Below are 57,671 nucleotides of genomic sequence, written 5' to 3'. Positions count from 1 at the left end.
GCTCTACCGGTGAGATCTTTAATGAAGATTCTATCCAGTATTGTCCGATTCCGCCGGAAAGATCGGTATTACCGTAGCCGATTTGTTTCAGAAAAGCTTGCATATCATTCCGTTGGATTCTTTTATCCAAATCCTGAAAGTACCAGTTCACTGAATGATGCATGGCTATAAATAAATTCCGATCCATATTCCAAGCATCATAAGGATACTGAATTCCATTCCATTTCAGGGTGGAATGTTCACGCGTTATGACATTGGACTCCAATGCAAATAATGCGATGTAAATCTTGTAAGTTGAATCCGGAGAAACTCGCAGTATGCTTTTATTTTCATTATAGATACGATACTGATCCGCTTGCATATCATATAATACAAAGCTTCCTTCAAACCCAGCAAAATGTTCGCTCAGATCCTCGTAAACCGTCTGCTCACTTTTAAAATCGTAACGAGTTTGATCCTCAGCCATCACAGAAATGAATGGAATCTGACTGGCAACAAATCCTCCCGCTAGCGTAAAAATAGCGATACTCTTGAGATTCAACAGCTTTGATTCCGTCGTAAAGGATGCGATTTTTTCAATACGTCTTTTGATTTGCTCTTTGGAACTGTTCAGCTGATTTGCCAAAATAAAATTCCTAGTCTGTGATACCCTGTCCACGACATGAATAATCGTATTTCCATATTCGCTATAACAGTGCTCGTCCAATGAATGTAAAACGGCAATATCACAAGCTATTTCTCGATCCAATCTCATTTCCTTGAAAGCAATCCAAACAAGCGGATGGAACCAGTATAAAATTTGGTAAACGACGATCAGATAATTCGTCAAAATATCTTTATATTTATAGTGATTGAGTTCATGCAAAAAAATGTATTTGATATCCTTCATAGAAAGCCATTCTTCAAAGTGAATCGGAAGCACAATATAAGTCTTGAAAAGACCAAATGTCATTGGAGATTTGACAAGCGGCGATACCCCTACGTTAATATTTCTCGATATATTTAAATCCAACTTGCACTGTTCAAACAAGAGTCGAACCTCTTTATTTTTCACCTCAAATGTATTGCTTTTAATGTCCTTGATCTTGAACCAAGCTTGTATTGTCAGAACAGAAAAAACCAACACTCCTGCCATCCATATACCGGCTATAGCGATATTCAGCAAGTCTGGAGCGGAACGATTGACAGATATCGTAAAGTCCTGCAACCAATTAACGTTCTGTATCAAATGATCTCCAGCAGCGTTAGTAGGCGCTTCTATTTTATTGCTATGATTTGCTTCGAAAAAACCGATATGATTTTCGTAATTAAATAAATGCCTCGATATAAAAGGAAGGGTTAGGGCAATCAACAATAAGAACCATAGATTATATTGCCATTTCGCCGATAACTGCTTTTGGAACACCTTTTTCATCAGCATAATGAAGGCAATGGTTAAAGAAGACACCATAAAGCCTAGAACAAAATAAGTTAAGAATACGCTGTTCGTCTCCATCACTCAATCCTTTCTTTGAATCGAACGCAAAACGAACCTTGCTTCCATCCCACACTAGAATCAACAACTGGTTGAAATTCTGTTTCATTTAGTAATAAGCCTCTTAGTCAGAGGCTTATTACTTGGAAGAATCTATGTGTTAACCAGCTTATAATCAGTTTCTCATGTAATACAGGATATTGAAAGCTCAGTCCGTTACACGTGGAAACAATGGAACCGCGAGAATTGATTACTAGCTGGTAATTGATTGTTCACTTCAGGGCTTCCACGACCTCCTTTGTTGCCTGTGCGATCAGCTTATCATTATATTCATCATCTTTTTTATCGCGATGAGAAAGGATAGCAAGTACTATAGGATCACTCTTCGGCGGCCAAATGATGCCAATGTCATTTCGTATGCCATAGCCTGCTCCGCCGGACTTATCTGCTACTTTCCAGTCCTTCGGTACTCTCGCGCGGATTAACGTACTCCCAGTGGTATTTCTCTTCATCCAATCTGTCAAAAGGGAACGTTTTTCCGTTGGAAGTGCTTCGCCGATTGTGAAAGCCTGGAGGCTGGTGGCAAGCGCTCTCGGTGTACTGGTATCATGAGTTTCTCCTGGTTTAACTTCGTTTAACTCTGGTTCAATTCGCTCAGGATTGGTAACATTGTCACCCATCTCCCTGAGTGATTTTTTAAACCCCCGAGGCCCATCCAGTTGTTCAAATATGAGGTTCGCTGCTGTATTATCACTGTATCGAAGAGAAGCATCGCAAAGCTCTTTCAGAGTCATTCCCGTATCAACATGCTTCTCTGTAATCGGATTATAATTTACAAGATCATCACGGGTATAGGTGATTTTTTGGTCAAGGTCTTCGATTGACTTTTGTTGTAACAAGGCTCCTACAGAAAGAGCTTTATGAGTCGATGCATATGCAAAACGCTCGTCGGGTCGATAAGTGACGGTTTGGTTGGTGCCGGTGTCCAGTGCGAAAACGCCAAGTCTGGCATCAAATTTCTCCTCAAGTTTGGCAAAATCATCTGTAACGGCGGTTTCTTGATTTTGTTGTTTGGATGGAGCGGCGTTATTCTCTGAACAACCAACCAGCATTAAACATGAGGGAATCAGTACAAGAGCCGTTTTCTTGAATGTAACCCATGATTTCATGAGAATATAACCTCTTTCTAAAAATATTGTAGTTAATGACCCATCAAACTTTGAACCAAATGGTCAAAAGAATATTTTATTTTCGACGTTTGTTTTCAGTAGAATTTTCTAGGTCACGTTTTTGAATTACACATGTAAGACCATACTACATATGTAATCTATAGATGTCAACCTCCGAGGATGAAGCCATCATTTCCCCGTACGAACTCCGTCTATTTTGCCTCTGGTGACAGCATCGGTGCGCCCGCCGTCAAGGATGATCACGGATTTTCCGCAGAGTATGGCGTCACTTTACATGGACGTTCAGAGACATTCCGGGCACCCGTTCGTCAAAAGGAGTAGGGAGATGCGGGGAATTCAAGAAATCCTACAAGATGACGAGGAGATCTGTTACGCAAAGCCACATTGGGTCACTTTTTTAAACTGTTGTAATTAACGAAATCTTAATTTATAATATAAAAAAGTGAAGCGCTTAAATTCCTTTTCCTTCGTGTAAGCGCTTTAAGAATCAAGGAGAGGTTGTGTGTCGATGTCCAAAAAAATTCGTTGTGGAGTTCTCGGGTTGGGTAGATTAGGGTATTGGCATGCCGAAAATCTTGCCCGAAAGGTACAGGATGCAGAATTGGCGGCGGTGGCGGATCCCTTGGAAGGGAGAGCGGAACAAGTCGCCGAGGAACTGGGAGTGCCTGAGTGGTCCCAAAATCCAGACGATGTATTGGAAAATCCGGATCTTGAAGCGGTAGCGATTGTCACCCCTACCAGTACGCATGGTGAAATGATCAAAAAAGCTGTTGCCAATGGGAAACACCTATTTGTTGAAAAGCCGATTACACAAACATTGCAAGAAGCGGATGAGGTGCTTGAAGCAATTCGAAACCGGGGTGTTTTTTGCCAGGTGGGTTTCATGAGACGATTTGATCTCTCTTATGCGGAAGCGAAAAAAAGGATTGAAATGGGGGATATCGGCAAACCAATCTATTTTAAAGGAATCACCCGGGATGGACAAACCCCTCCGCCGGATTTTATTAAACACAGCGGCGGACTTTACCTAGATTTTTCCATCCATGATTACGATGCGGCTCGTTTTCTTTTAGGAGCGGAAGTCACGTCGGTTGCGGCCCTTGGAAATGTGGTGGAAAAACAATATGTGAAGGAGTTTCATGATGTCGATCAGGCTTTAACCTATCTCACCTTTGATTCCGGTGCGGCATCCGATATTGAGGCCAGTCGCAATGCGGCCTACGGTTATGATATCCGGGGAGAGGTTATCGGTACGGAAGGCGCGATTCAAATCGGATCACTGCAACATCATGACCTCAAAGTCCTGACGAAAAAGGGAGGCACTCATGATATCGTCCCCGATTTTCCCTCTCTGTTTCAGGATGCCTATCTGAATGAAATGGTCTCCTTTATCGAATGCCTGAAAAACAACGAAAAACCCTTAGTCGATGCCTATGATGGAAAGAAGGCTCTGGAAATCGCTGTAGCGGCGACGAAATCTTATCAGACAGGAACGACGATCCGGTTGGAACCGGTTCGCTCTTGATCAACGGGTTGAATTTTTTCGACGATTTGAGTATGCTTATCTTGAAGCGCTTAAATTCAAATGGTTGAAACGGATCCGGCGGATCGTAGAAAGAAGGCGTATAATCAATGAAACCGACCATTTATGACGTAGCAGAGAAAGCGGGTGTTTCCATTGCTACCGTTTCATATGTGATGAATAACCAAAAAGTTGGGAAGAAATCGAAAGAAAAAGTTTTGAAAGTGATGGAAGAGCTGAATTACAAGCCGAGTGTCCTGGCATCGGCTTTGACAGGGAAACGAACGACGACGATCGGATTCCTGTTACCCGACCTGGCCAATCCCTTTGTGGCGGGAATGGCACGAAGGGTGGAGGATCGTGCTCACGAACGCGGCTTTAATGTTGTGATTTGCAGTACTGATTTTGATGAGGGAAAAGAGGCGCTCTACACCTCACTGTTAAAGCAAAAGAGCGTGGATGGCTTCATTTTGGCCGGTGATTTCAAAAATGCAGCGGTTGTTAGAGAATTACTTCAGGAGTATACTCCGGTGGTGCTTCTGGCTGCTTCTCACCCTTCTTTATCGGTGACCAGTGTAACTGTCGATGATTTCGCCGGGGGGTATGAAGTCGCCTCGCACCTGATTTCTCTCGGCCATGAGAAAATAGCAGTCATTGCTGAAGATGCCGCCAGCAGCCAGGGACGGATTCACGGATACAAGCAAGCATTGCAGGATCAGGGGCTTGAGATTCGCGAAGACATGATCGTCATCAGCAATTCCAGCTCCGAAGATGGAGAACGCTTGGCGGAAAAGCTGTTGGATCGTTCCGACCCGCCGACTGCGATCTTCGCCTGTAATGATCTATTGGCGATTGCCTCCATCCTTGTGGCACGAAAAAAAGGATTAAGAATTCCTGATGATCTGTCCATCGCCGGGTTTGACAATACCCTTTTATCCAGAAGCAGTGATCCTCCATTAACCACCGTTGAACAGCCGGTGCAAGATATGTGTTCCCAAGTAGTGGATTTGCTCATCGAGGAGATTGAAGGAAAAAGTAAAACAAAACAACGGATTGTCATGCTGCCGAAGCTGATGATCCGAAATTCGACCGGTGTCTGTCCATTGGAAAACAAGGTGTAGGTTTCCCTATCATCCCGTAAATGTTCTACGGTAACAGGATTCATCTTATATTTAAGCTTTATATTTAAGCGCTTAAAATTCCGATATTTGTGATCTCAGATGGCCGCTGAGGTCACACCTTCCTGTGAAATGTAAGCGCTTAAAATAATAAATGAAAGGGAGAGACCATTGTCTAAGGTTAAGGTGGGATTTTTGGGAGCAGGCGGGATCGCCAAGGTGCATACTTCGATCCTGAAAAAAGATGAGAGAGTCGAGATTTCGGGGGTTGCGGATATTGCCGAGGAGAGGGCGATTGCCTTGGCGAATGAAGCGGAAAATGCCCGAGCCGTCGGAAGTATCGACGATCTATTGAATCTCGGCGTCGATGCGGTATATGTAACGACCCCCAATACCTTGCATGTGGAACCGGTGCTGAAGTGTCTGGAACATGATACCCATGTGTTTTCGGAAAAACCGATGGCTACCTCGTTGGCGGAAGCGGAACAAATCAGAGAGGCGGCGGCGACATCGAAAGCGGTATACAATTTGGGGATGAACCGCCGCTATGCTTCCGTGTATAAAAAAGTGAAGGAATGGATTGTCTCAAAGAAGCTGACTCCCTACTTGGCCCATATCAAGATGAACCGGGGAGAGTTATTAAATCCGGCCTGGACGTCCAACCCCCAGGTGACCGGCGGGTTCCTTTATGAAACACCTTTTCATCTCATGGATTTAAGCCGCTATCTCTTTGGGGAAGTACAAACGGTTCATTGCGAAGCCAGACAACATATTTCCCGGTCGGAGCTGGATACGTTTGCAATCATGCTCACCTTTGAATCGGGAACCATCGCCAATTTCGTCACCTATGCCCATGCCGGTTGGAGTTTTCCCTTCGAGAGTTTGGAGGTTTACGGGAAATATTCCACCATCACCACGCAGGAATTGGAGAAGGTAATGGCTTCTCCCGGTTTGAATCAAGCGGCACAAACAAACGATTTTTACCAATTGCCTGTAGAGGATAAATGGGGGTATGCCGAGGAGGATCGTTTATTTATCGATGCGATTGTCCAGGGGACCCAACCTCCGGTCGCAGCTGAAGACGGATTCCGCTCGATTCAATTGCTGGAAGCCATCTATGAAAGCGCGAAAACAGGGAAGAGCATCGATTTTCGGCAGAGGGTTTAAAGCGCTTTCATTTTTTTAAACAATCATACTTTACGAAAGGTTTGTTGGATATGAAACCAAATAAACACATCCGGATTGGGATGGTGGGTTACCGGCTGATGGGAAGAGCCCACTCCCACGCTTACCGGGATTTCCCCTTCTATTTTGATACGGATACGCTTCCGGTTTTACAAGCAGTTACAGGACGGGATGAAGGAAGGGTCCAAACGGCGGCGCACAAAATGGGTTGGGCCTCCTATGAGACAGACTGGCGCCGTTTGATTGAACGGGACGATATCGATTTGATCGATATCGTCACCCCCAACGACACCCATGCCGAAATCGCGATCGCCGCCGCTGAAGCCGGTAAGCACGTGTTTTGCGAAAAGCCGTTGGCCCTTTCTCTGGATCAAGCTAAACGGATGTTGGAGGCTGTCGACAAAGCCGGTGTCACTCATATGATTTGCCACAATTACCGCTTCTCACCGGCGGTGCAATGGGCCAAAAAGCTGATTGAAGAAGGAAGATTGGGAAAAATCTATCACATCCGGGCCACTTTCCTGCAAGACTGGCTGATGGATCCTCATTTCCCCCTGATCTGGCGTCTGCAAAAAGGTGTGTCAGGCGGTGGGACCCTCGGCGATCTGGGGGCTCATATCATCGATCTGGCCCGGTTCTTGGTAGGAGAGTTCCGTGAAGTGGCGGGAATGATGGAAACCTTTATCAAGAAACGTCCTCTCGGTTCGATGACGGACCATTTGAAAGGGCGGATCGAAAGCGATCAGTGGGGAGAGGTAACTGTGGACGATGCCACCGCCTTTCTGGCCCGGTTTGAGAACGGGGCTCTGGGTACCTTTGAATCGTCGCGCTTCAGCAAGGGAAATCGGGCAGGAAATCGTTTCGAGATCAACGGGGAAAAAGGATCACTCCGTTGGGACATGGAGAATTTGAACAATCTCCAGGTTTACCTGGCGGATGATGAACCGGGGTTACAAGGTTTTCGAACCATCAACTGTACCGAGGAAGAACACCCTTACGCCGGATCGTATTGGCCGGCGGGGCATATCCTCGGTTACGAGCATACGTTTATCAATTTGGTGTCCGAGTTGATGAAGGGGATTTCTCTGGGTACCAGCCCCCGGCCCAACTTTGAAGACGGAGTGAAAAACCAGGCGGTGTTGGAATCTGTAGAAGAATCAGTAAATACAAGGAGCTGGGTGGGAATTTCGGATCGGCGATCTCTTAACCGCCAATGAAAAGATCCCGGTATGGTGACTTATGTAAAGCGCTTCATGTTCCTCAAACCGCTATTGTTTGAGTGAAAATAACAGGAGGTGGGGCTCAAAATGAAAGCGCGAAAAGCATTTGCTTGGTTTATGATCTCCGTTTTGATGCTCGGTTTATTGTCGGGTTGTGGAAATGCTGCGGACGGAAAAGATGATGGGAAAATGGTCATCGGTGCAGCCATGCCCGTATTCGATGACAAGTGGCTGTCCTACATGTATGATGCGATGAAGAAAGGTGCCAAAGGACAAAAAGCGGAACTCAAAATGGTCGACGCTAAAAATGACTCCAGCAAACAGCTGGAACAAGTAGAAAAGTTGGTGATTCAAGGAGTAGATGCGATTGTCATTTGTCCCGTCGATACAAGTGCCGTAAAGCCGATGGTGGATGCGGCAAAACAAGCGGATATCCCGGTGGTTGTCGTTAACAGACAGCCGAGTGCGGATGTTTTAGAGAAAGTGGACGCCTACGTGGGATCCGAATCGATTAAGAGTGGGACGATGCAAATGGAAAAAGTGGCGGAATTGCTGGATGGTAAGGGCCATGTCGCCATTATGACCGGTGAACTGGGTCACGAGGCTCAAGTAAAGAGAACAAAAGGGAATAAAGATGTGATCAAGAAGCATCCGGATATGAAAGTGGTGCGTCAAGGGACGGCCGAGTATCAAAGAGCGGAAGGGATTCAACTGATGGAGAATTGGATTCAATCGGGGGATAACATGGACGCTATTGTAGCGAATAACGACGAGATGGCCATCGGAGCGATTAAGGCTCTAAAATCTGCAGGAAAACTTGATGATATCCTTGTTGCAGGAATCGATGGGACACCCGATGCTCTGGAATATGTTCAGTCCGGAGCCTTGGATGTTACCGTGTTCCAAGATCCGGTGGGGCAAGGTGAGAAAGCTATTGTTACGGCGGTAAAACTGGCAAAGGGCGAAAAATTGGAAGACAAAATGGTGTGGATCCCTTATGAGTTGATTACAAAAGAAAATGTAGAAAAATACGTGGAAAGATGGAAAGGATACGACGAAAACAAAGGTTGATGTGTTTGGGAAACTGGAGGTGGAATCCGGTGAAGACGGAATATCTTTTGGAAATGGAGAATATCACCAAAGAATTTTCCGGTGTCAAAGCACTGAACAATGTTCAGTTGAAGGTGAAAAAAGGAACGGTTCATGCATTGATGGGGGAGAATGGGGCAGGGAAATCCACTTTAATGAAGATTCTCTTTGGGATGTATCGTGGAGGCGGAACGATTCGATTCAATGGGGAAGAATTGAAACGAACAGGGCCGAAAGATGCATTAAAGAAAGGAATTTCGATGATCCATCAGGAATTAAATCCGGTTCCATTCATGACAGTAGCCGAAAATATCTTTTTGGGCAGGGAACCTTCTTATGGAAAAACCGGATGGGTCAACAAAAAGAAATTAATCGAGGATACACAAAGATTATTTGAAATTTTGAACATTCGTATCGATCCGACCAAAAAGATGAAGGACCTGAGCATCGCGAACATGCAACTCGTAGAAATAGCCACCGCGGTATCTCACCATGCGGATCTGATCATTATGGATGAGCCCACTTCAGCCATTACAGAGAAAGAAGTGGACCATTTGTTCGAAATTATTCGCTCACTGAAGAAAAAAGGGGTCGCCATTATCTATATATCCCATAAAATGGATGAAGTTTTTGAGATTTGCGATGAGATCACTGTGTTGAGAGACGGTCAATATATCGGAACCAAACCGGCCCGTGAATTGAACCAGGATTCCTTGATACAGATGATGGTGGGACGGGAAATCAAGCAAGTTTTCCACAAGGAGAAGGCCGAGATCAAAGAGGTTGTTTTATCTGTTAAGAATTTGTCTCGAGAAGGAAAATTCAACAACGTCAGCTTTGAGGTGAGAAAAGGGGAAATTCTGGGGATCGCGGGATTGATGGGGTCGGGACGGACGGAACTCATTGAAAGTATTTTCGGCATCGATCCTCCCACTTCGGGCGAAATGTATCTCCATGGCGAAAAAATCCGCATGAAATCTCCCTCGGACGCCATTCGAAACAAAATCGGGTTAGTGACCGAGGACCGTAAATTAACCGGTGCTTTTCTCCCGCTTTCAGTCAAAGAAAATATGATTATGTCAGGGTTGGATCAATTTCTGAATTTCGGTTATGTGAACGGTAAAACCGTTAAGCGGAAATGCAAGGAACAGGTGAAAAAATTGAATATCAAAACGCCGAATCTGAATCAGCTGATCATGAATTTAAGCGGAGGAAACCAGCAGAAGGTTTTATTGGCCCGATGGTTGCTCAACGATCCGGATCTCCTTATTTTGGATGAACCGACGAGAGGGGTCGATGTGGGGGCCAAAGCGGAAATACACAAGCTGATGTCCGAATTGGCTCAAGATGGAAAAGCCATACTCATGGTATCCTCTGAAATGCCGGAGATTTTGGGGATGAGTGACCGGATTTTGGTGATTCACGAGGGAAGCCAAAAGGGTGAATTACGTAGAGAAGAAGCCGACCAAAAGAAGATCCTGGAAGTGGCTTATCAATAAGCAAATGTAATTGAGGAGGATCGAGGATGAAAACCGAAGAAACCATCGCGAAGAAACAGACTATATCCCATGATCGCGATCGAACCGGATGGAAAGAGAAGATACCCGAGCTATTCAGCCGCTATGGAATTTTCTTGATTTTCCTCGCTTTGGTTGCGTTAATGTCTGTATTAACCCCCCATTTTTTCAATGTTTATAATCTAATCAATGTTGTGAAACAAGTCTCCTTTATCGGCATCGTCGCCATGGGTGTGACGTTTGTCATCATTACCAAAGGTATCGATCTCTCTTCTGGTTCCTTGATTGCTTTGGTATCTGTTATAGCCGCCAGTTTTGCTCATCCCGGCGATTATCCTTTGTTTGTTCCACTTCTGCTCGGGGTCGGTGTTGGCGCTTTTGCGGGTTTGATTAACGGTACTGTCTCGGCTAAAGGAATGATCCCTCCCTTCATTGCTACTTTGGGGATGATGACAGCTGCCAGGGGGTTGGCCCTGTTATACAGTGATGGGAGGCCGATTGGAAATTTGTCTGACTCCTTTCTTTTCCTTGGATCCGGGGATCTTTTCGGCATTCCGTTTCCGATTATCGTATTTCTGTTCGTAGGGCTTCTCATGCACCTTTTGCTGAGCAATACCAAATTCGGTAAACATACGTATGCCATTGGAGGAAATGAACAAGCGGCCCGAATTTGCGGAATTAACGTCGATCGGCATTTGATTCTGGTTTATACCCTGGCCGGGTTTTTGACAGGAATTTCCGCTTTGATGTTGACAGCTAGAATCAGTGCGGGTCAGCCTAGTATGGGAGTCATGTATGAATTGGATGCGATCGCCGCGGCTGTCATTGGCGGTACAAGTTTAACCGGTGGAATCGGTACCATTCCGGGGACGATGATTGGTGCTTTGATCATCGGTGTACTCAACAACGGGCTTGATTTGATGAACGTATCCTCTTACTGGCAGCAAATCCTGAAAGGGGCGATCATTGTTACCGCTGTTTTAATCGATTCCCGCAAAAACAAAAAAGCTTAGGGGGCGTCATGGATGAAAATAGCGTTTAATCAGGCGACGACGATGAAGCACTCCAACCTTGAAAAAGATCTGGAGCTTTGTGAAAAGTATGGGTATCATTTTATTGAAATCCGATTGGATCAGCTAAAGGACTATTTGAAAGAAAATACAGCGGAAAGTCTTAAGACCTTTTTTGAAACGAATCGGATTCAGCCGTTTGCTTTCAATGCCTTGGAATTTATCAATTTCAGAGACGAAGAAGAATACTATCGAATCAAAGAAGATCTGAAATTCTTATGCGAGATGGGAGAAGTCATTCGCTGCAAACAAATTGTGGTCGTCCCGACTTTTGATATCGGAGACTACACCTATTCACAGATTAAAGAGGAAACCGTAAGGGTTCTCCATGAGCTGGCGGAACTGGCGCAGCCCCATGGTGTGAAATTAGCTTTGGAGTTTTGCGGATACCCCAATTGCTCGGTCAACACCTTTGGCCAAGCTTATGAAATCATCCAGGAAGTGAACAGAGATGATGTGGGTTTGGTGCTGGATTGTTTTCACTTCCACGCGATGAACTCCGATATCAGAGACCTGCAGCAGGCGGATCCCGACAAAATCTTTGCGTTTCATATCGATGACTGCGAAGACCTACCTGTCGGGGCATTGAGGGATCATCACCGAGTGTGGCCGGGAGAAGGGACGATTGATCTGGAATCAATCCTGGGTGTGCTAAAAGAGATCGGCTACCGGGATATGGCCTCCATTGAGTTATTCAGGCCGGAATACTGGGAATGGGATGTAGAAAGGACGATTAAAGTGGCAAAGGAAAGGACGGAGGACATGGTCAGCCAATATTTCGAAGTGGGCTGACAGAAGATGAAACGCTTAAACAGAGAAACCACTAATCGTCCACATATACAAACAATTCCCCTAAATAATAATTTTCGCCAAAGTATGCACTTTTTATTGAATTTCTTCCGTTTGATTTGATAACCTTTTATTAAGCGCTTAAGGATTCGATGAGGCTATCGGGGAAATGGTGATGATCCGGAAAAGGGATGTTGAAAGATCGACAGAGCGGAAAAAACGATGGAGAATATGCAGGCAAAAATTTCGGAGTAGGGTCATGGTTTTTACTTTTACACAGAAATTGAAGCGCTTAAGGAAGAGAGAAAGGTGGGGGAAAGAGGGAATGAAAGCGGTTCGATTGACAGCGGCTCAAGCGTTGGTCCGATTTTTGAATCAACAGGTTGTCGAGTTTGACGGGAGAGAGGAGAAACTCTTCAAAGGAGTCTTCACCATTTTTGGCCATGGGAACGTACTGGGTCTCGGCCAAGCGTTGGAAGAAAATCCGGGAGACCTTGAAGTTTACCAGGGTAGAAATGAGCAGGGAATGGGGCAAGCGTCGGTGGCATTCGCGAAGCAAAAGCACCGCAAGCAAATCATGGCTTGCACCTCCTCGGTCGGGCCGGGATCAGCCAATCTGGTGACCGCCGCAGCGACGGCCTCCGCCAATAACATTCCGGTGTTGTTACTCCCTGGAGATACCTTTGCCACCAGACAACCGGATCCTGTTCTCCAGCAAGTGGAACACGATCATGACTTAACCATTACCACCAACGATGCCTTCCGAGCGGTCAGCAAATATTGGGATCGCATCAACCGACCGGAACAATTGATGACAGCCATGCTCAACGCCATGCGTGTATTGACCGATCCGGCCGGTACAGGGGCGGTCACCATCGCTTTTCCCCAGGATGTACAGGGAGAGGTGTATGATTTTCCCGAGTATTTCTTCCAAAAACGGGTCCACCGGATAGAACGCCGTGTACCGACTCCATCGGATCTGAAGGATGCCGTGGACCGGATCAAAGGAAAGAAAAAACCGATGATCATCTGCGGCGGGGGAGTCCGTTACTCCGAAGCGGCCGATGCGCTAAAACGTTTTGCCGAGACGTTCCACATTCCTTACGGTGAAACCCAAGCCGGAAAAAGCGCGGTGGAAAACGACCACGCCTACAATCTGGGAGGAATCGGAGTTACCGGTAACCGGGCGGCTAACCGCATCGCGAAAGAGGCGGATCTGGTGATCGGGGTCGGTACTCGGTATACGGACTTTACCACCTCATCCAAGCAATTGTTTCAAAATCCTGAAGTGGATTTCCTAACTATCAACGTATCCGAATACCATGCCTCTAAGTTGGATGCGGTCAAGGTTGTGGCCGATGCTAAGTTGGCCCTTACCGCTCTGGAGGCGGAACTGAAAAAGATCCGATACCGTTCCGGATACACGGACGAAATCCAATCGGCCAAAGAGGCATGGAAAACCGAGCTGAACCGCCTGCATCGGGTTCAATACAAGGATGAAGGATTTCAGCCCGAAATCGCCGGTCACCGGGATGAAGTGCTCCCGGAATTTGCGGAAACCTATCAATCCGGCCTGACGCAGACTGAAGTGATCGGAGAGGTAAACCGGCTGATCGATGAAGATGCGATCATTGTCGGAGCTTCGGGGAGCCTTCCGGGTGATCTGCAGCGCATGTGGGAATCCCGCCGGCCGAATACCTATCACATGGAATACGGTTACTCCTGCATGGGATATGAAATCTCCGGGGCGCTCGGTGTAAAAATGGCGGAACCGGACAAGGAGGTCTACGCCATGGCGGGGGATGGAAGCTACCTCCTGTTGCATTCCGAATTGGTAACCAGCCTGCAAGAAGGTAAAAAAATCAATGTATTGCTGTTCGATAACGCCGGTTTCGGGTGTATCAACAATTTACAGATGGGTAACGGCATGGGCAGTTTCGGAACGGAATTCCGATATCGCCATCCTGAAACCGGACGGCTGGACGGCCGTTTCATGAACATTGATTTCGCCCGAAGCGCCGCCGGATACGGGGTGAAAACCTATCGGGTAAGTACTCTGGAAGAATTGCGTTCGGCGGTCGAAGATGCGAAAACTCAGACGGTGTCTACCTTGATCGATATCAAGGTGTTGCCCAAGACGATGACTGACGGTTACGAATCCTGGTGGCATGTGGGTGTCGCGGCTGTTTCCAACAACCCGCAGGTACAAGAAGCCTACCGGAATAAAGAGAACAACCTGAAAAAGGCGAGAAAATATTGAGAATGAAGAGGTGAAGGCAATGACTCCAACCGAAAACCATTCCTTTCGGATCGGAATCGCCCCGATCAGCTGGGTCAACGATGATATTCCCGGTCTGGGTGACGACCTGTATACGCAAAACCAAGTGTTGTCCGAAATGGCCGATATCGGCTATGTTTCCACCGAAATGGGCCGTATTTTCTCGCAAGACATGTCGGCTTTCAAAGACAGATTGAAAGAACACGGGATTCAGCTGGCCAGTAAATTCGTGGGGGTGTTGTTTTCCGATCCCGACCGGCAAGAAAAGGAGTTGCAGTCCTTCACGGATTGGGTGAAGTTCCTGCAGGAAATGAACTGCGAGCATGTGATCACCTGTGAAATGGGCGGGTCGATGCATTGGGATCCCCGACGTTCTCCGGAAGATATGACGATCCAAAAGCTGACGGATCGCGAGTGGAACACCCTGGTGGAGGGGTTGCACCAGGCGGCCCGTATCGCTCAGGAACACGGAATACAGCTGGTTTATCATCCCCATGCCGGAACGGTTGTGGAAACGAAGGAAGAAGTCGACCGTTTAATGGCATGGACCGACCCCGGTTTGGTCCATCTCTTGTATGATACGGGACACGCTCTGTATGGCGGCTACGATCCGCTGGAGCAATTGAGAACTTATGAAGATCGGATTACCTATGTTCATCTGAAAGATGTCCGTCGCGACGTGTTGGAGTACGTCAGGAAGGAGAAGATCGATTTTCGCACAGCGGTTGTGAAAGGACTGTTTACGGTACCGGGAGATGAAGAGGGCTGTATCGATTTTGAACCGGTCTTTAAGGCATTGATGGAAAGAGGCTACGAGGGTTGGTGGATCGTGGAGGCGGAACAGGACCCGGCAGTAGCCCATCCATACAAATATGCGAAGATGGCCAAGGATTATATTGTCTCGACCATGATGTCCATCCAAGCGTTAAATCAACGATAAGGAAGGCGGGAGACCATGAGCCGATTGATTGTTCCCAGTCGCCAAGCGGATGAAGAAGGAAAGACTTTGAAAGTGACTCCGGCATCCGCCGGTTGGAAGTATGTCGGGTTTGAGGTGTATACCCTGCAGCCAGGGCAAACCTTGAAAAAGGATACCGGTGATCGGGAAGTTTGTCTGGTTCTTTTAATCGGCCAATCCCATGTCTCCACCCAAAACGGGGAGTGGAAAAATATCGGGGAAAGAATGAGTGTTTTTGAACAAATCCCTCCCTATTCCGTTTATATCCCATCCGGCGATTCCTATGAGGTAGAGGCTGTGACCGACCTGGAGTTGGCTGTCTGTTCAGCTCCCGGAAAGGGAACGTATCCGGCCCGGCTGATCGGACCTGAAGATGTCGGCGTGGAGAAGAGAGGAGCGGGCAACATGAAACGAAGGATTCACAACATTCTTCCGGAACAGAAGCCTGCGGACAGCTTACTCGTGGTAGAGGTGTTTACCCCTGAAGGGAACTGGTCCAGCTACCCTCCCCACAAGCATGATCAGGATCATCTGCCCGAAGAGTCCTATTTGGAAGAAACGTACTATCACAAAGTGAATCCGGATCACGGGTTTGCCGTACAAAGGGTGTACACGGACGACCGCTCGCTGGATGAGACGATGGTCGTCAAAAATGGAGATGCGGTGTTGGTTCCTGAGGGGTATCACCCCGTTTCGGCACCCCCCGGATATGACATTTACTATTTGAACGTCATGGCGGGTCCGGTTCGTACGTGGAAATTTCACAATGATCCGGATCATGAATGGGTGATGGAAAGGAAAAAGGCGGCGAAGTATTCGTGAACCTGATCGAAAGGAGAATCGGCTGACATGGACAGATTGAAACGGGAAGACTGGGTATCCATCATCCTGGAGCAACGTCTCCGCAACCCTGGGCGTCCCCGGGAGTTGGCCGCCCGTCGGAAGAGAAGGGACCGATGGCAGCAGGAAAAGTTGGTGATTCTGGCAGTGGACCATCCGGCCCGGCGGGAGACTGGCGGGGGCGGAGACCCTTGGGCGATGGCGGACCGGGGGGAACTCCTCCACCGGATCGCCTCTGTTTTGATGCAGTCCGGTATCGACGGATTGCTGGCGACGCCGGATCTGTTTGACGAACTGTTCCTGCTCAATGAATGGGTGATGGAACAAGGAGGTCCCGATTTCCTGGAGGGTAAGGTCCTGGTCGGATCGATGAACCGGGGCGGCTTGGCCGGTACTTCCTTTGAGCTGGACGACTTTGTCACCGCCTATCCAGCGGCGGAAATCGAGAGAATGGGCCTGGATGCCGGCAAGCTCCTGCTGCGCCTGGATCCCAAGGATCGCGATTGTGCCCGTACCCTTGCCTATTGCAACGACGCTCTCAACGCACTGGCGGACCGGGGTCTGCCTCAGTTCCTGGAGCCGCTTTCCATTCCGCGAAAACCCGACGAAATGGTGCGGTTGGTGGGAGTCGCTTCCGGGTTGGGTCGCACTACCGAGGGTCGCTGGCTCAAGCTGCCCATGACCGCCCAGTTTCGTCGGGTGGCCCGGGCTACCACCTGTCCGATCGTGCTGCTCGGGGGCGGGAAGCCGGGCCGGACGGAGGAATTGGTGGAAGACGTCAAGCGGTGCTTGGAAGCGGGTCCCCATGTCAGGGGGCTGATGATCGGGCGCGGGGTACTGTTCCCCGAAGACGGAGAGGCGCCTGAGAGCGTGGCGGCCCGCCTGGCAGAAGCGGTTCACGGTCAACCGGTGAAGGAGGTTGTTTGATGGGCAAAACGGAAGTATACAGTATCGGACGTGTCATTGTGGATCTCTACGCCAATGACATTCATGTCCCCCTTCGGAAAGTGACGGCTTTCAACAAGTACCTGGGGGGCTCGGCGGGGAACACGGCGGTGGGACTGGCCCGCTTGGGAGCTGAAGCGGGCTTGATCAGCCGGGTGGGGGATGATGAGTTCGGTGTCTTCCTGGCCGACAAACTGCGGGAAGAAGGGGTGGATACCGGCATGGTGAAGATCGATCCCCAGTACCCGACGGGGCTGGCCTTTGCCGCCTTGTTTCCCCCATCGGACTCCAATGTGCTTTTCTACCGCAAGCCCTGCGCCGATGCCCACGTTTCCCTGGAAGACATCGACTTCGATGCCTTGAAGGAGGCCAGAGTGCTGACCGTCTCCTGCACGGTCCTCTCCCAGTCCCCGGGCCGGGAGGCAACTTTAGCCGCTTTGGAGGCCAACCACGCCTCCGGCGGGTTGAATGTCCTGGATCTGGATTGGCGCCCCATGTTCTGGACGGGGGCGGAGGAGGCTCGGGTCTATTACCGGGCGGCGCTGCGGATGGCGGATGTAGTCCTGGCTAATGAGCCGGAGCTCTCCTTTGCCGGAGGATCCGACGAACCCGCTGAAGCCGCCGGTCGCCTCCGTTCCCTGGGTGTCGAGGAAGTGGTGGCGAAACGGGGCGGCGACGGCGTCCTCTATTACGGGGAAGAAGAGTTTCGCATCCCGCCGGCCTCCGTTGAAGTGTTGAACACTCTCGGCGCCGGCGATGGCTTCGGTGCCGCCTACACCTACGGCCTGTTACAGGGTTGGCCAACCCGTAAACGGGTGGCGTTCGCCGCCGCCGCAGGAGCGATCGTGGTCAGCCGTCACAGCTGTTCCGAAGCGATGCCGAGCCGTTTCGAAGTGGAGGAATTGATGGACTCTGCGCAACGGGTCTGATCGGATGGATCGATAAAGACTTTCACCGAGGAGGAAAAGATATGACGGCACCGACGAAAGTGCAAGCGCTGAAAAACTATGTGGGGGGAGAATGGGTCGACTCCTCCTCAGAGAACCGGCTGGATGTACCCAATCCGGCCACCGGTAAATCCCTGGGGACCGTTCCTCTGTCGACGAAGGAAGAGCTGAACCGGGCGGCGGAAACCGCCGCGGAAGCCTTCCGCACCTGGCGTAAAACCCCGGTCCCCAAACGGGCTCGGATCCTGTTCAAATATCAGCAGCTCTTAATCGAGCACAGAGAAGAGCTGGCCCGCCTGATCACGATGGAAAACGGCAAAAGTTACAATGAAGCCCTCGGGGAAGTGCAACGGGGCATCGAATGCGTGGAATTCGCCGCCGGCGCTCCCACGCTGATGATGGGCAGCCAACTGCCGGATATCGCCACCGGTATCGAATCCGGTATGTACCGTTATCCCGTCGGGGTGGTCGGGGGCATTACCCCTTTCAACTTTCCGATGATGGTCCCTTGCTGGATGTTTCCTCTGGCCATCGCCTGCGGCAACACCTTTGTCATGAAGCCGTCGGAGCGGGCGCCGCTGTCCGCCAACCGCCTGGCGGAACTCTTCGCCGAGGCGGGCTTGCCCGCCGGGGTGCTCAACGTTGTCCACGGCGCCCATGATGTGGTGAATGGTATTCTGGATCATCCGCGGATCAAGGCTGTCTCCTTCGTCGGTTCCCAACCGGTGGCGGAATATATCTACAAAAACGCCTCCGCCAACGGCAAACGGGTCCAGGCGCTGGCGGGTGCCAAAAACCACTCCATCGTCATGCCCGACGCCGATCTGGACGTTGCAGTAAACAATATCATCGGTGCCGCTTTCGGTTCCGCCGGGGAGCGTTGCATGGCCTGCTCCGTGGTGGTAGCCGTCGGCGATATCGCCGACAAACTGGTGGATCGGCTGGTGAAAGCGTCGGATGAGATTCGGATCGGCGACGGCCTGGAGAAAGAGGTCTTCCTCGGTCCGGTGATCCGGGACACCCACAAAGAGCGCACCCTGGGCTACATCGAGGCGGGGGAGAAAGAAGGGGCCCGCCTGGTCCGGGACGGTCGCAAGGACGACTTGCCTGAGGACGGCTGGTTTGTCGGCCCCACGATCTTTGACGATGTCAAACCGGACATGAAGATCTGGCGGGATGAAATCTTCGCACCCGTCCTTTCCGTGGTACGGGCTGAGAATCTGGACGAGGCGATCCGGATCGCCAACGAATCGGAATTTGCCAATGGTGCCTGCCTCTACACGGACAGCGCCAAGGCAGTGCGCCAGTTCCGGGAGGAGATGGATGCCGGCATGCTGGGGATCAACTTGGGAGTTCCGGCCCCTATGGCCTTCTTCCCTTTCTCCGGATGGAAGGATTCCTTCTATGGCGATCTCCACGCCAATGGCAAAGACGGGGTGGAATTTTACACGAGAAAGAAGATGGTAACAGCGCGGTATTAACAGGCAATCATGGGATCATAGCAAATCCTGCCCCGACGGATACCATCCTTTTTGTCCGTCGGGTTTCTATTCCACAAATTGGATTGTCACTCGTGTCGATATCTCTTAAAAAAATGCTTGTGTTCACAGATATTCCTGTTGTATATTGACTATGGTTTTTGTCAGCGCTTTCAATCAAGTGAATCACGCGGGCCGGAGATAAGGAGAGCCACTCAAATCGCTTTTGGGGGGTTCTCTTTATTTTTTGGAATAATATTGCATTTTAGCGTGGGTTGAGGTGAGAACATTGATCGGTATCTTTAAGCCTGCACCTCACAAAGAGAGGTTGGCGGAAGATCGGATCGATCCGGTTTACCGCCGTCTGCGTTTGCAGGTGTTTTTGGGGATTTTCATCGGATATGCGGGGTATTATTTGCTTCGTAAGAACTTTGCTCTGGCGATCCCGTACCTGGAGGAGGAAGGGTTTTCCAAGGGGCAGCTGGGTCTCGTCCTGTCAGCGGTTTCAATTGCCTACGGGATCAGTAAATTTGTCATGGGAATCGTCTCTGACCGATGTAACCCCCGGTATTTTATGGCGGTGGGACTCATTCTGTCCGCGTTGATCAACATCATCTTTGGAACGGTGCCCTTCATCACCACCAGTGTCACAGTCATGTTCATGCTTATGTTCCTGAACGGATGGTTTCAGGGCATGGGCTGGCCCCCGAGCGGCCGGACGATGGTTCACTGGTTTTCCGTCAGTGAGCGGGGGACGAAGATGTCCATCTGGAATGTGGCCCATAACGTGGGCGGGGGCGTTGTCGCTCCTCTCGTCAGCTTGGGGATCGCGCTGTTTGCCGCCTGGCAGAGCATCTTTTACTTCCCTGCGATGATCGCCCTGCTCATCGCGATTTTCATGTTGATCACGATGAGGGATACGCCGCAATCCTGCGGTTTGCCGCCGATTGAAAAGTATAAAAACGATTATCCCAAGAACGATGTGAAAAATCGGGAGGAGGAACTGACCGCCAAGGAAATTTTGTTCAAGTATGTGCTGAACAACAAGTTCCTGTGGTACATCGCGATTGCCAATGTCTTCGTCTATTTCGTCCGTTACGGGGTGGTCGACTGGGCACCGACTTATCTGACTGAGGCCAAAGACTTTACCCATGACAGCTCCCGCTGGTCGTATTTTCTGTATGAGTATGCCGGGATTCCCGGGACGATCCTGTGCGGCTGGATGAGTGACAAATTGTTCAAGGGTCGTCGTGCCCCTGCGGGAATCATCTTCATGGTCGGCGTTTTGGCCGCCGTTGCCGTATACTGGTTGAACCCCGCCGGTAACCCGATGATCGACAACATCGCCCTGCTCAGCATCGGATTTTTGATCTATGGGCCTGTGATGTTGATCGGCCTGCACGCCCTCGATTTGGCTCCGAAAAAAGCCGCCGGCACTGCCGCCGGTTTGACCGGTCTTTTCGGCTATCTGGGCGGATCCGCCTTTGCCAATGCGGTGATGGGCTTTGTTGTGGACGCTTACGGCTGGGACGGCGGGTTCATTCTGCTGATCGCTTCCTGTATCCTGGCTATCGTCTTCCTGGCGCTGACCTGGAATACGGGGACTACCGTGAAAAAAGCAGCGTAATGAGCGAAGAAGACGGATGACAGGCGAATAGCAACCGTTGACCCTCTCGGCACCGCCGAGAGGGTTTTTACACTTGCGCCCTGCTCTAGAAACCTTGTGAAAAAGCTCTTTTCCGTTTTTTTCAAGAAACAGGAGACGGCCTACCAGACCGACCATACTCCAGCAAGGGATCAAACAGATCAAAGTTTCCTGAAGGGGACTAGAAGCGTTGTGAAAAAGCTCCTGTTCGGGAGGGTGGGGTTCCACACGGAGTGCCTTTGGCTCGTCAGAACAACGAAACGGAGTGTGGAACCCCACCCCGACCCACCAAGGATGTGCTAAAATCACAACGCTTCTAGATCATCGGTTGTATTTTTGCGGAGATCATCCGTGTCAAGGGAGGGTTCTACCGCTTTCATCGAGCGGATCTATTCAAATCGACCTAGGAAATAGGAGGTTTGGGGAATAGGCAAAGGGGTTGTTTTCTTGTATATTTAAGTAACATCCTTTTTTCTGGGGACTTCTTGGACTGATGTGAACTTAAAGGAGAGAATGAAGGTTTGATGGACATGAGTATGGTTTGGATTCCCCTTGCCGTCGCCTTTGGTTTGGGGGTGGGATTGGGTCCCTTTGTCATCCCGATCCTGAGGCGGTTAAAATTTGGCCAGGCGATCCGCGATGAAGGACCGCAGGCTCATCGGAAAAAGGCCGGGACCCCTACGATGGGGGGCGTGATTTTTCTTACAGCTTTGGTATTTACAGCGATCCCGGTCAGTAATCTGATTTTGGGTAATCGTTCCCTCGCGGATTTATTTTTCCTGTTATTTGCGACCTTGGGATACGGTATTCTCGGCTTTTTGGATGATTATATCAAGGTCGTTCTCAAGCGGAATCTCGGATTAACGGCCAAACAGAAGCTCTTGGGACAGCTTTTTATCGGGGTGGTTCTGTTTTGGGTGCTGTTGGAGGTTCGCGTGTTTCGCGGTGAAAACCCGTACATTTCGTCCATCGGGATTCCGGGAACGGACCTTTCCTTTGAACTCAATTGGATGTACCTCCCGTTACTGGTGATCATGATGATCGCCGCTTCCAACGCCGTTAATTTGACGGACGGCCTCGATGGTTTGGTAGCGGGGACTGCGGCCATCGGCTATGGGGCCTATGCCATCATCGGATTTTATCAACAGAATGAAATGGTCGTCATTTTTTCACTTGCGATGGTCGGTGCCATGCTGAGCTTTTTGGTGTTTAATGCCCATCCCGCCAAGGTGTTTATGGGGGATACGGGTTCCCTCGCCCTGGGGGGCGGCTTGGCCGCCTTGGCGGTGATCACGAAGACGGAGCTGTTATTGCCGGTTATCGGAGCGGTATTTGTGATTGAAACCTTATCGGTTATGATTCAGGTGTCATCTTTTAAATGGCGGGGGACACGGATTTTTCGCATGACACCGCTGCATCACCATTTTGAGCTGGTTGGTTGGTCGGAGTGGCGGGTTGTCACCGTTTTTTGGATGACCGGATTGGTATTTGCGTTAATGGGCCTTTATTTGGAACTCTTGTAGAAGGTCCGTACGTCAGACCGGTTGGGTGTTCCGGCAACCCGTCTGATCACTGCCGGTAAGGAATAAAAACCGACTAAAGCAGTCGGAGGCCCTGGAGAGGATTTGGCCGCTCATTGACAAGGCCGCCCGGTTGATCCGGGCGGCCTTGTTTTTCATTTCACCGTTATTCGCTGGTGATGGAGATGATACCTGTCTCTCCTTTGGTCACTTTCTCTTGCTTCAGCAGGTTCAGTTTTTCCCCTTCGGCCATGTTGGTGATCACGACAGGGGTGATGGTGGAGGTGGCGTGTTTTTGGATGTAGTCCAGGTCCGCTACCATCAATTCCTGGCCTTTTTTCACTTCGTCGCCCTGTTCGACTCGAAGTTCAAAGCCGTTGCCTTCCAGTTCAACCGTGTCCAGTCCGATATGCACGAGGACTTCCATCCCGTTGGAGGCTTCCAGTCCGATGGCGTGTTTGGTCGGGAAGACGTTAACCACTTTACCGTCCACCGGAGAGATGACGGAGCCGTCACTCGGTTCGATGGCGAACCCGTCGCCCATCATTTTGCCGGAGAAGACCTGGTCCGGAACATCCGTGATCGGGATGACCGTTCCGGACATGGGAGCGGCCACATCTTCACGGCCATCGCTGTTTTTGACCGTGTTTCCGTCGCTGGTCGGGGTGGCTTCCGGTTTTCGCGGAGTTTTCCCCCGGATGATATCCTGCATTTGACCTTTAATGGTATCGGACTGGGTTCCGAAGATGGCTTGGACATTGTTGCCTACAACGAGAACACCGGAGGCCCCCAGTTGTTTCAACCGATCTTCATCGACACCATCGGTGCCCTTCACCGAGATCCGCAGGCGGGTGATGCAGGCATCCAACTTAGTAATATTATCCTTTCCGCCGAAGGCCTCCAGGATATCTTGGGCCAGCTCACCGGATTCCGTGTCGACGGCGGCGGCTTGTTCTTCCGATTCGTCTTCGCGCCCCGGCGTTTTCAAGTTCCACTTGCGAATAGCGAAGCGGAAGCCGAAGTAGTAAATCACAGCAAAACCCAATCCGACGGGGATGATCATCCAGGAGTTGGTCGACAACTTCCAATACAGGAGGTAGTCGATCACCCCGGCAGAGAAGGTTTGTCCGGCTTTAACACCCAAAAAGTCCATCAGGGCGAAGGAGAAGCCGGCAAAAAGGGCGTGGATTCCGAACAGAACCGGAGCGACAAACAGGAAGGAAAACTCGATCGGTTCGGTAATCCCCGTCAAAAAAGAGGTGAGAGCGGCGGATAACATGATCCCTCCGACTACCTTCTTCCGCTCCTGTTTCGCCTCATGATAGATCGCCAGAGCGGCGGCGGGCAATCCGAACATCATGAAGGGGAACTTTCCGGTCATAAAGGTTCCCGCTGTCGGATCGCCGGCGAAGAAGCGGTTCAGGTCCCCCTTGACAATTTCCCCTGCCGCCGTTTTAAAGGTTCCGAACTCGAACCAGAACGGGGAGTAGAAAATATGGTGCAGACCGAAGGGGATCAGGGACCGCTCGATCACACCGAAGATGAAGGCGGCAAGAGTTGTGTTTTGTTGGGTCACAAGAATGGCGAACCGATCGATCACTCCTTGAATAGGCGGCCAGACGAAGAAAAAGAGGATTCCCAACAGAAAAGATGTCACAGCCGTGATGATCGGTACAAAGCGGCGCCCTCCGAAGAAACCGAGAAATTGCGGAAGTTGAATATCGTGAAACCGTCGGTAGAGCATGGCCGCCGTCAAACCGATGATAATCCCGCCGAATACTCCCATCTGAAGGGTGTCGATTCCGAGGACGGAAACCGTCTCGATGCCCCTGTCTTCAGCGAGAATTCCCATCGTGACATTCATGATCAAGTAGCCGACAACGGCGGCGAGTCCCGCGGATCCTTCGCCGTCCGCCAGACCGACGGCAACTCCGATGGCAAAAATGAGAGCCAGGTTGGAGAAAATGATGTCCCCTGCCTGTTCCATGAGAGGATATTCAAGCAAGTTTCCGATCCCCAACAGCAGCCCCGCCGCAGGAAGAATCGCCACCGGCAGCATCAGCGAGCGCCCGATCTGTTGAAGCACTCCGAAGGCTTTCTTAAACACAAAGCGTACCTCCTCGTCTGAATCCAAGGCTGGATTAAAGAAAATAACTTCATTGAAAGGAACTGTTACTCACTATAACAAAACTACTAAATAAAAGTAAGTATTTCGATTCCGTTTGATGATATGGAAAATATAGGTGACCACATGTAATGTGTCTCAAACGGTTTTTGTCCATACAAGAGATTACAGAAATGGCATTCCCCCCTGATGCAAGCGGTTGCACTATTGGGTGAAAGAAGAAGGCATTACAAGGTATTATAAACCTTTCTAAGACAAAGGGGAAGAATTATTTTTTTTGACTCCTTAAAATTGCTTAAGGAAAAAGGCTTAAAAAGGCGACACAAAGGCCCTGCTTAAGGATCAATTCCCTTAAGGTTGTATTGGATCGGCAACCGGACAGCGGTTCTTCATCCCAAATGGGATCATAGGGGGGGATCATACGGGGTCGTATGATCCGATAATCCTGCGGTCGCCTGTAGGAAGCGCCTTGAAGAGTTTCAAGCTCTCCAAATCCGAATAGAGACGGCGATAATGATACTGAAAAGGATTCCCGCGGTTACAAATAGGATGGGGAGCTGATTGCGCCGGGTTAGGTGCATAAAGGTTACCAATTGAAGGATGGCTTGGGCGAGGGCGAGTATGAGAATGACGGTCAAGGTCATCCCCGGGGAAAAGTAATTCACCCCGACAAAAGCGAAGGCGATGGCTGTCAGGAGGAGCATCCAGCCGAAGGATTTCAGATGTTGGCCCGGTGTTTCTCCGGATCGGGTATCTTCACGTTGTTGTGTCATTGGAAGAATCCACCTTTCTGTCCCCGGTTTGGTTCCTTATTAGCAGGATGCCTTGGCGGTGAAGGGAATATTCCGATCGGGGACAGCGGTGTTCGAAAAAGCCCAACATAGGGTTGGGCCTTTATCCCGGTCCATGAAAAGAGGCGCCGGGCATGGTTCAAATATCCAAATGGAAATAATGGCGGATCAGCTCTTTTCGGGCGGCTTCGTCAGGGATTGCGATCTTGTTCTTTTCGCCGTTTTCCGTCAGGGTAAGGTGGTCGTCGGAGACGCTGATGCGCCCGGTGGGCGTAGCGATGGTACAAATCCATCGTTGCTTGAAAATCGAAGTCGGAGAAGTTTGTTGGTGTTCGCACATCAGAGTAAATTCATCCAGCTGACGCGGAGTCGAGGTGAACAGGTATTCCGCTTTCCAACGCTTGTCTTCCCGCTTTTCCAGGGCGTATATCTCCTCTGTACCCGGTCGAAGGCGGATCCGGTAGCAACCGCTGATATCTTCCCGCTTGTCTCCGGACAGGGGTAAGGGAACGCGACAGCAATCCCCGAAACCTACGTCTACGAGATAATCTTTTTCCAGGTGGACGATTAATGCCATGTGGTCGAACTCGGGTCCGAATCCGCCGGAAGACGTATGGACACGACCGGATACCATGGTTACATGGTATCCGATTTCTGTCAACAGGGTTCCGAAGGCGCTGTTCAATTCATAGCAAAACCCCCCGCGTCGGTCCAGCACAATTTTTCGGTAAATCGTGTCGGCGTCGAGGATGATCGGCTTTCCCAAGTGAATGTCCAGGTTTTCGAAGGGTACGGTCATTAGATGTTGTTGTTGCAATCGCTGTAGAGTAGGGAAATCAGCTTTATCAACTTGTGAAAAGCCGATTCGATCAAGGTATCGTTGAATGTCCACAAGTAAGACCCCCTTTTGTAGTATTTTAAAGAATCTGGCTGTCCAGCTCCAGCCGGTATGTAGACGGAAGAAATCCGATTGGATACAATAGCAGGGAAGGAGGGATCTTGATGGCACAAGACTTTTATATTCAACAAATGCAGATGATGGTTCAGCCGATGAGAGATGAATTGACCCGCATCGGGTTTGAAGAATTAACGACACCGGAGGAAGTGGACAACGCCTTGAAAGGGAAAGGCGCGGAAGGGACGGCTTTGATCGTGGTCAATTCCGTATGCGGATGTGCCGCGGGGCTGGCCCGTCCCGGTGTGGCCCACTCTCTGAATAACGAGAAAAAGCCGGATCACTTGTTTACTGTATTCGCAGGGCAGGATAAGGAAGCGACAGCCCAAGCGCGCACCTATTTTGAGGGGTATCCCCCGTCTTCCCCGTCCTTTGCCCTAATGAAAGACGGAAAGCTGGTGCACATGGTACAGCGGCACGAAATCGAAGACCGCACCCTGGAGGAAATTTCCGCTAACTTAACCAGCGCCTATGACAAATATTGCGGATAAATCTTTCGCCGATCGCCGCCTCGAATCCGCTCAAGCAGGTGGATGAGGCGGTTTTTTTAATGGCGGGGCCAAGATACAAGATGCGGGAACTTTCTATTACAACACGACCCGCCGATTGATTCGGCGGGTCGTGTTGATTTGTGTTAATGATCGTCCTTCCAGAAAGACAGAACAAAGCTGTCTGAAGGGGCCCTAGGAACGGTTCGTTCCGAAAAAGATGTTCAAGGCGTCAGGCAAATCTTTTTGCCAAAAGCCCCAGGTGTGGTTTCCTTCCTGTTCGGAATAGTGGATTCTCGCTTCTTTTTCCTGAAGGGCGCGATGGACTTCCCGGTTGCGGGCCAAAAGATCGAGGTTGCCCATGTGGGTGGGTACTGCCGTCTCCGATTTTCCGATGCTCTGGTAGATTTCCAGATGATCCAGGGTTTCGGATTGACGGATGGATTCCAAAGTCCGCTCCAAGAAGGCGCCGGATTGGGAGAAAATGTTTTCAAACAGCAAGGGATACTTCAGCGCCAAGTGAAGCGATACCGTGCCCCCCAAGGATGACCCGCCCAGGACCCGGTCGCGGGAAGAAGCGGAGACGGAGAATTCCTCTTCCACTCGGGGAAGGAGCTCCTCCGCGAAAAAACGGAGATAGGCGGAATGCCGCTCACCGACCGGGGCATACTCCGCCGTTCGTTTTTCTTTATCGACCGGGATGGCCACGGCGATCAGGGGACGGATTTCACTGTCCAGAATGAGCCGGTTGGCTTGGGTGGCCAGACGGCCGAGGTTGAAGTAATCATCTCCATCCTGAAGGTAAAGGATGGGATAACGTTCCGCTTCATCATAATCCGGGGGCAAATAAACTTGAATATCCCGGTTTTCCTTCAGGTGCCGGCTTTCCACTTCCCGTTTGAGAATTGTCCGTTTCAGGTACTTTTTATCCATTGCATGCACCACTCTTTTTTACCGTGTTGACTATTGTACCCCAATTTTTTGGCTTCGTGACCCGGAAAAAACGAAAAAATCAACGGGGGATACATCTTTCCGAAGAAAATCTATTTTTTGACGGCCTTGCAACTCCGATTTAAAATAAAGGGGAACGTCCATAAAACGGGGTGACGGCAATGGTAAGGAAAGCAGTCTGGTTTCCCACGGATGAAATGAAGAAAAAAATGAGAATGTTCCAACTGATGGAGAAAAACGGCATCACGGACTACGATGAATTTTACCAGCGATCCGTAAGAAATACGCCCTGGTTTTGGGAGGAAGTCATTCGGGATCTGGAGCTGGAATGGTTTCATCCCTACCGCCAAGTGCTGGATTCCTCTGACGGGGTTCCTTGGTCCCGCTGGTTTGTCGACGGTAAACTCAATATTTCCCATAACTGTGTGGACCGCTTTGCCAAAGCCTCTTCCTCCCGGAACCGGTTAGCAGTCGTCTGGGAAGGGGATGATGGAGAGGTTCGCAAATGGACGTACCGCGAACTTCAGAATGCGGTCAACCGTTTTGCGAGAGGACTGACCCGGTTGGGTGTGCAATACGGGGATCGGATTGCTATCTATCTGCCCATGGTCGTGGAAAACGTGATCGCTATGCTGGCGGCGGCCCGGATCGGAGCGGTTTTCACTCCCTGTTTCTCGGGATACGGTGCGGAGGCTGTCGCCGCCAGGCTACGGGACTGTCGAGCCAAAGTTCTGGTGACCGCCGACGGATTTTTACGCCGGGGAAAAGCGATCAAAATGAAGGAAGAAGCGGATCGAGCGGCAGATCTGTCCCCCAGTGTGGAAAAAGTGGTTGTCGTTCGACGTTTGGGGCGGGATATACCGGAAAACGGAGAGCGGGATGTCGACTGGGATCAATTGATGACGGAATCGAAAGCGCTTCCACCGGTGCATGCCGACGCTGATGATCCCTTTATGATTATTTATACTTCAGGGACGACGGGGCGCCCTAAAGGGACTGTCCACATTCATGCCGGATTTCCGGTGAAAGCCGCTTTTGACGCCGGTTACGGAATGGATTTGAGGGTCGGTGACACCCTGTTTTGGATGACGGATATGGGTTGGATGATGGGCCCCTGGATGGTATTCGGGACGCTGTTGTCCGGCAGTACCATGGTTTTGTTTGAGGGAACACCGGATTACCCGGAACCGGACCGCCTGTGGCAGGTGGTTGCCGATCACGGAGTGACTCACCTGGGAATTTCCCCGACGGTGGTTCGGGCGCTGATGAAGCATGGAGAGGAATGGGTCAACCGTCACGATCTTACCTCCCTTCGGGTTTTCGGATCGACAGGAGAACCGTGGAATCCGGAGCCTTGGCAGTGGCTGTTTGAAACAGTGGGAAAAAAGCGTGTTCCCATTTGGAATTATTCAGGGGGGACGGAGATTTCCGGCGGTATTCTATCTAGTAACTTGATGGAACCAATCGCTCCCTGTTCCTTCAATGGGCCGATGCCGGGAATGGATGCGGACATCGTCGATGAAAAGGGGAACTCCGTCCGCGGTGAAGTAGGGGAACTGGTGATGCGGCAACCCTGGGTGGGAATGACCCGCGGCTTCTGGGGAGACCCGGAGCGGTATGAGAACACTTATTGGAGCCGGTGGCCCAATTGCTGGGTGCATGGAGACTGGGTGGAAACAGATGAAGAAGGGTATTGGTACATTACGGGCCGATCCGATGATACACTGAAGATTGCCGGAAAAAGGCTGGGTCCGGCAGAAGTGGAGTCCGTCCTTGTGGATCATCCCGAGGTTGCAGAAGCGGCGACGATCGGGGTGCCGGATTCGGATAAAGGGGAAGCGGCGGTTTGTTTTGTCGTTCTCAATCCAAAGGCCCGGGAGAGTGAAGACTTGCGTTTGGAGCTGATCGGCTCCGTTGCCAAGAATCTGGGGAAGGCTCTCAGACCGAAAGCGGTTTACTTTGTGAAAGAGTTGCCCAAGACGCGAAACGGGAAGATTTTGCGCCGCGCGATCAAGGCGGCTTACACCGGCCGGGATGCCGGAGATCTATCCTCCCTGGAAAATCCGGAAGCGGTGAAAGTTGTTCAACGTTCAGCAGTGAAATGACGGCACGGGTCGTGTTACAATAACGAGAGGGTTTGCATATAGAAAGAGCCCGTTTCGGAGAGCGGGCTCTTTTCGAAAATCGGTCGTTTTCTGAATCGTTTCGGGGTTCCGGTTTTCGTCGAGTTGAAGCATGTCGATTAGTCGTTTTCATTATCGATCGCCGTGTTGCGGCGGTTCGGTTCTCTTTCCAACCGGGTGACGGAGGTGAAATCTCCGCGGCGGATTTCTTCGGCTGTGGCATCGGCCTTTATGGCTTCATCGTCCATTCCCGGAGCGACTTGCGGACTTTTTTCTTTTTTTCGGTGGTCGGGGGCTTCCCCCATGCTGAAAACCTCCTTAGGTAGGATCCATATGCTTGATCGGGGATCTTTTTTCTTTATCTTTCCTGTTCTTATACTCCTTTATGTACGTTCGATCGCTGGACCCTACGTTGACTTTACATAGGAATCAGCCCCAAACGGACAAAAAAACGGGCAAAGGTTCGAATATATAAAGTAGGGAGAGGTGTCGGCATTGCACGTTCCGGGGGACGGTGATCGATACCGAAAAAAACGCGAATTGGAAGAGCGCGTACTGAAAGCCCAGACTGATTCATCATCCGAGTATCGAGAAGAACTGCTGGGCGAACACCAGACATACATCAAGAAAATCGCCTCCCGAATCTGCAAGCGCCCTGTTACGAACCAGGATGATGAGTTTTCGATCGCGCTGTCGGGGTTTAATGAAGCGATCAGCCGTTACGAACCAGATCAGCCCTCTTCATTTCTCACGTTCGCCTATATGGTTGTACAGCGACGTCTGGCCGACTATTACCGGCGGGAGCAAAAACATCAAAACCAGTTGCCGTTGGTTCCTCCCGGATCCAAGGAGAATGAGTCCCATTATCCGGAAGTGATTGCCCAATCCTTCGCCCGGTATCGGGAGAGGGAGCTGGCGGAAATGCGGCGCAGCGAACTGGCTCAATTCGCTGAGGCGTTAAACCGGTACAAAATCCGCATTAGGGACTTAGTCCACGTCTCTCCCAAACATCGGGACACGCGGGAGGATATGTTGAAGATCGCTTGCAGAATCGCCGCTGAGAAAGATTTGAGGGAACAGTTTTTTCGAGGAAAAAGAATCAAGAAGGAGTTTGCGGAGCGAGTAGGGTGTCACCGTCGAACGCTGAAGCGCCACCGGACGTATTTGATCGCTCTCGTCTTGGTAATTGTTGAGGATTTGCCCTTAATGCGGGAATACCTCGACTTACCCATCGACATGAAGGGGGGTGGTAATTGTGCGGAAGGGGATTGTCATGGAAGTCGGTCGGCGGCATTGGGTAGTCATGACACCGGACGGTGAGTTCCTGAAGGTATCGCGTCGGAGAGGCGATGTACAACCCGGGGATGAAATTCGTTTTTCTCCGGAACAAAATCCGGTCTACCGGAGTCGGCGCACCTGGATGGCGGGAGGGTTAGCGGCGGCGGTGATCGCTTTCTTTCTGATGCTTCCGTTACTCGGTCCGTCACAAGCCCAGGCGGAAACCTATGTTTACCTCGATCTCAACCCGAGTTTGGAGTTGGGGTTGAACGAGAAAAACGAAGTGATCCAGGTCCGGCCTCTGAACCAATCGGGCAAGCAGTTGCTTACCGGAATGGATTGGGAAGGGGACCAAGTCGATCAGTTCGTGGTGGAGGTTCTGTCCCGGGCCCAAAGCACCGGGGTCGTTCAGCCGAAGGAGCGGGTTCTCGTCTCCCGGGTATCTTCCAACAACCCGCCGGTGAAGCCGACCGATGATACATTGCACCACATCAAGCAGACGTTGGAAGAGGACCCTGAGCTCCATCGGACCGACTTGGACGTTTCCACCCTTTCACTGCCCGGCTCGGTCAAGACGAGAGCGGAAGAAAAGGGGATTTCTCCAGCGAAATACGCCGTTTGGCTGTTGGGGAAACGGGAAGGAAAGACGATCCAGCCGGAAGAGTTGTCCCGGTTGTCCATCAACGATTTGATGGCCCGTATCGATATTTCCCCGGTCCTGCGCAATCCACCGTCGGACGGGGAGTGGGAAGAGTGGATCGCGGAATTGGAAGATGAAGACCAAAAAGAAGAAAAGGAAGAAAAAGAGTCAGCCGACGAAGAACAGGAACCCGGTGATCCTTCCAAAGAGGATCCCGACAATGAAAATAAAGAAGAGAATTCGAAGGAAGAGGAGCAGGAAGAATCCGATTCTTCTTCACCGCCTGATCAGGAAGAAGGATCCTCCGGTAACGGCGATGATTCCGACGATTCATCTTCCAAACCGGAGGAACCCGAAGAGGAACCACAACCGCCCGAGGAGGATCCTGAAAAGGATCCTTCCGATTCCGACGATTCAAAGGACGAGCAGCAGGACGGCACCCGTGATCCCGACGATGGCGAAGACCGGGATCAACAGAGCGATGTCGAAAACGAACAGTAAGGCTTCCAAACACCGTTACCTTTGTCGAACCTCCTCTCCTCGTAATGTGTGAGCCGACATCTCCCGAAATGACGAGTATCGGGGGAACAGCGATGAAAGGTATCGGGATTGTACGTAAAGTGGATCATCTTGGACGTATTGTTTTGCCGAAGGAACTCCGGGACACGATGAATATCAACCCTCATGACGGAGTGGAGATATTTGTGAACGGAGATAACATCGTTCTTCAGAAATATAACCCTTCCTGCGTCTTTTGTGATTCCAAGGACAAGCTGTTCTATTTTAAAGGAAAAATCATCTGTGAAGGGTGTCTGGAAGAGACCCGAACCCACGTATCCTAGCGATCGACCCGTGAGGAGGCTGTTGATAAAGGGAGTAGGGAGGAACCGGTTTTTCGCCCGTTGTCTTTAACCGGATTCAGAAGCGGGGGACAACCGGTTCCGATCCTACAGCCCGTTAAATGATTAACAGCCGAGAGCCCTTACGGGGCTTTTTCTTTTAGTCTGCTTTATCCCTGTAAAGCGCATCACTGACAAACGATCACCCCTTTTGTTAAAATAGTCACGGAATCCCAATCGGCTCATTCTTTATAAAAATGAGAAATGTAAGCGCTTTAGGATGGGGATGCCTTGTTGATGAAAGGAGACAACGATGGACACGAAACACCTCATCATTTCCCAAAAAGAAGGAGTGGGACGCGTTCAGCTTCACCGTCCCCGGGTGCTCAATGCGCTCAACAAAGAGCTGGTGGCGGAATTGGCGGATGTGTTGGACAAGATGGATCGGGACGACGAGGTGCGGGTTGCCCTGATTACCGGGGGACCCAAATGTTTTGCCGCCGGGGCCGATATCGATGAGATGGCGGAATCGAGCGCTGTGGAGATGTTGCTGGAAGACCAATTTGCTCAGTGGGATCGGATCCGCCGCTTTTCCAAGCCCTTAATCGCCGCAGTCAGCGGACCGGCCCTCGGCGGGGGATGCGAGTTGGCCATGGTATGCGATATGATTCTGGCTTCGGAAAAGGCCCGCTTCGGTCAACCGGAGGTGAACCTGGGGGTCATGCCCGGTGCGGGGGGGACGCAGCGGCTTTCCCGGGCGGTGGGTAAGGCGCGGGCGATGGAAATGGTACTGACGGGTCGGTCGATGACAGCGAGGGAAGCTTTGAATGCTGGATTGATCAATCGGGTGGTGCCGGTGGAGTTGTTGGAGGAGGAGGCGATGAAGCTGGCCCGGGAAGTGGCTTCCAAACCGCCTGTCGCGGTCCGGCTGGCCAAACGCTCGGTACTCAAGTCTTTTGATACAACGGTGGAGGAAGGGCTTGACTATGAGCAGAAGCTCTTCTATTTCCTGTTCGCCACCGAGGATCAACGGGAAGGGATGAAAGCTTTTCAGGAGAAGCGCAAGCCTCGTTTTCGCGGGAAATAAATCCAATATTCCAAGGAGGAAACATCATGGCAAATACGGTTGTTTATTCGAAGGAATCCGGTGTGGGGGTCGTTACTCTCAACCGCCCCCAGGTTTATAACGCCTTTGATCAAGTGATGAATCGCGAACTGCTGACCATTCTCCGGGAAGCCGGAAAAGATGAGGCGGTCCGGGCCGTCGTGATCACCGGTGCCGGGAAAGCCTTTTGTTCGGGACAGGATCTCAATGACCGCGATCCCAATATCGACCGGATGGCACTGGGTGACAGCGTTCGTGAACGTTATAATCCGGTGGTTCAAGCGATCACTGAAATGGAGAAGCCGGTGATCGCTTCGGTCAACGGGGTGGCTGCGGGAGCTGGTTGCAGCCTGGCTCTGGCATGCGATTTGCGGATTATCTCCGACCGGGCCAAATTTGTGGAAGCTTTTGTTCGGATCGGACTGGTTCCGGACAGCGGATCCAGCTATTTTTTACCCCGGCTTGTCGGGTTCGGACGGGCGATGGATCTGGCGCTGAGCGGCCGGGATATTGAAGCGGAGGAGGCAGTTCAAATCGGTTTGGCCAACCGGCTCGTCGCTCACGACCGTTTGGAGGAAGAAACGAGGAATTGGGCGCAACAGCTGGCTCAGGGTCCGACAAAAACTATGGGATTGATCAAACGTTCCCTTTATCAAGCGGTGGATTCCCGGTTGGCCGATGCGCTGGAATATGAAGCTCAGATGCAGGAGATCGCCGGCAAGACTGCGGATTTTCGGGAGGGAGTCCAGGCTTTTGTGGAAAAACGGTTCCCCCGGTTTTCTGGAAAATAAGTGAACCGAAGGGGTCCTTATGCGAACTCCCGTCTCTCTTCGGGCATATAGTAAGGGATGGATGGGCGAATGTACGGCAAAATCATTCGAAATCTCTTATGAATGGGAATGATGGCGTTGAAAGTACTGAACAGCGATCATCCGACAAAGGAAAAACCTTCCCGGGAGGAGGTTCCCGCCCGGGAAGGCACCGCGAATCTGATGGACGATGTGTTCGAACAGATGGAAGAGGACGGTCACGAACAGGTTATTTTCTTTCGACATCGGGGTTCCGGGTTGAAATCGATTATCGCGATTCACGATACCACGATGGGGCCGGCTCTCGGCGGTTGCCGGATGGTACCCTACGCCACGACGGGGGAAGCTTTACGGGATGTGCTTCGCTTATCCAGAGGGATGACGTACAAGTGCGGGCTGTCTGATGTCGATTTCGGCGGGGGAAAAGCGGTGATCATCGGGGATCCGCTGACGGACAAGAGCCCCGAGCTGTTTCGTGCCTTCGGACGCTTTATCGGCGGTTTGAACGGACGGTTCTACACCGGAACCGATATGGGTACCATGCCGGAGGACTTCGTTCATGCCGCCAGGGAATCCCGTTGCTTTGTCGGACTCCCTGTCACTCACGGTGGCAGCGGGGATACATCGATTCCCACTGCATACGGGGTCATACAGGGATTTCGGGCGACGGCACAGCACTTATGGGGGACGACGGACCTGTCGGGCCTGACTTTCGCGATCCAGGGCGTGGGCAAAGTGGGAGCGAGGCTGGTCGCTCAACTGGTGGAGGAAGGAGCCCGTTTGATTATCGCCGATGTCAATACCGATCGGGTTCGGGAATTAAAAGAGGAGTATGGTGATTCCGTGGAAACCGCTGATGTGAAGACGGTTCACCGTTATCCCTGCGACATTTTTGCTCCCTGTGCCATCGGCGGGGTGATCAACGATGCGACCATCGATGAGCTGACCTGTTCGGCGGTGGTGGGTTCCGCCAATAACCAGCTGGCCCGGGAGCGTCATGGTGATGCGCTTCATGAACGGGGGATTTTATATGCACCGGATTATCTGGTGAACGCTGGTGGGCTGATCCAGGTGGCTGATGAGCTGAATGGATATCACAAGGATCGGGTGATGGAGAAAACCCGGGCCATCTACGAGATGCTGCTCAAAATCTATCAACTTTCCAGAGAGGAAGACCTCCCCGTCTGTCGGGCCGCTGACCGGCTTGTACTGGAACGGCTGCGCCAGGTGGCGGATCTGAAACGAATTTTGCTCGGTTTTAAACCGCACAGATGAGGTGAAGGGATGGTCGACTTGAAGCAGATGGAGCGAGTAGGTATCCAACTGGTTCGGCCGGACGGGCATTTGACGGAGACAGGCAGGGATGTTTGGGAGAGGATGCCCGAGGATCGGAAGCGGGCTTTTTATCAGTGGATGGTCCAGGTGCGTCTGTTTGACCGAAGGTCCGTCACATTGCAGCGCCAGGGAAGGATCGGCACCTATGCCCCGATGGAGGGCCAAGAGGCGGCTCAGGTGGGAAGCGCTCTGGCTTTGGGAAAAGAGGATTGGATTTTTCCCAGTTATCGCGAACATGGAGTGGCTATGGTGGCCGGAATGCCGCTTGACCGAATCCTGCTTTACTGGATGGGAAGAGTGGAGGGAAATAGAGCCCCGGAAGGGGTTCGGGTCCTTCCTCCTTATGTTCCCATCGCCACTCAGATTCCTCAGGCGATGGGGGCAGCATGGGCGGCCAAGATGAAAAGGGAACCCTCTGTAGCGGTGGCCTATTTCGGCGACGGGGCCACCTCGGAGGGGGATTTTCATGAGGCCTGTAATTTTGCAGGGGTATTTAGGCTGCCCGTTGTTTTTTTCTGTCAGAACAATCACTATGCGATCAGTGTTCCCTTTTCCCGCCAATCCGCTGTGCCGACTGTGGCGGAACGGGCGTCCGCCTATGCGATCCGGGGAATCCAAGTGGACGGTAACGATGTGCTGGCGGTTTACACGGCGATGGAAGAGGCAGTACGCCGAGGTAAAAACGGGGAGGGCGCCACTTTGATTGAGGCGGTCACTTATCGCAGGGGTGCCCACACCACCGCCGATGATGCCACCCGTTACCGGGAAGATTCCGAAGTACGGGAATGGACCGAAGAAAAAGATCCGATCGCCCGCTATGAACGCCTGTTGATGGAAGAAGGGCTTCTCACCCCAGACCGGGCCCGAAAATGGGAACAGCGGTGCCGGGAGACCGTGGAGGCTGCGGTGAAGGAAGCGGAAGCGGCACCCGCCCCCCCACCGTCACACTTGTTCGCCCATGTTTACAAGGATTTGCCGCCGGAATTGGTTCGGCAACGGAGGCAGTTGACGGGAGGGGATGAAACCCATGCCTGAGATGACGCTGGTCCAGGCGATCAATGAAGGGATCCGCTTCTCCCTGGAATTGGATCCGTCTGTTGTCGTCCTGGGGGAGGACGTCGGAAAAAACGGCGGGGTTTTTCGCACAACGGAAGGGTTGTGGGATACCTTCGGGGATGAACGGGTGATCGATACCCCTCTGGCCGAAGCGGGGATCATCGGCGCTTCCATCGGTATGGCGGTGAACGGTCTTCGGCCCATCGCCGAAATCCAGTTCATGGGTTTCATCTACCCCGGTTTCGAGCAAATCGTCACCCATGCCGCCCGGTTGAGGACGCGAACCCAGGGACAATATCCCGCTTCTCTCGTGGTGCGGGTCCCTTACGGCGGGGGAATCCGGGCACCGGAGCTCCATTCCGACTCAACGGAATCTCTGTTCGTACATATTCCCGGTCTGAAGGTGGTCGTTCCCTCCACCCCTTATGATGCGAAGGGATTGCTGTTAGCGGCGGTTCGAGATCCGGATCCGGTGATCTATCTGGAACCGATGAAGATCTACCGGGCTTTTCGGGGAGAAGTACCGGACCGGGAGTATGAGGTCCCGTTGGGCTGTGCCCGGCAGGTTCGTGAAGGAGAAGATGTCACCCTGATCGCCTGGGGAGCGATGGTTCCCTTGGCGGAACAGGCGGCCCGGATATTGGCGAAGAAGGGGATTTCCTGTGATTTGATCGATCTACGCAGCTTGTACCCCCTGGATGAAAAGACGATCATCGGATCGGTGAAAAAGACCGGGCGGGCGGTCATCGTTCATGAGGCGCCGAAAACCGCCGGTTTAGGTGCGGAGTTGACGGCACTGATCGATGAGCATGCCTTTTTGTGGTTGGAAGCTCCGGTGACCCGTGTGACCGGATTTGATGTACCGGTTCCGATGTTTGCCTTGGAGGATGATTTCCGTCCCAATTTGTGCCGTATCGAAGAGGCCGTGGATCAGGTGATCAATTTTTGAGGAGGGAAGCCCGTGAGTGTTGCGTTTCAACTGCCGGATGTCGGGGAAGGCGTCGCCGAGGCGGAGGTGGTCCGATGGTTGATTGACGAAGGGGAACGGGTGGAACAGGACCAGCCGGTTGTCGAGGTGCAGACGGATAAGGCGGTGGTGGAGCTTCCCTCTCCGGCGGCGGGCCGTGTCGATGAGATCCGGTGGCGCGAGGGAGAGACGGTTACTGTGGGGGAGGTGCTCCTGGTCATCGGCGAGACAGGGGCCCCGGAAGCGAAGAACGGGGCACCCCCCTCTCCCCCACCCTCTGCTGTTTCCGGGGGAGAGGGGAGCCTAACGGCGACAGGAGCCGCCGGCGGTACCGGTACGATCGCCGCGGCTCCTGCTGAGAAGGGATCAAAAGCGCCTTTCTCTGACATGGAGGGAAAGCGGCGACGGGTGTTGGCGACCCCTTCCACCCGCCGCCTGGCCCGGGAACGGGGGGTGGATATCCGCCGGATTAAGGGAACCGGGCCGCGGGGCCGGGTGATGAAAGAGGATGTACGCCGTTTCGCAGAAGGAGAACCGACTGCCGGTGAAGGAGTCCGTTCCGGAGTTTCTTCCCGCGTCATATCGACGCAAGGTGTCGATCCTGAAGAGTACGTGGAGGAACCCCTGTCCAAAACCCGCCGGGTGATCGCCGATCGTCTTCTCTTTTCCGTCACCCGCAAGCCCCATGCCACTCATTTCGATGAGTTGGACGCCGAAGGGCTGGTGGACTGGCGCAGACGGATGAACCAGGGGACGGAAAAAAGGTTTAAGATCGGATATCTTCCAGTCTTGCTTAAGGTTGTCGCTGTGGCGCTGGAGCGTCATCCCCTTTTCAATGCCCGTTTCGATGAGGAGAAAGGCGTTCTCCGGCGTTTTTCTTCCGTTCACTTAGGTGTGGCCGCCGATACGCCCCGTGGATTGGTGGTGCCGGTGATCCGGGAAGTGGAGCGGAAAACGGTCCCCCAGATCGCCGAAGAGGTGAATCGGCTGACAAAGGCGGCCCGGGAAGGAAGCCTCGCCCCTGAGGAAATGAAGGGGAGCACGTTTACGGTCAGTAACGCCGGCTCCCTCGGCGGCCGGTGGGCCACCCCGATCATTAATCCGCCGGAGGTGGCGATTCTGGCCGTCCATCCCGTGGAACAGCGGGCGGTGGTGCAAGAGGGCCGGCTGGTTCCGGGTTGGCGGATGAATGTTTCCCTCTCTTTCGACCATCGGGTGATCGATGGAGCCGATGCGATCCGTTTCACCCAAACTATGGGCACCTACACGGCGGAAATGGGAAGATTGTTGTTGGAAATGGCTTAGTGCCCCATCTGGTAACCAAGTTGGGAAGGTGGCAGGCCGGCGTAGATCCTTTGCGTTTTTTGCAAGAGATCGGAGACGGCCTACCAGCCCGACCACCCCCGGCATGGGATAAAACAGATCAAAGTTGCTTGAAGGGGCACTTAGTACGTGTTCAAAAAGCCCGGCGCGATTCAGCCGGGCTTTTCTATTTCTTCCCATACGTATATCTCGATTCGCTTACCCCATTTTTGAATGATCCGATCTTTTGGAGTCAATGGCTTTGCATTGCTTTGGCGGACCGAGTGACCACCTTACGGGGCAGAAAGCGGGAGAACCGTTGGATCCATCGGTATTTCCGCCCCGGGACGACGACGGATTTTCCCCGCATCATTTGCCGGTAGCCGCAGGAGGCGACAGATTCAACGTCCATCGGTTTTTGAAAGGATTTGGCGTTTTCCATCAAGGCTCTTTTTGCAAACCCGGTTCGAGTGGGTCCCGGACACAGAGCGGTGACAGTGATGCCGGTCCCTTCCAGCTCGCTGGCCAGAGCTTCCGAAAAGGAAAGGACGTACGCTTTACTGGCGGAGTAGACGGCCATCAGGGGCCCGGGCTGGAAAGAGACGATGGAGCCCAGGTTGAGAATTTTCCCTTCTCCCTTTTCCAATAAGTCCGGTAGAATCAGCTTGGTCAGGTGGGTGAGGGAGACGATATTGAGTTGCAGCATGTCCAATTCATCTCGCAGATCGGTCTCGGCGAATTTACCGAGCAAGCCAAACCCTGCGTTATTGACCAGAAAATCGATGGATCGTTCCTTATCCCGCACCTTTTCCACAATAGCTTCCGGTGAGCGGGGATCGGATAAATCCATGGCGATGATATGCACGGATACCGGGAAGTGGTCCTCCAGTTCGGCGGCCATGGCATTCAGCTGATCGCGGCTGCGGGCGACCAAAACCAGGTTGTGTCCATCCCGGGCGAAGTGATAGGATAGCGCATGCCCGATGCCACCGGAAGCCCCGGTGATCAAGGCGGTTTTGCGACGGGCGTGATCCGGCAACAAAGACTCCCCCTTTCTGTGGTTAGAGATCGAAATGGATTTCTTCGTTCTTGCTCTTTATGGGAATGATCAAGAGTGGTCCCCAAGTCAACAAGGCAAAAGAGAAATCCTTTTTGCTGAAAAATGTGTTCATAGTGGAATACCTCGCGATCATCTCCACTGAAATGCAGTTCTCATTCCATCTTTGAGGTATAACTCGTTGAACGAATGTTTATTGGTAATTTGAATATACCAGAAAAATCCCTTTATGGAGAAGGAAGAATTGACAAAATGGCGACGGACCATTCATAATTATTGTATAATTTCGTGCAGGGCGATTCTTCGGTGTAGGAGGGGGATGAAACCGTGGCACAGATTGAAAAGCCGACGGAAAAGGGAGCCGGTGTGCAGGAAAAGCCGGAAACGGCGGGGAAACATTTGATCTCCTTTGCCGGGATGATCGTTCTGACGGTGATTGCCTTCGCTCTGGTGGGCACCGGTGCCGTTTCAAACGGAGTGGTCATTCCGGTGATTTTGTTGTTGGCGGCGATTCAAGTGGTGATCCAACTGTTTACTTTTATGCACCTGGATCAAAAGGGAAGCTTTTTCCCTATTCTGTTTATGGGTGGCGGTTTCATCGTCGCCGCCACTGCGATTATCGCCATGCTGTTCTGGGTTTGATCTTCTTTCCGTTCGGTATTGAAAAAGTTCGGTATAGAAAAGCGATGGCCCGCTTTCAGACGGACCATCGCTAATTTGTGTGGAGAAATTCCCGGTTTTTTAACCGGATGCCATCAGAAGCTTTCCGTTACCGTTTTCGGTTCCATGAAATTCAGCAGGTAATCCGGTCCGCCGGCTTTAGCGTCGGTGCCGGACATTTTGAATCCGCCGAAGGGTTGACGGCCGACGATGGAACCGGTGCAACCCCGGTTAAAGTACAGGTTTCCGACGTGGAAGTCCTGCCGGGCCCGATCCAGGTGCTGGCGGTTCTTGGAGATAATCGCACCGGTCAGCCCGTAATCCGTGTTATTGGCGATTTCCAGCAGTTCATCGAAATCTTTGGCCTTGGCGAAGGCGACCACCGGTCCGAAGATTTCCTCCTGCATGATCTTCGCTTCCGGGTCCAGATCGGAGAAGATGGTCGGCTGAATAAAGAAGCCCTTGGAATCATCGTCCTCCCCGCCGACTACCAACTTCCCTTCCTTTTTCCCGATTTCGATGTATTCCTTGATTTTGTTGAACTGACCCTCATCAATCACCGGACCCATGAAGGTTCGATGATCGGACGGATTGTCCACAATCAGCTCTTTCGTCAACTGTACCGACTTCTGGAGAACTTCGTCATACACATCCTGATGGACGATGGCCCGGGAACAGGCGGAGCATTTCTGCCCGGAATAGCCGAAGGCGGATTTGACGATCGACTCTGCGGCCAGATCCAAGTCGGCATCTTTGTCCACGATAATCGTATCCTTGCCGCCCATCTCGGCGACTACTTTCTTCAACCAGACTTGCCCTTTTTGCACTTTGGCCGCCCGTTCGTAGATCCGGGTCCCCACTTCCCGGGAGCCGGTGAAGCTGACAAAGCGAAGTTTGGGGTGATCGACGATATAATCGCCGATTTCGGAGCCGCTGCCCGGAATGAAGTTGATCACACCGGGGGGAAGGCCCGCTTCCTCCATCACTTCCACGAATTTGGCCGCGACGACCGGGGTGTTGCTGGCGGGCTTCAGCAGGACGGTGTTGCCTGTGACAACAGCGGAGACCGTCGTTCCGCACATGATGGCAAAGGGGAAGTTCCACGGGGGAACGACAAAGCCGACCCCGATTGGTTGGTAGAAGTATTCATTATTTTCGTCGATCGGGGACAGGACCGGCTTTCCTTCGTCCAATTCCAGCATCTGACGGCCGTAGTATTCCATGAAGTCGATAGCTTCCGAGGTGTCGGCATCGGCTTCCAACCAGCTCTTACCCGCCTCGTAAACCATCGTGGCTGAGAATTCGTGTCTGCGACGCCGGGTGATGGCGGCCGCCTTAAACAGGATTTCCGCCCGCAGTTTCGCCGGCCATTTCCACCACGTTTCAAAGGTGTCGAGGGCGGTCTTCATCGCTTTGTCGGCATGGTCGCGGGTGGCCATGGACACGGTGCCGATCACTTGTTTTTTGTCGGAGGGGTTGATCGAAGTGATCGTTTGGTCGGTATGGATCCGCTCACCGTTGATGATTAGGTCATAATGCTTGCCGAAATTCTTTTCAACCTTGCGTTTTCCCTCTTCGAAGGCTTTCCGGTTTTCTTCGTTGGAAAAGTCCGTCCACTCGTCATGATGGTAGGGAATCATGAAAACACCTCCTCAAAATATGAAAACGCTCTACTTATCTATTTTACTCGAAAAACAATCGATAAACTTCATTTTTGCCGAAAAAATCTCATTTTCATTATTTACCGCTTTCAATCGTATTTTTATGCATGATTTCGTATTAAAAAGTGGGGATGAAAAGGGTAGATGATCCATTCAGCGGCCCGTATAAGGGCTTTCTTTAAAAGATTCCGGTAAACTGTAAAGTGAGTACTATGATCCCCAACATCCAAACATAGACGGCGAACCCTTTCAACGATCCTTTTTTCAGCAGGTTAACCATCCAACGGACGGCCAGATATCCGAAAAAAGCGGACATTGCGGTGGCGAGCAGGAGAGAGGAAAGGGGAACCCCTTCACTTTCTCCCGAGAACAGCTCCCCTGTTTGCAGGATGAATCCCCCGGCTATGGCGGGAACGGAAAGGAAAAAGGAAAAATAGGCGGCGGTTCCCTTGTCGATCCGCCGGTACAAAGCGGCGGCGATCGTCAGGCCGGATCGGGAAATCGCCGGCAGAATGGCCGCTCCCTGGAAGGTTCCGATAATGAAGGCGTCAAGATAGGAAATTTGATCCAACTGCTTCGTCCCCTCATCCTTTAAGCTGTCGGAAATCCAAAGGATCAGACCGGTGGCGAGAAATTCCCAACCGATGGTTGCGCCGGTTCGCGAAACTTCCTCGAAAAAATCCTTAAACGTCAATCCGATAATGGCCGTCGGAATGGTACCCGCCGCCAAAAGAAGAGAAAGCCGGCCGAAGGGGCGGCGGAGCACCTGAACCAGCTCCCGACGGTAGATCGCCAACACGGCGAGCAGAGTTCCCAGGTGAAGCATGGTATCCAGAAACATGCCCGCTTCGTCCAGTCCGAACAGATGTCGCCCGAGGTAGAGGTGCCCGGTGCTGCTGATCGGCAAGAATTCGGTCAACCCTTGCGTAACTCCCAGGATCAAGGCTTCCAACCAGTCCATTTGATCCACTCATCCTCCCCGCGATGAGCCTATGTCCGGTCTTGTTCAGCCAAGGAGCCGGCCAATCGCTTCGATCACCCGGACAAAAGGCGTATGTTCGTCATACCGGCCGGCGATTCGCCCTTCCCGGTCGATCAGAACGGATGTGGGGACGGAAGTGATCCCGTAAGCATCGTAGGTGCGTCGTCCTTCATCCTTCAGAACCGGGAACCGGTATCCGTTTTTCCGGATAAAGGCGGGAACCTCGGAGGGATCCGCCTCCCTTCCCGTGACGTTGATGGTGAAAAAGGCGAAGGCATCGGCGTCCAGCGATCGGGCGAAGATCTCTTTTTGGGGTAGATCCTGTTGACAGGAAGGGCACCAGGTCACCCAGAAGGAAAGCAGCACCACTTTTCCCCGGTAGTCGCTGAGGCAGACCTTCGATGCGTCATTCAGAGAGGTTAAGCAGAAATCCGGTGCTTGTTCGGAAGACACGGTCAGGTCCCTCCTTCTCGCGATGCGAATGGTAAAATGATTTTCCATGGTTCGGTGGGAATTTCCTTTGTCATTTTTTTAGATGCGGGTCAAGACCAAGCCGGCAATGAGAAAAAGCAGTGACATTTTCTGGACCCGGGAGAGCTGTTCCTTGAAGAACAGGATCGCCAAAAGAGCAACGACCAGACTGTTGGTGGCGAAGAGAGGGGCGACGATACTGGCCGGTCCCTCAATCAAGGCGATCGCGTACAATTGCATCCCTGTAAAGGAGAAGATTCCTGCAAAGCATCCCCAAATCCAACCGGCGCGAAACCGGGTGGACTCTCGAGATTGTTCGGAAGTTCTGCGCCACTGACGCCAAGCTTCGATGGTAAACCAGATCCATCCGAATAAATAACCGTAAAAAAGGACGGTTTCTCCCGCCATTCCCCATTCGTCGGTCACCTTGAGCCCTCCGTTCCGAAAGGTGAACAGAAGAGTCGCGCCGATAACCAGCCCGTACCACCGTCGGTCCCGGATGGCCAACTCCTCGTCCGGATCGATCGGAATGAACAGGATCGCCAGCAGGAGGAGCGCAACCCCGCCCCATTCCGTCGGTGACAATCTCTCCCCGTAGAAAAGGACCGAAAAAGCGATGATCAGGAGGATGTTGGTGTTGACGAGGGGGGAGGTTAAGCTGGCCGGTCCCTTTTGAAGAGCGGCCATGAACAACCAGTTGCCCGCTGCCGAACCGAGGCCGATCATCAATCCGCCGAACAGGATCGGCCCGTCAAAACGGAATTGACCGGTCAGGGCCAACCACCCGGCGAAGCCTGCGGTTCCGGTCAGATAAAGTCCCCACAGAGTGGTGATCACCGAACCTTTTTTCACGGAGCTGGCTTTCATCAGGAAACCGGACATGCCGAAGATCATAGAACTGAGTAATCCCCATACAAACCACATGTTTGCGTCGTTCCTTTCTTGTCAGGGTGGATGAAGGGTAAGCCCACCCTACCATAACGGACCTTCGGCGTGAACAGGGGAAAGGATGTCCATCTCCTTTTTACCTATACATAGTCGAAAGCAGGATCAAACATGCCCCGGGGAGTTTTCTTCCTCCACATTGTGATAAATCATGAGCGGTGCCGTAACCTATCGGGTAAACGGGAAAAAGGAGGGAGATCCTCGTGGCACGAAAGCGCGATGAAAACCGGATTCCGCCTCATCTGGACCATTTGGAACAGGTGTTTCAGTCGTTGCCGGATTGGACGACGGTGAAAAAAAGACGGGATGATGAAAAAAAACGCCACCCGGATGCAAAAGAGGAGAACCGTTAAGGCTGATCCTTCCTTCCGATGGTCGATAGTTCGGCTCGATCCATCATCTGTATAGGGTTTTCCTCTTCCCGGAAGCGGATTTGGTAAAATGGAGGAGTGAATAAACCTTGGAGGGATTGGATGACACAGTGGGAAGTGTTGAAACGGGAAGCGAAGGAAAAAGTCGCCCATCTCTTGCCGAACCGGACTTTTGATGACTTTGAAGATCCCAACTCCAGGATGTTGATCGCTGTGACCTGTTTACAGCGGGGGGAAAAGGAGTTGGCCTACGATCTGTTTGAAACGGTGGCAGCCGAAGGTCCTTTTGATAACGAGAACCGCCGGTTCGCTTATGTGCGCAGCCTGGTGGAATTGGCGGAGATGGATGCGGAAAAGGAGCAGTTTGAATCGGCGGAACAAAGGATGGGGACGGCTCTGGCTGATTTTCCGGAGGGAATGGACTATATGATGAGCCGTACCCATTTGGATGTTTATCTCACTTATTACCGCTTTCGTCTGGGAAAGCGGAAAGAAGCGGAAAATGAGCTGAAGACGCTGATTCAAAGAGAGGAAGAGCGTTTCAGAGAGCATCACCCCGAAGACGGCCGCAATCTGGTGGGACCGGGACTTTGCTATGCGATTCACCAGCTTTCTTTGTTTCATGCGGAGCAAGGGGACTGGGCCGCGGCCGTGGAGATCTTTCGAAGATTACGTCCCTATGCCGCCGCTGTCGATGATGAAGGATGGAACAAGGCGGACCGATTGGTGCAGGAAGGAAGCCATGAAGAAGCCTATCAGAAGCTGTCGGAATCCGTCTCTTACGGTGCCGGTTGAGCCTGTTTCGGGGCGGTGGGTTTTTCTCCCGGAATCAAAGGGAAATAAAGTTTTTCAGGCGAATGAAAGAAAGGTGATTCCTAATGAAGGCGGTATTGATGGATCAACAAGGAGGAGCGGACCAACTGAGATTGGGGGAAGCTCCCGCTCCCAAGCTGACGGACGATGAACTTCTGATCCGGGTGAAAGCGACGGCATTGAATCGGGCGGATATCGCACAAAGGGAGGGCAAGTATCCTCCGCCGCCGGGAGCCAGTCCCTTGCTGGGATTGGAGATGGCCGGCGTTGTGGAAGAAGTGGGGGCCAACTGTTCCGGTTGGAGCAAAGGAGACCCTGTTTTCGGTCTGTTGCCCGGCGGGGGATATGCCGAATACGCCGTTATCCCCGGGGATATGGCGATGCCGATTCCGGAGGGGCTGTCCTTCGAGGAAGCGGCGGCCATTGCTGAGGTATTTTTGACCGCTTATCAAACGCTGTTTTGGCTGGGTTCGCTGGAGAAGGACCAAAGGGTCCTGATTCACGCCGGAGCCAGCGGTGTCGGCACCGCCGCCATCCAGTTGGCCAAATGGGCGGGAGCCCGGGTATTTGTGACGGCAGGATCGGAGAAAAAGCTGGATGTATGCCGGAAACTGGGCGCCGACCATGGGATTAACTATAAAGAGGAAGCCTTTGACACCGAAGTGAAAAAGGCAACGGAAGGAGAAGGGGTCGATTTGATTCTCGATTTTATCGGCGCCTCGTACTGGGAGAAAAATATGGCTTCCCTCGGGTTGGACGGGACCTTGGTCCTGATCAGCACCTTGAGCGGAACCCGGCTGGATCATTTTAATCTGGCTCCCTTTTTGGCCAAACGGATCCAAGTGATCGGTACCACTCTGCGCTCCCGGAGCCTTTCCTATAAAATCCGACTGTCTCAAGATTTCTCCCGGAATGCCCTTCCCTTATTCGAGGATGGACGCCTTAAGCCGGTTGTCGACCGGGTGTTTCCGATGGAGGAGGTTCAAGAAGCGCACCGATATATGGAAGCCAACAAAAATATCGGGAAGATCATCCTGCGGATCACCCCCTGAAAAGGAACCAACGGGGTTCCGATGAATGATTGGACCGGGGGAGGCGAAAGATACAAGCGAATGATCCATAACAGAGGAGGAGTCTCCCGATGGAAGGTTCAATGATTCAGGAAGCATTGCAGGAATACAAAGAAGGGATCGGCACCTTTGAAAGGCACCTTCCCAAAGTGGCGAGAGCGTATCGGCAGTTTACGGAAACGTGTTTCCAAAAAGGGGAGCTATCCGTGATGCATAAGCACTTGATCGGTGTCGCTCTGGGTGTGATGACCAATGACGAATACTGTATCATCTTTCACACGAAAGGGGCGGTGGACGAGGGGGCCAGTGATCAACAGGTGTTGGAGGCGGCCTCCGTCGCCGGAGCCTTTGGCGGAGGGGTGGCCATGTCCCAGGCCGTCACATTATTGCAGGAAGCGCTGAAGGACTTCAAGACCACTCCCGATAAAGGAAGGAAGTTGAAGCACTGACGGATGAAGAGGATCATTGATTAACCGGTTGGAAGCCTGTTCCTGTGGTGACGGGTTTTCACCGGTTTTTTCGTCGGGCGGAAAGAGGACAGAAGCTTTTCGTTTTTGTCAGCCGGAAAAGGGGTACCATGGTGGTGGAACGATCCTAACGCTGGAGGAGGAAGTTCATGGAGACGAAAGAAGTGTTACGCTCCCGTCGCTCGGTGAAGGTTTACGATCCGAACCGGAAGGTGACGGACGAACAATTGACGGAGCTGTTCGAGTTGACGACCTTGGCACCATCCGCCTGGAACTTTCAGCATTATAAATTCATTGTGGTAAGGGATCCGGATCAGAAGAAAAAACTGCGGAAAGCGGCAATGGGTCAGGAGAAGGTGGAACAAGCCTCCGCTACGATCGTCGTTTGCGGCGATCTGGCCGCCTACCGCCGTGCCCGTCGAGTGGCGGAAGAGTTTGCAGACAAGGGATTTTACGGTCCCGACGGGGACTCCAAAGTGGAGGAGCAAGCGCGGATGATGCGTGACACCTATGTCAATGATCCGCAAAAAGCGAGGGATGAAGCCCTGAGAAGTTCCTCCCTGGCCGCCATGAGTTTGATGGTAGCGGCGAAGGACATGGGCTTGGCCACCTGTCCGATGATCGGTTTTTCTCCGGAGGCGGTTCGGGAAGCGGTCGATCTCCCGGAGGAATTATTTCCGGCAATGTTGATTTCCCTGGGGTATGAGGGAGATTTCAATCTGGACCGATGTGCCCGGCTGCCATTGTCGGAAGTGGTGGATATCGACCGGTATGGGGAAAGTTTTCAGCCGCAATCTTAACCCTGCTCCCCGCTGATGAACCGTGAGGGGCGATGAAGCCGACAGAGAACAGCTCAACCGCGCAGATGGAATTTGATTCCTGAAAGGGACCATGATACCATAGGGGCAATTCAGAAAGGAGATGTCCACTGATTCATACCCAAAAGGTATCCCCATCCATCGAACGCGCGATGATCGCTGTTCACCATGTCACTTATGCCGAATATGAAGACAGCATCGACAAACGGATGGAAGTGGAAATGACACGGGAAGCCAATTACAGGAAAGCGAGACGAACGGTGGCCGAGGCTACTTGATCTCTCCACGTGAAGAAAAGAGCCGGCGGGTTTTCTGTCGGCTCTTTTCTTTCTAAGGGCTGTCGGTGGTATCATATGGTATAATGAATGGGAACGGTTTCTTTTCCGTTCCAGCGATACATAAACGGAGATAAAGGGTGAGGGCATGGTTCAAAAGTATAGCATGACCTGGGATCTGGACGTGTTCTTTCCGGGAGGCAGTCGGTCTGAAGCGTTTCAGCGGTACTTGGAACGGTTGGAACAGGATGTACAGCATTTCACCGAAAAAGTGAGGACATTGGAACCGGAAACGACGGAAGATTTGGATGTTTGGGACAATCTGCTCCATACGGTCCAGGACCTTTCCCGTCGACTTGGAGAGGCGGGAGCTTTTGTCAGCTGTGTGGCATCGGAAAATGTAAAGGACGAACAGGCGAAGCTGTTGCGGGGCCGACTGTCCCAGGCAGGAGCGGCTTTCGATTCGGCGATGACCGCTCTGGATCGGCTGTTGGTGGATCTGTCCGGGGAGACTTGGCGGGAGCTTCTTCACGACCGGCGGTTTCAGCCGATCGCCTTCCCGCTGAAAGAACGGCGTCAGCGGGCGAAGGAAAAGATGCCGGCGGAGCGGGAGAGTCTGGCCGGGGACCTTTCAGTGGACGGCTACCATGCTTGGGGGGAACTGTACAATACGATTGTGGGACGGATGAGTATCCCCGTCCGGGAGGAAGGGGAGACGAAACAGTTATCTGTGGGCCAGGCGGCCAACAAAATGTCCAGCGGCAACCGGGAATTGCGCCGGGAGGTGTTTCATCAGCTGAATCAGGCCTGGGAAAAGGAAGAGGATCTGCTCACCTCCGCGTTGAACCACTTGTCGGGATACCGGCTCAACCTGTACCGCCACCGCGGCTGGGATTCCGTATTAAAGGAGCCGCTGGACATCAACCGGATGTCGGAGGCAACCTTGAATACCATGTGGGATGTGATCGACGCCAATAAGGAAAACATCCTTCGCTTTTTCCGGCGGAAGGCTTCCCTGCTTGGCTTGGAACGCCTGAGTTGGTATGATGTGTATGCCCCCCTGTCCCGGGAGGAAAGGCCGGTCACCTATGATGAGGCGGCAACGTTCATCATCGATCAATTCGGTCAATTCGATCCCCGCATGGAGAAGTTCGCCCGAAAGGCTTTTGCTGACCGCTGGATCGAAGCGGAGGATCGTGCGGACAAACGTCCCGGGGGCTTCTGTACAAATTTTGCCGACAGCGGTCAATCACGGATCTTTATGACTTTTGCCGGAACTTCCTCCAATGTGAGTACTTTGGCCCATGAACTGGGGCATGCTTATCATCAGTATGTGATGGATGATCTTCCGCAGATGGCCCAGCATTATGCGATGAATGTGGCGGAAACGGCTTCCACCTTTGCCGAGTCGATTGTCGCGGATGCTTCCATCCGCTCCGCCGCCTCGGATCAGGAACGAATCGCCCTCTTGGAGAATAAAATTCAGCGGTCCGTAGCCTTCTTTATGGATATCCACGCCCGATTCCTCTTTGAAACGCGTTTCTATGAACGGCGCAAGCAGGGACCGGTCAGCGCGGATCGAGTAAAAGAGCTGGTCCTGAAAGCGGAACAAGACGCTTTTCACGGGGCGCTGGAGGAATACCACCCCTATTTTTGGGCGGCCAAACTCCATTTTTACATTACGGGTGTTCCTTTCTATAATTTCCCGTATACCTTCGGGTTTCTGTTCAGTACGGGACTTTACGGGAAGGCCCTGGAGGAAGGCCCCTCTTTTGCCGACAAATATGTGAACGTGTTGCGGGACACAGGCCGAATGACAGTGGAAGACCTGGCGGCCAAGCACATGGGGGTCGATTTGACCCGACCCGACTTCTGGCAAGGGGCCGCCGATCTGGTTAACCGGGATATTGAGCGGTTTCTGGAGTTGACGGAAAAGTGATCATGCCGCAACGGGCTCTCCCTGATTTAGGGGGAGCTTTTTTCAAGTGATCCCCCATTCCAAGACACCGGCATGCGGAAGATCATGAACGCCGGTCAGGGATTGGATCACCGTTCCGTGACAAACAACGATAACGGGTTGCCGACGGCGATAGCGCTCCAACACGGAGCGGGATCGGCGGGTGACGCTCTCCAGGGTTTCCCAGGGCCGGGTCTCCCCCTTCGGGTGTTCCCCCCGACACCGGTAAAAATCTTCCCGAAGCGCCAGGAGTTTCTCATAAGAATCATAAGACAGGGTGAGATCCGGGATCCACTCGTGCAGGTCGTATTCCACCTGAATCGGGAGATCCTGTCTGCGGCTGATGATAGCGGCCGTCTGCAAAGCCCGGGTATAGGGGGAGGAAAGGATCAGTTCCGCCTGCCGGAACCGGGGGTCTTTGGCGGTGGATTCCGCTTCCGCGATCCCGGTTTCCGACAGGGGAACCAAGTCCCTTTGCACTCCGATCATTTTCCGTTCTTCTGTCAGTTCCCAATAGGGATCGCCGTGCCTGACCAGGAAAAAACGTGCGGATACCGTAGACATGTTGTCCATCCAGTCCTTTTTGGTGAGAATATCCATTGATATAGACATCATATGGGAAAATACACGGGATGTAAAATGGAAGAAATTGATCGAGTGAATGGAAGTATTGAAAAAAGGGGGCCCGGCAACCGGGCCCCCTTTTTTGGCCGGATTTGTTTGGTCAGACCGGATACGAATGGACCGGTTGAAACCGATAAGCGTATATCCTTCCGCCCTTCGACCATATTAATAAATAATCCATGGCTGAAACGGGAGATAGAAACGTGTATCGGAAGAGAAAACGCATCCAATCGCGGTACGGAAAAAAAGAATCCCATTCGTCTAAGCAAAAAGAAGTGGAATCCGCTTCATCTCTTGCCGAGAACGTGGACTACATCAAGGAGTCGCTTTTTCAGAGTGCCGACCTCAAAAAGCGATCCGTCCACTTTGATGGTCGGGAAGGGATGCTTCTGTACATCGAATCTTTGACGGATGATAAACGGCTTTGGAAGGAAGTGTTGCAACCGATTACCCGACACCGGGAGGGGGAGTTGGAAGAGATTCTTCCCGCTGTGGATATCAAGCCGGAAAGGGATTTGACAAAGGGTGTGGATGCCCTTGTTGACGGGAACTCTCTGCTGTTTCTGGAGGAGAGTCGGGAGTTCTTTATTCTGGGGACAGGAGCTGCCTACAAGCGGGATATTAAAGAACCGGAAAACGAAAGTGTCGTTCGCGGGGCCCACGACGGGTTCGTGGAGCAATTGACCATCAATCTGTACAGCATCCGGAAGCGGATTAACAGTCCCAGACTGAAGGTTCGTTTCTTCGAGATCGGAAGGATCGCCAAAACCAAGGTTGCTATGGTGTATATGGAGGACTTGGCCAATCCGGATCTGATCAAGGCCGTGGAAGAACGGGTTAACACGATTACGGCCGATACCCTGACTTCCGCCGGATTTCTTCAGGAGTTTACCGAAGATGCCCCTCTTTCCCCGTTCCCCCAGCATTTGAACACAGAGCGGCCGGATCGGACGGTGGCCCATGTGATGGAGGGTAGGGTGGCGTTGTTGTTGGAAGGGGACCCGACAGCCCTGATCGCACCGGTTACCCTGTTCGCTTTTTACCAGACGCCGGATGATTACCACAGCCGCTGGATTGTCGGCTCCTTCGTTCGCGCCATTCGATTGATGAGTTTTTTGATCGCTTTTCAATTGCCGGCCTTTTATATCGCCACAATCGCCTTCCATGCCGCGATCCTGCCGATCGATCTGATTTTCTCGATTAAAGGCTCCCTGGAACAGGTTCCTTTTCCCCCCTTGATCGAGGCGTTGTTGATGGAGCTGATCTTTGAGCTGCTCCGGGAAGCGGGGATTCGCCTCCCGAGTCGGGTCGGCCAGACGATCGGCATTGTCGGTGGTTTGGTGATCGGTGATGCCATCGTCAAGGCGGGACTGGTTTCCTATACGATGATTATCGTGGTTGCCATGACCGCGATTGCTTCCTTTCTCGTTCCTTCCAACGAGATGAGTGCATCGATCCGCATTCTGCGCTTTCCCATGATGATCGCCGCCGCTACCTTCGGTTATATCGGGATCAGCTTCGTTTTGATGATCATCTTTATCCACCTGATCAAGATCCACTCCTTCGGTACTCCTTATCTGGCACCCGTGGCGCCCCTGCGCATCCGGGACATGAAGGATACATTTCTGCGCTTTCCGATTTGGATACTGAGGAATCGTCCTCACGACCCGCACCCCAAGCGGATGGAACAGGAATCGATTTCAAGGGAATGGAATCGCCGTGATCCGTAGGGAAGAGGGATTGTAGCTGTTTGGACAACCTTGGGAATTAGGTTGCTTCAGACCGGTGATATTAAGGGGTGATTTAAGCAGAATGGGAAGATGGCGGATCGATGAATGCGATCCATACCTGCAGTCAGGAGACAGGAATCTATTATAAGGGAATGGAAGTGCCGTGGTCAGTGAACAGAGCCGAATTACCCAGGGACAACTCGCTTTTTTCATCCTGCAGACACAGCTCGGGACCGGTGTCCTCTCCATCGCTTACGATGTCCAATCCGTGGGCCAAAGGCGGCGGATGGATTTCCGTACTCATTTCGGGATTGGCAGTACAAATCACCATCCTCTTGTTATGGATGCTGTTGCGCCGTTTCCCCTCGTCGACGATCTATGATATCGGTTCCCTGATCACGGGCCGTTTTCTGGGGAAAGTACTGGCTTTGGCATATGTCGGTTACTTTTTGATGGTGGGAGGAACCGTTTTGGTCCGGGCGGCCGGGATCATCAACAAGTGGATCCTGCCGCAAACCCCCCGCTGGGCTCTGGTTTCGCTGGTGGCGGCGGCCGCCATCTACCTGGGCCGGGGAAACCTGAGGACGGTCGCCCGTTATTATGTACTGATCTCTTTCCTGATCCCTTTTTTTGGTCTGTTGATCCTCTATGGTTACAGCGATGTTGATTTCAGCTACATCTTCCCGATCGGGGAAGCCGGGTGGGCCAACATTGCGAAAGGGGCTACAGAGACCGTGACGGCGATGTACGGCTTTGAGTTGCTATTATTCGTCTATCCTTTCGTGGAAGGAAAAAGCGGCGGCAAATTGAAAGCCGTTTCCTTGGCTGTCTGGTTCGTCACACTCTTTTACACTTTTGTGACCTTGACCGGACTCATCTTTTTCAGTCCGGAGGGGATTCAGTATATCCCCGAACCTGTTTTATACATGTTGATGACGTTTCAAGTGGGAGTGGTGGATCGGGCGGATCAGATCTTTTTGTCCATCTGGTTTCCCAATGTAACGGCTTCCATTATCAGTTACATCTATGCCGGAGCCAATGGGTTGGGGTATCTCTTTCATCGCGGAAACCACAAAAAAGCGATCTTCTATGCCGCCCTGATCTGTTTGGTTATCTCTCTCATCCCGCAAACCCCGGCACATGTGGATCGTTTGAGCAAGATAGTGGATCAACTGACTTTTGTCTTTATCGGAGGACTGCCGGTATTGCTGTTGCTGTTGGCCGTCTTGTTAAGGAAGAAAGGGGGGAAAGCGTGTTGAGAAAATGGGTCTGCTGGTTGATGATCGCTTCGGTCTTCCTGCTTCCGGGATGTTGGGATCAGGATTTATTGAAGGATGCACGCTTGGTGTATGCCAAAGGTTATGACCGTTCCCCCGATGGGAAGGTGATACAAACCCTGGTAATCCGGAGGGTCACTCCGGGGGAAGAGCCGAAACCCCTCAACACGGTACATTCTGCCGTCGGAAGCACCGTCCGGGATGCTTCCGAGTCCAACTTGCTCAAAATAGACAATCTCCGTTTTTATAAATTCCAGGTTGAATTATTAGGGGAATCTTTGGCGAAAAAAGATCTTTTTTCTTATATGGATGTCATCTATCGTGACCCGGAAGCACCATTAACAGCCAAGTTCGCCGTGGTGGACGGCAAGGCGTCAGACATTCTTCAGCAAAAAAAAGTAAGTGAGAAGCTGATCGGTGAATACCTGGTTAAACTGATCGAGAGCGGGGAGGAGCAGAGCACCTTCCCTCAGGAGACGGTTCAATCGATCCGCCCGAAGATGTTGGACCCGGGAAGGGATTTTGTCCTGCCTGACATCAAACAAAAGGGGAAGGAGGTCGTCATCAAGGGGGCGGCGATGTTCCACGGTCACCGCATGACCGGAACCCTCGACCCTGATCAGTCGATCCTATTCACCCTGTTATCCGGAGAACCCGGAAAGTCGGCTCGGTTCTCGAAGAAAGTCAATCCCGGCAAAGTGACCAATCCGTCCAACTATATTACGGTTTCCGCCGACGGGAGAAAAGTGAAACGAAAGATGAAGGTGAATGTTCGGCGCAACGGAGAGGTGGAGGTCGATCTTGAGGTGAACTTGCCGGTGACGGTGATGGAATATGCGCAGGACCGCCTGGATGAGGAAAAACAGGTGAAGCGGCTTAACAAAACTTTGTCCAAGATTCTGACCGAGGAGGCGGACGAGGTGATTGGAAAAATGAAGAAGGCCCGCTGCGATGGGTTGGGCGTTGGGAGACAGTTGATCGCCTACCATCCCGAGGTGTGGAAGGAGAAAAAATGGTCCCGGGATTATCCCAAGGTACGATTCCACCCCAAAGTGAAGGTGGAAATCGTGGGCAGCGGGATTCTCAACTAAAGGGGGCGGATCTTACATGAATGATTCGGGGAACTCCTTCGCACGGGAAAGACGATCAATCATTTGAGGAAGGAGTCCCGATCGATCAGGTGGGACTTTCACCGTCGGTTTTTTCCTCTTCGGACTCTTTACGGCGTTCAAACCATCCGTTTCCGAGGGAGCGGTAGAGAGTCCGGTTTTTCTTATGAAGGGGGCAGAAATCGCACCGTCCCCCCGGCCGCTGTCGGTAGCATTCGATACAGCGAATCGGTTTCATGATTTATTGAGCGAGTCGGTCGCAGTAGGCTTTGGCGTAGGGGGCCAAATCCGGAGGACGGCGGCTGGAGATGAGGTTTCCGTCTACGACGACGGCTTCATCCACCCAGGTTGCCCCGGCGTTGGTCATGTCGTCTTTGATCCCGGGTGTGGAGGTGACTCTTCTTCCCTTTAGGATATCGGCGGAGATCAATACCCAGCCGGCGTGGCAGATCTGGCCGATCGGTTTGCCGGCCCGGTCCGCCTGACGAAGGAGGTCCAATACCTCCGGATAACGGCGGATTTTGTCCGGAGCCCATCCTCCGGGTACGAGCACTCCGTCGTATTCGTCGGCGCTCAGATCGGCGAAGGATTTGTCCGTTTTGGCGGGCACCCCGTATTTTCCTCGGTATTCCTTGTCAGCTTCCGGTCCCGCCAGGTGAACCTCCGCTCCTTCCTCTCGCAAGCGGATCACCGGGTACCACAATTCCAGGTCTTCAAATTCCGCTTCTACAAAACAGACGATCTTTTTTCCCTTCAGACGCATGGATTCGGTCCCTCCTCCTCACCATGATTGAAATATTCGGGTGAAAAGCTTTGCAAGGGAATATCAAGGGCGGACTCCCATTTTGATCATCATCGATACAGAATGCGCAGAAACCTTGAATCCCACTATGACATGATATAAAATGAAATGAGAATCAGGTGAGAATCAGTATAAAATATGGTTTTCACCCGCTTGCAAGCCTTATCGTATCACAACCCGTGCCACCTGCAAACCGGGCCTCCCGGACCCGGTTTGTTGATCATAAATGGTGAATTGAAACTTGGAGGTTTGAGAAAATATGTCGACAGCACCGAAACTGACGATAAAAGATCTGCACGTAGCCATTGAGGATACAGAAATTCTCAAAGGGGTCGACCTGGAGGTAAAGGGTGGCGAGATCCACGCCATCATGGGGCCCAACGGGACCGGTAAAAGTACGCTGGCTCAAGCCTTGATGGGGCACCCCCGGTTTGAGGTGACAAAAGGGGATGTCACCCTGGACGAAGAGGACGTCCTGGAGATGGAAGTGGATGAGCGGGCGCGCAAAGGTTTGTTTCTCGCTATGCAATATCCCAGCGAAATCGATGGTGTGACCAACTCGGACTTTTTGCGCAGCGCGGTCAATGCCAGCCGCGAAGAAGGCGACGAAATCTCCATCATGAAATTCATGAAAAAAATGGATAAAACGATGGCCCAGCTCAATATGGACGAATCCTTCGCCAACCGCTATCTCAACCAAGGATTTTCCGGCGGTGAGAAAAAGCGGAACGAGATCCTGCAGATGATGATGCTGGATCCCCGTATCGCCATTCTGGACGAAATCGATTCCGGGCTGGACATCGACGCTCTGAAAGTGGTGGCCGACGGGGTGAACTCCATGCGCAAACCGGATACCGGCTTCCTGATCATCACCCACTATCAGCGCCTTTTGAACTATATCAAGCCTGATCGGGTTCATGTCGTGATGAAGGGTCGGATCGTCAAATCCGGAGGTCCGGAACTGGCGGAGCGTTTGGAAGCGGAAGGTTACGACTGGGTAAAGGAAGAGCTGGGAATCGAAGACGAAACTATC

Annotated in this window: 53 protein-coding genes (2 of these 53 cut by a window edge); 39 read left to right on the top strand and 14 right to left on the bottom strand. The window is 52.0% G+C overall.

Annotation, left to right across the window (positions count from 1 at the left end; translation table 11 throughout):
• Positions 1-1,495, bottom strand: the 5' portion of a protein-coding gene (locus CHM34_RS10885) for a BlaR1 family beta-lactam sensor/signal transducer (RefSeq protein ID WP_094264642.1). 293 nt of this gene lie to the left of the window's left edge; the window shows 1,495 of its 1,788 coding nt (coding positions 1-1,495); the start codon lies at positions 1,493-1,495; its stop codon lies beyond the left edge, outside the window.
• A 251-nt stretch (positions 1,496-1,746) separates the two neighbouring features.
• A complete protein-coding gene (gene bla / locus CHM34_RS10880) occupies positions 1,747-2,643 on the bottom strand; it encodes a class A beta-lactamase (RefSeq protein ID WP_094264641.1) in 897 nt (298 codons plus the stop codon).
• Between the two features lie 529 nt (positions 2,644-3,172).
• Here bla and CHM34_RS10875 point away from each other — a divergent pair.
• From CHM34_RS10875 to mraY, 16 genes are all read left to right on the top strand, one after another.
• A complete protein-coding gene (locus CHM34_RS10875; protein ID WP_094264640.1) occupies positions 3,173-4,189 on the top strand; it encodes a Gfo/Idh/MocA family oxidoreductase in 1,017 nt (338 codons plus the stop codon).
• A 107-nt stretch (positions 4,190-4,296) separates the two neighbouring features.
• Entirely contained in the window at positions 4,297-5,307 is a 1,011-nt protein-coding gene (locus tag CHM34_RS10870) for a LacI family DNA-binding transcriptional regulator (protein WP_094264639.1), read from the top strand.
• 168 nt (positions 5,308-5,475) lie between these two features.
• Positions 5,476-6,471, top strand: coding sequence for a Gfo/Idh/MocA family protein (locus CHM34_RS10865; RefSeq protein ID WP_094264638.1), 996 nt, complete (start codon positions 5,476-5,478; stop codon positions 6,469-6,471).
• A 50-nt stretch (positions 6,472-6,521) separates the two neighbouring features.
• The gene (locus CHM34_RS10860; RefSeq protein WP_094264637.1) at positions 6,522-7,706 is read left to right on the top strand and encodes a Gfo/Idh/MocA family protein; all 1,185 of its coding nucleotides are present in this window, start codon (positions 6,522-6,524) and stop codon (positions 7,704-7,706) included.
• Positions 7,707-7,796: 90 nt separating this feature from the next.
• Positions 7,797-8,780: a sugar ABC transporter substrate-binding protein gene (locus tag CHM34_RS10855; protein WP_094264636.1), complete on the top strand. Its 984-nt coding sequence runs from the start codon at positions 7,797-7,799 to the stop codon at positions 8,778-8,780.
• Complete coding sequence (locus tag CHM34_RS10850) at positions 8,780-10,297, top strand: sugar ABC transporter ATP-binding protein (protein ID WP_439116324.1); 1,518 nt, start codon at positions 8,780-8,782, stop codon at positions 10,295-10,297. The genes CHM34_RS10855 and CHM34_RS10850 overlap by 1 nt, the downstream gene beginning before the upstream one ends.
• Before the next feature lie 26 nt (positions 10,298-10,323).
• Positions 10,324-11,328 carry an ABC transporter permease gene (locus CHM34_RS10845; protein ID WP_094264634.1) on the top strand — a complete coding sequence of 335 codons (1,005 nt, stop codon included), beginning with the start codon at positions 10,324-10,326 and terminating at the stop codon, positions 11,326-11,328.
• A gap of 12 nt (positions 11,329-11,340) precedes the next feature.
• Entirely contained in the window at positions 11,341-12,177 is an 837-nt protein-coding gene (locus CHM34_RS10840) for a sugar phosphate isomerase/epimerase family protein (protein WP_094264633.1), read from the top strand.
• A 322-nt stretch (positions 12,178-12,499) separates the two neighbouring features.
• The gene (iolD, locus tag CHM34_RS10835; RefSeq protein WP_094264632.1) at positions 12,500-14,434 is read left to right on the top strand and encodes a 3D-(3,5/4)-trihydroxycyclohexane-1,2-dione acylhydrolase (decyclizing); all 1,935 of its coding nucleotides are present in this window, start codon (positions 12,500-12,502) and stop codon (positions 14,432-14,434) included.
• 19 nt (positions 14,435-14,453) lie between these two features.
• Entirely contained in the window at positions 14,454-15,392 is a 939-nt protein-coding gene (gene iolE, locus CHM34_RS10830; RefSeq protein ID WP_094264631.1) for a myo-inosose-2 dehydratase, read from the top strand.
• Positions 15,393-15,407: 15 nt separating this feature from the next.
• Positions 15,408-16,232, top strand: a complete 825-nt coding sequence (iolB, locus tag CHM34_RS10825) for a 5-deoxy-glucuronate isomerase (protein WP_094264630.1) — start codon at positions 15,408-15,410, stop codon at positions 16,230-16,232.
• A gap of 27 nt (positions 16,233-16,259) precedes the next feature.
• The gene (locus tag CHM34_RS10820; RefSeq protein ID WP_094264629.1) at positions 16,260-17,177 is read left to right on the top strand and encodes a Cgl0159 family (beta/alpha)8-fold protein; all 918 of its coding nucleotides are present in this window, start codon (positions 16,260-16,262) and stop codon (positions 17,175-17,177) included.
• A complete protein-coding gene (iolC, locus tag CHM34_RS10815) occupies positions 17,177-18,124 on the top strand; it encodes a 5-dehydro-2-deoxygluconokinase (protein ID WP_094264628.1) in 948 nt (315 codons plus the stop codon). Before CHM34_RS10820 ends, iolC begins: the two co-directional genes overlap by 1 nt.
• 41 nt (positions 18,125-18,165) lie before the next feature.
• Positions 18,166-19,623, top strand: a complete 1,458-nt coding sequence (locus CHM34_RS10810) for a CoA-acylating methylmalonate-semialdehyde dehydrogenase (RefSeq protein ID WP_094264627.1) — start codon at positions 18,166-18,168, stop codon at positions 19,621-19,623.
• Positions 19,624-19,909: 286 nt separating this feature from the next.
• A complete protein-coding gene (gene glpT, locus CHM34_RS10805; protein ID WP_094264626.1) occupies positions 19,910-21,247 on the top strand; it encodes a glycerol-3-phosphate transporter in 1,338 nt (445 codons plus the stop codon).
• Between the two features lie 542 nt (positions 21,248-21,789).
• On the top strand, positions 21,790-22,788 hold the full coding sequence (gene mraY / locus CHM34_RS10795) for a phospho-N-acetylmuramoyl-pentapeptide-transferase (protein WP_094264790.1): 999 nt from the start codon (positions 21,790-21,792) through the stop codon (positions 22,786-22,788).
• Between the two features lie 163 nt (positions 22,789-22,951).
• Here mraY and ptsG read toward each other — a convergent pair whose 3' ends face one another.
• The 3 genes from ptsG to CHM34_RS10780 form a co-directional block, all read right to left on the bottom strand.
• Positions 22,952-24,892 carry a glucose-specific PTS transporter subunit IIBC gene (ptsG, locus tag CHM34_RS10790; RefSeq protein ID WP_094264624.1) on the bottom strand — a complete coding sequence of 647 codons (1,941 nt, stop codon included), beginning with the start codon at positions 24,890-24,892 and terminating at the stop codon, positions 22,952-22,954.
• Positions 24,893-25,389: 497 nt separating this feature from the next.
• Complete coding sequence (locus tag CHM34_RS10785) at positions 25,390-25,683, bottom strand: cytochrome C oxidase subunit IV family protein (protein ID WP_094264623.1); 294 nt, start codon at positions 25,681-25,683, stop codon at positions 25,390-25,392.
• A 157-nt stretch (positions 25,684-25,840) separates the two neighbouring features.
• On the bottom strand, positions 25,841-26,593 hold the full coding sequence (locus CHM34_RS10780; protein ID WP_094264622.1) for an arylamine N-acetyltransferase family protein: 753 nt from the start codon (positions 26,591-26,593) through the stop codon (positions 25,841-25,843).
• Between the two features lie 110 nt (positions 26,594-26,703).
• On the opposite strand from CHM34_RS10780, the gene CHM34_RS10775 reads away from it, so the two are divergent.
• Positions 26,704-27,147: a BrxA/BrxB family bacilliredoxin gene (locus CHM34_RS10775; protein ID WP_094264621.1), complete on the top strand. Its 444-nt coding sequence runs from the start codon at positions 26,704-26,706 to the stop codon at positions 27,145-27,147.
• A gap of 192 nt (positions 27,148-27,339) precedes the next feature.
• Here the strand turns inward: CHM34_RS10775 and CHM34_RS10770 are convergent, their stop codons facing one another.
• Positions 27,340-28,077 (bottom strand): alpha/beta hydrolase, encoded by a 738-nt coding sequence (locus CHM34_RS10770; RefSeq protein WP_094264620.1) that lies wholly within the window; start codon positions 28,075-28,077, stop codon positions 27,340-27,342.
• A 179-nt stretch (positions 28,078-28,256) separates the two neighbouring features.
• Here CHM34_RS10770 and CHM34_RS10765 point away from each other — a divergent pair, with 179 nt between their 5' ends.
• The gene (locus tag CHM34_RS10765; RefSeq protein WP_094264619.1) at positions 28,257-30,200 is read left to right on the top strand and encodes an acetate--CoA ligase; all 1,944 of its coding nucleotides are present in this window, start codon (positions 28,257-28,259) and stop codon (positions 30,198-30,200) included.
• A 137-nt stretch (positions 30,201-30,337) separates the two neighbouring features.
• On the opposite strand, the gene CHM34_RS10760 is transcribed toward CHM34_RS10765, so the two are convergent.
• Positions 30,338-30,523: a hypothetical protein gene (locus tag CHM34_RS10760; protein ID WP_094264618.1), complete on the bottom strand. Its 186-nt coding sequence runs from the start codon at positions 30,521-30,523 to the stop codon at positions 30,338-30,340.
• Positions 30,524-30,713: 190 nt separating this feature from the next.
• Between CHM34_RS10760 and sigI the strand changes: the two genes are divergently transcribed.
• The 9 genes from sigI (at position 30,714) to CHM34_RS10715 (ending at position 39,552) form a co-directional block, all read left to right on the top strand.
• On the top strand, positions 30,714-31,538 hold the full coding sequence (sigI, locus tag CHM34_RS10755; RefSeq protein WP_169713697.1) for an RNA polymerase sigma-I factor: 825 nt from the start codon (positions 30,714-30,716) through the stop codon (positions 31,536-31,538).
• Positions 31,474-32,637 carry an anti-sigma factor domain-containing protein gene (locus CHM34_RS10750; protein WP_141201688.1) on the top strand — a complete coding sequence of 388 codons (1,164 nt, stop codon included), beginning with the start codon at positions 31,474-31,476 and terminating at the stop codon, positions 32,635-32,637. The genes sigI and CHM34_RS10750 overlap by 65 nt, the downstream gene beginning before the upstream one ends.
• Before the next feature lie 92 nt (positions 32,638-32,729).
• Positions 32,730-32,978, top strand: a complete 249-nt coding sequence (locus CHM34_RS10745) for an AbrB/MazE/SpoVT family DNA-binding domain-containing protein (RefSeq protein WP_094264615.1) — start codon at positions 32,730-32,732, stop codon at positions 32,976-32,978.
• Positions 32,979-33,288: 310 nt separating this feature from the next.
• The gene (locus tag CHM34_RS10740) at positions 33,289-34,062 is read left to right on the top strand and encodes an enoyl-CoA hydratase-related protein (RefSeq protein ID WP_094264614.1); all 774 of its coding nucleotides are present in this window, start codon (positions 33,289-33,291) and stop codon (positions 34,060-34,062) included.
• A gap of 26 nt (positions 34,063-34,088) precedes the next feature.
• Positions 34,089-34,871, top strand: coding sequence for an enoyl-CoA hydratase-related protein (locus CHM34_RS10735; protein ID WP_094264613.1), 783 nt, complete (start codon positions 34,089-34,091; stop codon positions 34,869-34,871).
• Between the two features lie 111 nt (positions 34,872-34,982).
• A complete protein-coding gene (locus CHM34_RS10730) occupies positions 34,983-36,164 on the top strand; it encodes a Leu/Phe/Val dehydrogenase (protein WP_094264612.1) in 1,182 nt (393 codons plus the stop codon).
• A gap of 9 nt (positions 36,165-36,173) precedes the next feature.
• The gene (pdhA, locus tag CHM34_RS10725; protein WP_094264611.1) at positions 36,174-37,259 is read left to right on the top strand and encodes a pyruvate dehydrogenase (acetyl-transferring) E1 component subunit alpha; all 1,086 of its coding nucleotides are present in this window, start codon (positions 36,174-36,176) and stop codon (positions 37,257-37,259) included.
• Positions 37,252-38,229: an alpha-ketoacid dehydrogenase subunit beta gene (locus CHM34_RS10720; protein ID WP_094264610.1), complete on the top strand. Its 978-nt coding sequence runs from the start codon at positions 37,252-37,254 to the stop codon at positions 38,227-38,229. Before pdhA ends, CHM34_RS10720 begins: the two co-directional genes overlap by 8 nt.
• A 12-nt stretch (positions 38,230-38,241) precedes the next feature.
• Entirely contained in the window at positions 38,242-39,552 is a 1,311-nt protein-coding gene (locus tag CHM34_RS10715) for a dihydrolipoamide acetyltransferase family protein (RefSeq protein ID WP_094264609.1), read from the top strand.
• A gap of 250 nt (positions 39,553-39,802) precedes the next feature.
• Here CHM34_RS10715 and CHM34_RS10710 read toward each other — a convergent pair whose 3' ends face one another.
• Positions 39,803-40,588 (bottom strand): SDR family NAD(P)-dependent oxidoreductase, encoded by a 786-nt coding sequence (locus CHM34_RS10710; protein ID WP_094264608.1) that lies wholly within the window; start codon positions 40,586-40,588, stop codon positions 39,803-39,805.
• A 345-nt stretch (positions 40,589-40,933) separates the two neighbouring features.
• On the opposite strand from CHM34_RS10710, the gene CHM34_RS10705 reads away from it, so the two are divergent.
• The gene (locus tag CHM34_RS10705; RefSeq protein ID WP_094264607.1) at positions 40,934-41,248 is read left to right on the top strand and encodes a cytochrome C oxidase subunit IV family protein; all 315 of its coding nucleotides are present in this window, start codon (positions 40,934-40,936) and stop codon (positions 41,246-41,248) included.
• A gap of 113 nt (positions 41,249-41,361) precedes the next feature.
• Here CHM34_RS10705 and pruA read toward each other — a convergent pair whose 3' ends face one another.
• The 4 genes from pruA to CHM34_RS10685 all read right to left on the bottom strand — a co-directional run bounded on the left by pruA (position 41,362) and on the right by CHM34_RS10685 (position 45,304).
• Positions 41,362-42,906: an L-glutamate gamma-semialdehyde dehydrogenase gene (gene pruA, locus CHM34_RS10700; RefSeq protein ID WP_094264606.1), complete on the bottom strand. Its 1,545-nt coding sequence runs from the start codon at positions 42,904-42,906 to the stop codon at positions 41,362-41,364.
• Positions 42,907-43,105: 199 nt separating this feature from the next.
• Complete coding sequence (locus CHM34_RS10695; RefSeq protein ID WP_094264605.1) at positions 43,106-43,888, bottom strand: undecaprenyl-diphosphate phosphatase; 783 nt, start codon at positions 43,886-43,888, stop codon at positions 43,106-43,108.
• Between the two features lie 45 nt (positions 43,889-43,933).
• A complete protein-coding gene (locus CHM34_RS10690) occupies positions 43,934-44,362 on the bottom strand; it encodes a TlpA disulfide reductase family protein (RefSeq protein ID WP_169713696.1) in 429 nt (142 codons plus the stop codon).
• A 78-nt stretch (positions 44,363-44,440) separates the two neighbouring features.
• Positions 44,441-45,304: a DMT family transporter gene (locus CHM34_RS10685; RefSeq protein WP_094264603.1), complete on the bottom strand. Its 864-nt coding sequence runs from the start codon at positions 45,302-45,304 to the stop codon at positions 44,441-44,443.
• 224 nt (positions 45,305-45,528) lie between these two features.
• Between CHM34_RS10685 and CHM34_RS19330 the strand changes: the two genes are divergently transcribed.
• From CHM34_RS19330 to CHM34_RS10660, 7 genes are all read left to right on the top strand, one after another.
• Positions 45,529-45,678 (top strand): hypothetical protein, encoded by a 150-nt coding sequence (locus CHM34_RS19330; RefSeq protein WP_169713695.1) that lies wholly within the window; start codon positions 45,529-45,531, stop codon positions 45,676-45,678.
• A 120-nt stretch (positions 45,679-45,798) separates the two neighbouring features.
• Entirely contained in the window at positions 45,799-46,491 is a 693-nt protein-coding gene (locus tag CHM34_RS10680) for a hypothetical protein (RefSeq protein WP_094264602.1), read from the top strand.
• An 83-nt stretch (positions 46,492-46,574) separates the two neighbouring features.
• Positions 46,575-47,561 carry an NAD(P)H-quinone oxidoreductase gene (locus CHM34_RS10675; RefSeq protein WP_094264601.1) on the top strand — a complete coding sequence of 329 codons (987 nt, stop codon included), beginning with the start codon at positions 46,575-46,577 and terminating at the stop codon, positions 47,559-47,561.
• A gap of 89 nt (positions 47,562-47,650) precedes the next feature.
• On the top strand, positions 47,651-48,028 hold the full coding sequence (locus tag CHM34_RS10670; protein ID WP_094264600.1) for a carboxymuconolactone decarboxylase family protein: 378 nt from the start codon (positions 47,651-47,653) through the stop codon (positions 48,026-48,028).
• A gap of 167 nt (positions 48,029-48,195) precedes the next feature.
• Positions 48,196-48,846, top strand: coding sequence for a nitroreductase family protein (locus CHM34_RS10665; RefSeq protein WP_094264599.1), 651 nt, complete (start codon positions 48,196-48,198; stop codon positions 48,844-48,846).
• 170 nt (positions 48,847-49,016) lie between these two features.
• The gene (locus CHM34_RS19980) at positions 49,017-49,142 is read left to right on the top strand and encodes a YuzK family famiily protein (protein WP_276207696.1); all 126 of its coding nucleotides are present in this window, start codon (positions 49,017-49,019) and stop codon (positions 49,140-49,142) included.
• A gap of 145 nt (positions 49,143-49,287) precedes the next feature.
• Entirely contained in the window at positions 49,288-51,078 is a 1,791-nt protein-coding gene (locus tag CHM34_RS10660; RefSeq protein ID WP_094264598.1) for a M3 family oligoendopeptidase, read from the top strand.
• 42 nt (positions 51,079-51,120) lie between these two features.
• Here CHM34_RS10660 and CHM34_RS10655 read toward each other — a convergent pair whose 3' ends face one another.
• Positions 51,121-51,660, bottom strand: coding sequence for a histidine phosphatase family protein (locus tag CHM34_RS10655; protein WP_169713694.1), 540 nt, complete (start codon positions 51,658-51,660; stop codon positions 51,121-51,123).
• Between the two features lie 239 nt (positions 51,661-51,899).
• Here CHM34_RS10655 and CHM34_RS10650 point away from each other — a divergent pair, with 239 nt between their 5' ends.
• From CHM34_RS10650 to CHM34_RS10640, 3 genes are all read left to right on the top strand, one after another.
• Positions 51,900-53,450: a spore germination protein gene (locus tag CHM34_RS10650; protein ID WP_094264596.1), complete on the top strand. Its 1,551-nt coding sequence runs from the start codon at positions 51,900-51,902 to the stop codon at positions 53,448-53,450.
• A 101-nt stretch (positions 53,451-53,551) separates the two neighbouring features.
• Positions 53,552-54,709, top strand: coding sequence for a GerAB/ArcD/ProY family transporter (locus CHM34_RS10645; RefSeq protein ID WP_094264595.1), 1,158 nt, complete (start codon positions 53,552-53,554; stop codon positions 54,707-54,709).
• Positions 54,703-55,818 carry a Ger(x)C family spore germination protein gene (locus CHM34_RS10640; protein ID WP_141201687.1) on the top strand — a complete coding sequence of 372 codons (1,116 nt, stop codon included), beginning with the start codon at positions 54,703-54,705 and terminating at the stop codon, positions 55,816-55,818. The genes CHM34_RS10645 and CHM34_RS10640 overlap by 7 nt, the downstream gene beginning before the upstream one ends.
• 259 nt (positions 55,819-56,077) lie before the next feature.
• On the opposite strand, the gene CHM34_RS10635 is transcribed toward CHM34_RS10640, so the two are convergent.
• A complete protein-coding gene (locus CHM34_RS10635) occupies positions 56,078-56,599 on the bottom strand; it encodes a type 1 glutamine amidotransferase domain-containing protein (RefSeq protein WP_094264593.1) in 522 nt (173 codons plus the stop codon).
• Between the two features lie 298 nt (positions 56,600-56,897).
• On the opposite strand from CHM34_RS10635, the gene sufC reads away from it, so the two are divergent.
• On the top strand, positions 56,898-57,671 hold the 5' portion of the coding sequence (sufC, locus tag CHM34_RS10630; RefSeq protein ID WP_094264592.1) for a Fe-S cluster assembly ATPase SufC. The gene runs 15 nt beyond the window's last position; only the first 774 of its 789 coding nucleotides appear in the window; it begins with the start codon at positions 56,898-56,900; the stop codon falls past the right edge of the window.

The sequence above is a fragment of the Paludifilum halophilum genome, from assembly GCF_002245355.1.
In the GTDB taxonomy this organism is placed as follows: Bacteria; Bacillota; Bacilli; order Thermoactinomycetales; family DSM-45169; genus Paludifilum; species Paludifilum halophilum.
This window is presented reverse-complemented; position numbering and strand designations above follow the sequence as displayed.

Excerpts from the sequence above, each read along its gene's own strand:
- CHM34_RS10840 (WP_094264633.1), top strand. The coding sequence starts at position 11,341 with ATGAAAATAGCGTTTAATCAGGCGACGACGATGAAGCACTCCAACCTT.
- pdhA (WP_094264611.1), top strand. The coding sequence starts at position 36,174 with ATGGTCGACTTGAAGCAGATGGAGCGAGTAGGTATCCAACTGGTTCGG.
- CHM34_RS10760 (WP_094264618.1), bottom strand. The coding sequence starts at position 30,523 with ATGGGGGAAGCCCCCGACCACCGAAAAAAAGAAAAAAGTCCGCAAGTC.
- iolD (WP_094264632.1), top strand. The coding sequence starts at position 12,500 with ATGAAAGCGGTTCGATTGACAGCGGCTCAAGCGTTGGTCCGATTTTTG.
- CHM34_RS10870 (WP_094264639.1), top strand. The coding sequence starts at position 4,297 with ATGAAACCGACCATTTATGACGTAGCAGAGAAAGCGGGTGTTTCCATT.
- CHM34_RS10685 (WP_094264603.1), bottom strand. The coding sequence starts at position 45,304 with ATGTGGTTTGTATGGGGATTACTCAGTTCTATGATCTTCGGCATGTCC.
- bla (WP_094264641.1), bottom strand. The coding sequence starts at position 2,643 with ATGAAATCATGGGTTACATTCAAGAAAACGGCTCTTGTACTGATTCCC.
- CHM34_RS10720 (WP_094264610.1), top strand. The coding sequence starts at position 37,252 with ATGCCTGAGATGACGCTGGTCCAGGCGATCAATGAAGGGATCCGCTTC.
- CHM34_RS10680 (WP_094264602.1), top strand. The coding sequence starts at position 45,799 with ATGACACAGTGGGAAGTGTTGAAACGGGAAGCGAAGGAAAAAGTCGCC.
- CHM34_RS10820 (WP_094264629.1), top strand. The coding sequence starts at position 16,260 with ATGGACAGATTGAAACGGGAAGACTGGGTATCCATCATCCTGGAGCAA.
- iolC (WP_094264628.1), top strand. The coding sequence starts at position 17,177 with ATGGGCAAAACGGAAGTATACAGTATCGGACGTGTCATTGTGGATCTC.
- CHM34_RS19980 (WP_276207696.1), top strand. The coding sequence starts at position 49,017 with ATGATCGCTGTTCACCATGTCACTTATGCCGAATATGAAGACAGCATC.
- CHM34_RS10850 (WP_439116324.1), top strand. The coding sequence starts at position 8,780 with ATGTGTTTGGGAAACTGGAGGTGGAATCCGGTGAAGACGGAATATCTT.
- CHM34_RS10860 (WP_094264637.1), top strand. The coding sequence starts at position 6,522 with ATGAAACCAAATAAACACATCCGGATTGGGATGGTGGGTTACCGGCTG.
- CHM34_RS10875 (WP_094264640.1), top strand. The coding sequence starts at position 3,173 with ATGTCCAAAAAAATTCGTTGTGGAGTTCTCGGGTTGGGTAGATTAGGG.
- iolB (WP_094264630.1), top strand. The coding sequence starts at position 15,408 with ATGAGCCGATTGATTGTTCCCAGTCGCCAAGCGGATGAAGAAGGAAAG.
- CHM34_RS10675 (WP_094264601.1), top strand. The coding sequence starts at position 46,575 with ATGAAGGCGGTATTGATGGATCAACAAGGAGGAGCGGACCAACTGAGA.
- CHM34_RS10765 (WP_094264619.1), top strand. The coding sequence starts at position 28,257 with ATGGTAAGGAAAGCAGTCTGGTTTCCCACGGATGAAATGAAGAAAAAA.
- iolE (WP_094264631.1), top strand. The coding sequence starts at position 14,454 with ATGACTCCAACCGAAAACCATTCCTTTCGGATCGGAATCGCCCCGATC.
- CHM34_RS10665 (WP_094264599.1), top strand. The coding sequence starts at position 48,196 with ATGGAGACGAAAGAAGTGTTACGCTCCCGTCGCTCGGTGAAGGTTTAC.
- CHM34_RS10735 (WP_094264613.1), top strand. The coding sequence starts at position 34,089 with ATGGCAAATACGGTTGTTTATTCGAAGGAATCCGGTGTGGGGGTCGTT.
- CHM34_RS10845 (WP_094264634.1), top strand. The coding sequence starts at position 10,324 with ATGAAAACCGAAGAAACCATCGCGAAGAAACAGACTATATCCCATGAT.
- mraY (WP_094264790.1), top strand. The coding sequence starts at position 21,790 with ATGGACATGAGTATGGTTTGGATTCCCCTTGCCGTCGCCTTTGGTTTG.
- CHM34_RS10740 (WP_094264614.1), top strand. The coding sequence starts at position 33,289 with ATGGACACGAAACACCTCATCATTTCCCAAAAAGAAGGAGTGGGACGC.
- CHM34_RS10810 (WP_094264627.1), top strand. The coding sequence starts at position 18,166 with ATGACGGCACCGACGAAAGTGCAAGCGCTGAAAAACTATGTGGGGGGA.
- CHM34_RS10770 (WP_094264620.1), bottom strand. The coding sequence starts at position 28,077 with ATGGATAAAAAGTACCTGAAACGGACAATTCTCAAACGGGAAGTGGAA.
- CHM34_RS10785 (WP_094264623.1), bottom strand. The coding sequence starts at position 25,683 with ATGACACAACAACGTGAAGATACCCGATCCGGAGAAACACCGGGCCAA.
- CHM34_RS10635 (WP_094264593.1), bottom strand. The coding sequence starts at position 56,599 with ATGCGTCTGAAGGGAAAAAAGATCGTCTGTTTTGTAGAAGCGGAATTT.
- CHM34_RS10695 (WP_094264605.1), bottom strand. The coding sequence starts at position 43,888 with ATGGACTGGTTGGAAGCCTTGATCCTGGGAGTTACGCAAGGGTTGACC.
- CHM34_RS10650 (WP_094264596.1), top strand. The coding sequence starts at position 51,900 with ATGGCTGAAACGGGAGATAGAAACGTGTATCGGAAGAGAAAACGCATC.
- pruA (WP_094264606.1), bottom strand. The coding sequence starts at position 42,906 with ATGATTCCCTACCATCATGACGAGTGGACGGACTTTTCCAACGAAGAA.
- CHM34_RS10745 (WP_094264615.1), top strand. The coding sequence starts at position 32,730 with ATGAAAGGTATCGGGATTGTACGTAAAGTGGATCATCTTGGACGTATT.
- CHM34_RS10670 (WP_094264600.1), top strand. The coding sequence starts at position 47,651 with ATGGAAGGTTCAATGATTCAGGAAGCATTGCAGGAATACAAAGAAGGG.
- CHM34_RS10855 (WP_094264636.1), top strand. The coding sequence starts at position 7,797 with ATGAAAGCGCGAAAAGCATTTGCTTGGTTTATGATCTCCGTTTTGATG.
- CHM34_RS10660 (WP_094264598.1), top strand. The coding sequence starts at position 49,288 with ATGGTTCAAAAGTATAGCATGACCTGGGATCTGGACGTGTTCTTTCCG.
- CHM34_RS10645 (WP_094264595.1), top strand. The coding sequence starts at position 53,552 with ATGAATGCGATCCATACCTGCAGTCAGGAGACAGGAATCTATTATAAG.
- CHM34_RS10730 (WP_094264612.1), top strand. The coding sequence starts at position 34,983 with ATGGCGTTGAAAGTACTGAACAGCGATCATCCGACAAAGGAAAAACCT.
- CHM34_RS10775 (WP_094264621.1), top strand. The coding sequence starts at position 26,704 with ATGGCACAAGACTTTTATATTCAACAAATGCAGATGATGGTTCAGCCG.
- CHM34_RS10655 (WP_169713694.1), bottom strand. The coding sequence starts at position 51,660 with ATGTCTACGGTATCCGCACGTTTTTTCCTGGTCAGGCACGGCGATCCC.